General features: G+C 63.4%; 46 protein-coding genes (1 of these 46 only partly in view). 10 read left to right on the top strand and 36 right to left on the bottom strand.

The window, feature by feature from the left end; genetic code table 11:
* The first annotated feature begins 144 nt into the window (after window positions 1-144).
* The gene (locus B5G12_RS06600) at window positions 145-627 is read left to right on the top strand and encodes a GNAT family N-acetyltransferase (protein WP_087324337.1); all 483 of its coding nucleotides are present in this window, start codon (window positions 145-147) and stop codon (window positions 625-627) included.
* Between the two features lie 101 nt (window positions 628-728).
* Here the strand turns inward: B5G12_RS06600 and B5G12_RS06595 are convergent, their stop codons facing one another.
* From B5G12_RS06595 to prmA, 3 genes are all read right to left on the bottom strand, one after another.
* Window positions 729-1,331, bottom strand: a complete 603-nt coding sequence (locus B5G12_RS06595) for a hypothetical protein (protein WP_087324336.1) — start codon at window positions 1,329-1,331, stop codon at window positions 729-731.
* A 701-nt stretch (window positions 1,332-2,032) separates the two neighbouring features.
* Entirely contained in the window at window positions 2,033-2,782 is a 750-nt protein-coding gene (locus tag B5G12_RS06590; protein WP_087324335.1) for an RsmE family RNA methyltransferase, read from the bottom strand.
* Window positions 2,783-2,792: 10 nt separating this feature from the next.
* On the bottom strand, window positions 2,793-3,704 hold the full coding sequence (gene prmA, locus B5G12_RS06585) for a 50S ribosomal protein L11 methyltransferase (protein WP_087233366.1): 912 nt from the start codon (window positions 3,702-3,704) through the stop codon (window positions 2,793-2,795).
* A gap of 340 nt (window positions 3,705-4,044) precedes the next feature.
* Here prmA and B5G12_RS06580 point away from each other — a divergent pair, with 340 nt between their 5' ends.
* The 9 genes from B5G12_RS06580 (at window position 4,045) to B5G12_RS06540 (ending at window position 12,804) form a co-directional block, all read left to right on the top strand.
* Window positions 4,045-5,514, top strand: coding sequence for a PTS transporter subunit EIIC (locus B5G12_RS06580; RefSeq protein ID WP_087324334.1), 1,470 nt, complete (start codon window positions 4,045-4,047; stop codon window positions 5,512-5,514).
* Window positions 5,515-5,704: 190 nt separating this feature from the next.
* Complete coding sequence (gene nagB, locus B5G12_RS06575) at window positions 5,705-6,433, top strand: glucosamine-6-phosphate deaminase (RefSeq protein ID WP_087233372.1); 729 nt, start codon at window positions 5,705-5,707, stop codon at window positions 6,431-6,433.
* Between the two features lie 37 nt (window positions 6,434-6,470).
* Window positions 6,471-7,598, top strand: a complete 1,128-nt coding sequence (gene nagA, locus B5G12_RS06570; protein WP_087233375.1) for an N-acetylglucosamine-6-phosphate deacetylase — start codon at window positions 6,471-6,473, stop codon at window positions 7,596-7,598.
* Between the two features lie 286 nt (window positions 7,599-7,884).
* Entirely contained in the window at window positions 7,885-8,805 is a 921-nt protein-coding gene (locus tag B5G12_RS06565) for a phosphate ABC transporter substrate-binding protein (RefSeq protein WP_087324333.1), read from the top strand.
* A 206-nt stretch (window positions 8,806-9,011) separates the two neighbouring features.
* Window positions 9,012-9,854, top strand: coding sequence for a phosphate ABC transporter permease subunit PstC (pstC, locus tag B5G12_RS06560; RefSeq protein WP_087233422.1), 843 nt, complete (start codon window positions 9,012-9,014; stop codon window positions 9,852-9,854).
* Window positions 9,844-10,713, top strand: coding sequence for a phosphate ABC transporter permease PstA (gene pstA, locus B5G12_RS06555; RefSeq protein ID WP_087324332.1), 870 nt, complete (start codon window positions 9,844-9,846; stop codon window positions 10,711-10,713). Before pstC ends, pstA begins: the two co-directional genes overlap by 11 nt.
* 19 nt (window positions 10,714-10,732) lie before the next feature.
* The gene (pstB, locus tag B5G12_RS06550) at window positions 10,733-11,503 is read left to right on the top strand and encodes a phosphate ABC transporter ATP-binding protein PstB (RefSeq protein ID WP_087233385.1); all 771 of its coding nucleotides are present in this window, start codon (window positions 10,733-10,735) and stop codon (window positions 11,501-11,503) included.
* A gap of 24 nt (window positions 11,504-11,527) precedes the next feature.
* Window positions 11,528-12,196 (top strand): phosphate signaling complex protein PhoU, encoded by a 669-nt coding sequence (gene phoU, locus B5G12_RS06545; RefSeq protein WP_087324331.1) that lies wholly within the window; start codon window positions 11,528-11,530, stop codon window positions 12,194-12,196.
* 209 nt (window positions 12,197-12,405) lie between these two features.
* Window positions 12,406-12,804, top strand: coding sequence for a helix-turn-helix transcriptional regulator (locus B5G12_RS06540; RefSeq protein WP_087324330.1), 399 nt, complete (start codon window positions 12,406-12,408; stop codon window positions 12,802-12,804).
* Between the two features lie 62 nt (window positions 12,805-12,866).
* Here B5G12_RS06540 and B5G12_RS06535 read toward each other — a convergent pair whose 3' ends face one another.
* The 33 genes from B5G12_RS06535 to B5G12_RS06375 all read right to left on the bottom strand — a co-directional run.
* Window positions 12,867-14,750 (bottom strand): DEAD/DEAH box helicase, encoded by a 1,884-nt coding sequence (locus B5G12_RS06535; RefSeq protein WP_087324329.1) that lies wholly within the window; start codon window positions 14,748-14,750, stop codon window positions 12,867-12,869.
* Between the two features lie 77 nt (window positions 14,751-14,827).
* Window positions 14,828-16,138, bottom strand: a complete 1,311-nt coding sequence (locus B5G12_RS06530; RefSeq protein ID WP_087324328.1) for a DUF1015 domain-containing protein — start codon at window positions 16,136-16,138, stop codon at window positions 14,828-14,830.
* Between the two features lie 41 nt (window positions 16,139-16,179).
* Window positions 16,180-17,316, bottom strand: coding sequence for a putative glycoside hydrolase (locus tag B5G12_RS06525; protein WP_087324327.1), 1,137 nt, complete (start codon window positions 17,314-17,316; stop codon window positions 16,180-16,182).
* A 56-nt stretch (window positions 17,317-17,372) separates the two neighbouring features.
* Window positions 17,373-18,011: an Rnf-Nqr domain containing protein gene (locus tag B5G12_RS06520; RefSeq protein ID WP_242955960.1), complete on the bottom strand. Its 639-nt coding sequence runs from the start codon at window positions 18,009-18,011 to the stop codon at window positions 17,373-17,375.
* The gene (locus tag B5G12_RS06515; RefSeq protein ID WP_087233404.1) at window positions 18,008-18,742 is read right to left on the bottom strand and encodes an Rnf-Nqr domain containing protein; all 735 of its coding nucleotides are present in this window, start codon (window positions 18,740-18,742) and stop codon (window positions 18,008-18,010) included. Before B5G12_RS06515 ends, B5G12_RS06520 begins: the two co-directional genes overlap by 4 nt.
* Complete coding sequence (locus B5G12_RS06510; RefSeq protein ID WP_087324326.1) at window positions 18,739-19,758, bottom strand: RnfABCDGE type electron transport complex subunit D; 1,020 nt, start codon at window positions 19,756-19,758, stop codon at window positions 18,739-18,741. The genes B5G12_RS06515 and B5G12_RS06510 overlap by 4 nt, the downstream gene beginning before the upstream one ends.
* A 21-nt stretch (window positions 19,759-19,779) precedes the next feature.
* Entirely contained in the window at window positions 19,780-20,430 is a 651-nt protein-coding gene (gene rpe / locus B5G12_RS06505) for a ribulose-phosphate 3-epimerase (protein WP_087324325.1), read from the bottom strand.
* 149 nt (window positions 20,431-20,579) lie between these two features.
* Complete coding sequence (locus B5G12_RS06500) at window positions 20,580-22,079, bottom strand: sensor histidine kinase (protein WP_087233413.1); 1,500 nt, start codon at window positions 22,077-22,079, stop codon at window positions 20,580-20,582.
* Window positions 22,079-22,774 (bottom strand): response regulator transcription factor, encoded by a 696-nt coding sequence (locus B5G12_RS06495; RefSeq protein WP_087233416.1) that lies wholly within the window; start codon window positions 22,772-22,774, stop codon window positions 22,079-22,081. Before B5G12_RS06495 ends, B5G12_RS06500 begins: the two co-directional genes overlap by 1 nt.
* Window positions 22,775-23,207: 433 nt before the next feature.
* A complete protein-coding gene (locus B5G12_RS06490; protein WP_087324324.1) occupies window positions 23,208-23,930 on the bottom strand; it encodes a hypothetical protein in 723 nt (240 codons plus the stop codon).
* A 69-nt stretch (window positions 23,931-23,999) separates the two neighbouring features.
* Window positions 24,000-24,698: a hypothetical protein gene (locus tag B5G12_RS06485; RefSeq protein ID WP_087324323.1), complete on the bottom strand. Its 699-nt coding sequence runs from the start codon at window positions 24,696-24,698 to the stop codon at window positions 24,000-24,002.
* Between the two features lie 270 nt (window positions 24,699-24,968).
* Window positions 24,969-26,774 carry a SpoIIE family protein phosphatase gene (locus B5G12_RS15160; protein ID WP_158099687.1) on the bottom strand — a complete coding sequence of 602 codons (1,806 nt, stop codon included), beginning with the start codon at window positions 26,772-26,774 and terminating at the stop codon, window positions 24,969-24,971.
* A gap of 267 nt (window positions 26,775-27,041) precedes the next feature.
* Window positions 27,042-27,644 carry a GNAT family N-acetyltransferase gene (locus B5G12_RS06475; protein ID WP_087324321.1) on the bottom strand — a complete coding sequence of 201 codons (603 nt, stop codon included), beginning with the start codon at window positions 27,642-27,644 and terminating at the stop codon, window positions 27,042-27,044.
* 6 nt (window positions 27,645-27,650) lie between these two features.
* Entirely contained in the window at window positions 27,651-28,508 is an 858-nt protein-coding gene (locus B5G12_RS06470; protein WP_087324320.1) for a class I SAM-dependent methyltransferase, read from the bottom strand.
* Between the two features lie 20 nt (window positions 28,509-28,528).
* On the bottom strand, window positions 28,529-30,280 hold the full coding sequence (locus B5G12_RS06465) for an MATE family efflux transporter (protein ID WP_087324319.1): 1,752 nt from the start codon (window positions 30,278-30,280) through the stop codon (window positions 28,529-28,531).
* 46 nt (window positions 30,281-30,326) lie between these two features.
* Window positions 30,327-31,847, bottom strand: coding sequence for a PP2C family protein-serine/threonine phosphatase (locus tag B5G12_RS06460; protein ID WP_087324318.1), 1,521 nt, complete (start codon window positions 31,845-31,847; stop codon window positions 30,327-30,329).
* Between the two features lie 61 nt (window positions 31,848-31,908).
* Complete coding sequence (locus B5G12_RS14925) at window positions 31,909-34,053, bottom strand: ATP-binding protein (RefSeq protein ID WP_144064108.1); 2,145 nt, start codon at window positions 34,051-34,053, stop codon at window positions 31,909-31,911.
* A gap of 8 nt (window positions 34,054-34,061) precedes the next feature.
* Window positions 34,062-34,439 carry a DUF4280 domain-containing protein gene (locus B5G12_RS06450; protein ID WP_087231494.1) on the bottom strand — a complete coding sequence of 126 codons (378 nt, stop codon included), beginning with the start codon at window positions 34,437-34,439 and terminating at the stop codon, window positions 34,062-34,064.
* Window positions 34,439-35,164: a hypothetical protein gene (locus B5G12_RS06445; protein ID WP_087324316.1), complete on the bottom strand. Its 726-nt coding sequence runs from the start codon at window positions 35,162-35,164 to the stop codon at window positions 34,439-34,441. The genes B5G12_RS06450 and B5G12_RS06445 overlap by 1 nt, the downstream gene beginning before the upstream one ends.
* Window positions 35,161-35,754, bottom strand: a complete 594-nt coding sequence (locus B5G12_RS06440; protein WP_087324315.1) for a Pvc16 family protein — start codon at window positions 35,752-35,754, stop codon at window positions 35,161-35,163. Before B5G12_RS06440 ends, B5G12_RS06445 begins: the two co-directional genes overlap by 4 nt.
* A gap of 12 nt (window positions 35,755-35,766) precedes the next feature.
* Window positions 35,767-38,901 (bottom strand): MORN repeat-containing protein, encoded by a 3,135-nt coding sequence (locus tag B5G12_RS06435; protein ID WP_087324314.1) that lies wholly within the window; start codon window positions 38,899-38,901, stop codon window positions 35,767-35,769.
* A gap of 91 nt (window positions 38,902-38,992) precedes the next feature.
* Entirely contained in the window at window positions 38,993-39,391 is a 399-nt protein-coding gene (locus B5G12_RS06430) for a hypothetical protein (RefSeq protein ID WP_087231482.1), read from the bottom strand.
* A 1-nt stretch (window position 39,392) separates the two neighbouring features.
* The gene (locus tag B5G12_RS06425) at window positions 39,393-41,954 is read right to left on the bottom strand and encodes an adenylate/guanylate cyclase domain-containing protein (RefSeq protein ID WP_087231478.1); all 2,562 of its coding nucleotides are present in this window, start codon (window positions 41,952-41,954) and stop codon (window positions 39,393-39,395) included.
* Window positions 41,951-42,688, bottom strand: coding sequence for a hypothetical protein (locus B5G12_RS06420; RefSeq protein ID WP_087231475.1), 738 nt, complete (start codon window positions 42,686-42,688; stop codon window positions 41,951-41,953). The genes B5G12_RS06425 and B5G12_RS06420 overlap by 4 nt, the downstream gene beginning before the upstream one ends.
* A gap of 23 nt (window positions 42,689-42,711) precedes the next feature.
* Window positions 42,712-44,493: a hypothetical protein gene (locus B5G12_RS06415; protein WP_087231472.1), complete on the bottom strand. Its 1,782-nt coding sequence runs from the start codon at window positions 44,491-44,493 to the stop codon at window positions 42,712-42,714.
* The gene (locus B5G12_RS06410) at window positions 44,490-45,572 is read right to left on the bottom strand and encodes a hypothetical protein (RefSeq protein ID WP_087324313.1); all 1,083 of its coding nucleotides are present in this window, start codon (window positions 45,570-45,572) and stop codon (window positions 44,490-44,492) included. The genes B5G12_RS06415 and B5G12_RS06410 overlap by 4 nt, the downstream gene beginning before the upstream one ends.
* 34 nt (window positions 45,573-45,606) lie before the next feature.
* On the bottom strand, window positions 45,607-47,664 hold the full coding sequence (locus tag B5G12_RS06405; protein ID WP_158099686.1) for a putative baseplate assembly protein: 2,058 nt from the start codon (window positions 47,662-47,664) through the stop codon (window positions 45,607-45,609).
* 41 nt (window positions 47,665-47,705) lie between these two features.
* On the bottom strand, window positions 47,706-50,603 hold the full coding sequence (locus tag B5G12_RS06400) for a baseplate J/gp47 family protein (protein ID WP_087324311.1): 2,898 nt from the start codon (window positions 50,601-50,603) through the stop codon (window positions 47,706-47,708).
* On the bottom strand, window positions 50,600-51,025 hold the full coding sequence (locus B5G12_RS06395; protein ID WP_087324310.1) for a gp25 family contractile injection system sheath assembly initiator: 426 nt from the start codon (window positions 51,023-51,025) through the stop codon (window positions 50,600-50,602). Before B5G12_RS06395 ends, B5G12_RS06400 begins: the two co-directional genes overlap by 4 nt.
* Before the next feature lie 34 nt (window positions 51,026-51,059).
* Window positions 51,060-51,800, bottom strand: a complete 741-nt coding sequence (locus B5G12_RS06390; RefSeq protein WP_144064107.1) for a phage baseplate assembly protein V — start codon at window positions 51,798-51,800, stop codon at window positions 51,060-51,062.
* 38 nt (window positions 51,801-51,838) lie between these two features.
* Window positions 51,839-52,921, bottom strand: a complete 1,083-nt coding sequence (locus tag B5G12_RS06385) for a phage late control D family protein (protein ID WP_087324308.1) — start codon at window positions 52,919-52,921, stop codon at window positions 51,839-51,841.
* 38 nt (window positions 52,922-52,959) lie between these two features.
* Complete coding sequence (locus B5G12_RS06380; RefSeq protein WP_087324307.1) at window positions 52,960-53,688, bottom strand: CIS tube protein; 729 nt, start codon at window positions 53,686-53,688, stop codon at window positions 52,960-52,962.
* Between the two features lie 30 nt (window positions 53,689-53,718).
* Window positions 53,719-54,156 carry the end of a hypothetical protein gene (locus tag B5G12_RS06375; RefSeq protein ID WP_087324306.1) on the bottom strand. It continues 3,270 nt past the right edge of the window, so the window shows 438 of its 3,708 coding nt (coding positions 3,271-3,708); its start codon lies beyond the right edge, outside the window; its stop codon occupies window positions 53,719-53,721.

Raw genomic sequence — 54,156 nt, 5'->3', positions numbered from 1 at the left:
CCGCGCCGGGGACGGCATCGTCACCAAGGGCGTCGAGAACACCATCCGGAACGTCAGCCAGCTGGGCCGCGAAGGGATGCGGGAGACCGACAAAGAGATCGTCAAGATCATGCTGCAGGACCAGTGAAGGAGGGAGGCAAAACCATGGAGATACGCACTGCCGTGCCGGCGGATCTGGACGCCCTGACCGCCATCGAAGCGGCCTGCTTCCCGGCCGCCGAGGCAGCCGGGCGGGAAAGCCTGGCCCGCCGTCTGGCCGTCTATCCGGAACACTTCTGGCTTTTGCTGGAGGAAGGAAAGCCGGTGGCCTTTGTCAACGGGATGTGCACCGACACGCCCGACCTGGCCGATGAGATGTACGAGGACGCCTCTCTCCACAGCGAGAGCGGCGCCTGGCAGATGATTTTTGGCGTGGACACCCTGCCCGATTTCCGCCGGCAGGGCTGTGCCGCCCGCCTGCTGCACCACGTCATCGACCAGGCCCGCGTCCAGGGCCGCAAGGGCGTCGTCCTGACCTGTAAAGACAAGCTGGTCCACTACTATGCAACGTTCGGCTTTGTGAACGAAGGCGTGTCCCGCTCCACCCACGGGGACGTGACCTGGTATCAAATGCGGCTGCGGCTGTAATGCGCTTGCCGCCATCCAAACCGTGCAAAAAAAGTCCCGACCGGACGACATGTGCGTACGGTCGGGACACCGACAGGGAAATTTGGATCCAGGGGGTGCGGTCAAGTCTCTGTGCTACTCAAAGCGGTTGGACGCATTTTGGCCATGATTAGCCATATAGACGTTTTTGCAGAAGAAGTGTGGACCACACTGATGGAACCAATCTCAAGGTTAAATATAGCAATATCCTGGTCATTCTGCAGTTCCTGCAAAGCGGGAAGAGCCTTCGCCGCCACCTGGGTGGGCGTCAAGGTTCCGTCGTAGATGTATGGATAGATGCTGGTCTGACTTCCAAATAGATTCTGCTGCAGCGTATCCGGGGACATGTCCAGTGGATACAATTCCGGGTTATCGGCCACGATCTGGGCGATCAGTTCCGCCGCATCGTCCAGATCCAGGTCATAGACGATCTCGCCGTTGTTCGTGGTCGCCACATCTATATTCAGGGTGTTGATCAGCTGCCTCTGCAGGATCTTTGCTTCTGAAAGCGCCTGTTCATCCTCTGCTTCCTGCTCGGCCTGGGCCTCCTGCAAAGCCTCCAGTGTTTCCTGATCCAGAACGGTGCCAGTCTGCGGAAGATACGCGCAGCTGCTCAACAGCAGACCGGCTGTTCCCACCAGCAAAATGCGGCTCCATGCTCTCTGTTTCCCGGAATGTTTCTTCATACGAACCTCCCTTCATGGCGGAAAGTACCGCTCTGCGGCCCTCTCCTGACGGATATAAGAACAGCCGGCCTTTGTACCGGCTGCAGCGATATGGGGAGATCCTATTTTCACTTTCATCTCGCGGCACAATGCCCCCGCACCGAACGCATCCCTTTTCTGCGCCCAGGCCGCGCTATCTTCCGGATATATCTAAAAGCCAAAAGCATCAGCTGCCGCGTTTCAGTCCCTCACATTCCACAACGGAAGCCGCGCCGGATCGAGAATCTGTTACCACTTTAACACAAGCGATCTCATAGGTCAAGAAATTTTTCACCAAAATCCTCCATTCTTCGTTAATTCTATGTTTTCTCTAACAAAACAGCAACGTTTATATTCAATTATCACAATAAAGTGGTCCATGCTGCGCCGCGTTCCGTCTTTGCGGGATGTTCTTTGGCGCCGAGGCCGCGGTGTTTTCCAAGACTTTGTGTGCCTATCATAACATACCCCCCGGTGTCAAGACCCAATTTCAAAATTTTCCATTTTTTCTTTATTTTCTTTAGTTCGCATTTCCTAACTTTGGGAGCTGGAGGAGTTTGGGGCAAACGAAAAGCGCACGCTTTCGCGTGCGCTTTGGGGACGCTTATTCCATTTGCGCGGGCAGATACTAAAAATATTTTTAGTATCTAGCGCAAATCACTTCTTTGGAGCGTGGGCATGGGTCATTCCAGGTTGCCGGTCAGGGTCATGGCGGCTGCCAGCACGGCCAGCGGCGCGGTCTCACAGCGCAGGATGCGAGGGCCCAGGCCCACCGCTTTGGCGCCGGCGGCGGTAGCCGCCTCGGCTTCCTCGGGGGCAAAACCGCCCTCTGCGCCCGTGACGATGGCCAAGCGCAGGGGCCGGCCCGCCGTATCCGGCGCCTGGGCCAGCAGCTGGCGCAGCGGCGCGCCGCCGCACTCGTAACAGAACAGTACCAGGTCGTACTGGGAAAATGTGCGGCACACCGCTCCAAAGTTAGGCAGCGGCAGAGCCACATCCGGCAGGATGCCCCGGCCGCACTGCTTGGCGGCCTCGTAGGCGATGCGGTTATAACGGACGTTCTTCTGTTCTTCTTTTTTGGGTGCGGCCACGCAGTAGCGGCTGAAAAAGGGCACAAAGTGGCTGCACCCCAGCTCCACCCCGTGGCGGATGATCTGCTCCAGCTTGTCCTGCTTGGGATAGCCGGCCAGCAGAGTCACCTCCACCGAGGGTTCAGCCGCCGAGGGATACCCCTCCTGGATCGCGCATTCCACCAGGTCTTCCCCGACGGATGATACAGTGGCGGTGTATTCTATCGCGTTGCCGTCGCAGAGGATCAGCTTGTCCCCTATCCTGGCCCGCATCACCCGGGCCAGATGGTGGGCGTCGGACCCGCGCAGTACGGCCCGGCCCTCCGCGGGCCAGACCTCTGTGGTAAAATAACGGTGCGGCATAGCGGCCTCCTTACCTGGTGCACACAAAGCAGACCCAGCCCCGCTTGTCTTTGCGCTGGGCAATGGTCAGGCCGGCTTTCGCCAGGGCCTGTGCCACCTCCTGGGCCCGTGTGTCGATGATGCCGCTGGCGATGAAGTGTCCGCCCTCCGCCAGCAGGCCGGGCACGGCGGGCGCCAAGGAGATAATGGCGTTGGCTACGATGTTGGCGGTGATGATCTGGTAGGTCCCGCTGGCCTTGTCGCTCAGATCCCCCACCAGGCCGGTGAACTGCCCCGCCACCCCGTTCAGGGCTGCATTCTCACAGGCGGTGCGCACCGCCACCGGATCGATGTCCACCCCTTCGGCGCACGCTGCCCCCAGCTTGAGGGCCGCAATGGCCAGGATGCCGCTGCCGGTGCCGATGTCCAGCACCCGCTCACCCCCCGCCGTCAGCTCGTCCAGAGCCTCCAGGCACAGACTGGTGGTCTCGTGCCCGCCGGTGCCGAAAGCCAGGCCGGGGTCCAGCAGCAGCTTGACCCGGTCGGTGTCGTACGCCTGCCAGGAGGGCACCACCGCCAGCCGGCGGCCGATCTCCATGGGATGGTAGTATTTGCGCCAGCCGTTCTGCCAGTCCTCCTGCGCCACGCCGGCGGTGCGGACGGTATAGGGGATGCCCGCGGCTTCCATCCGGGCCTGGATGGCCCCCAGCGTCTCGGCCGGCTGGGCCCCCGGCTCCAGGTAGATGTGGATGATCACCACGTCCCGGGGCTTCGCCAGCAGCTCCGGCTCGATCAGATCCACATGGGCGATCTCGGCCACCTGCTGCTCCAGGTCGCTGTAATCTTCAATGTAGATGCCACCCTCGGCGATCATGGTGGCGGCAGCCTCGGCCTGCTCGGCGTCCTTTTGCGCCACCGTCAGCTGGATGTCGGTCCATTCCATATATATGTGCCTCCTGTTGCATGGTGTTTTTTCTATTGTACCACAAAAGGCCCCCTGTGGGCACCCCCTTTTGCCGCAGTCCGTCCGGGGCCCGGGCATATCTGACGGCAGGCAGGCCCGCCTCCGGTCAAAAAAACAAAACAGACCGTATTATTTCAGATATTCATACAAAGCGCCTAAATTCTTTCTTGATTTTTAAAAAATGTATAGCTTTTCTTTGCAGAATGTGCTACACTAATGTTACGCTTATGTGAACACGCTGGCAACCAGCAGCGCGGCTCACAGCCTTCATTTCGGGGCGGCATGCGGGCCGTCCCAAGCACAAGGGAGGATTTTTCTTATGATGAAGTATCTGCAAAAACTGGGCAAGTCCTTGATGTTGCCCGTGGCCGTGCTGCCCATCTGCGGCTTACTGATGGGCATCGGCTACGCGCTGTGCCCGTCCACCATGCAGGGCGGCACCATCGAGGGCCTGGCACAGATCATCGGCTTCCTGCTGGTCAAGGCCGGCGGCGCCCTGATCGACAATATGCAAATCCTGTTCGTCATCGGCGTTGCGGTAGGCATGGCCGACGAGGCGGACGGCACCCCTGCTCTGGCCGGCCTGGCTTCCTGGCTGATGGTCCAGCAGCTGCTGAGCACCGGTGTGGTCAGCACCATCATGCCCAATGTCGTCGAGGGCACCACCGAGTATCTGGCTTTCAGCAAGATCTCCAACCCCTTCATCGGCATCCTGTGCGGCCTGATCGGCGCATGGTCCTACAACCGCTTCAAGGGCATGCAGCTGCCTGACTTCCTGGCCTTCTTCAGCGGCAAGCGCTTCGTGGCCATGGCCGCTGCGGTGGTTTCCATCGTGGCTTCGGTCATCCTGCTGTTCATCTGGCCTCTGGTGTTCGGCGCTCTGGTTGCCCTGGGCAACGGCATCGCCGGCATGGGCGCCATCGGCGCGGGCCTGTACGCCTTCTTCAACCGCCTGCTGATCCCCATCGGCATGCACCACGCTCTGAACAACGTGTTCTGGTTCGACACCATCGGCCTGGGCGACCTGACCAACTTCTGGGCCGGCAAGACCAGCGCCGACGTGACCTGGAGCCTGGGCATGTACATGTCCGGCTTCTTCCCCTGCATGATGTTCGGTGTGCCTGCCGCCGCAGCGGCCATGATCGCCACCGCCAAGAACAAGAAGGCAGCAGCTGGCCTGCTGATCTCCACCGCCGTCTGCGCATTCGTCTGCGGCGTCACCGAGCCCTTCGAGTTCTCCTTCATGTTCGTGGCATTCCCCCTGTACGTGGTGTACGCTGTCCTGTACGGCATCTTCACCGTCATCACCTACTACACCGGCTTCCGTGCAGGCTTCTCCTTCTCGGCCGGCGCCACCGACCTGGTCTTCTCGGCTTCCCTGCCTGCTGCTGAAAAGACCTGGATGATCATTCCTCTGGGCATCGGCGCAGCCATCGTCTTCTTCGTGGTCTTCTATGTCCTGATCAAGACCTTCGACTTCAAGACCCCCGGCCGTGAGGACGAGGACGAGAACACCGACGCCGAGAAGAAAGTGGTCCTCTCCAACAACAACTACACCCAGGTGGCTTCCGGCGTGCTGGCAGCCGTGGGCGGCAAGGGCAACATCAAGAGTGTTGAGTATTGCGCCACCCGTCTGCGCTTCGAGATCAAGGATTACACCGCCGTGGATGAGAAGGCCGTCAAGGCTGCGGGTGCTGCGGGCGTCGTCCGTCCCAGCAAGAACGCCTGCCAGGTCATCATCGGACCCAAGGTGCAGTTCGTTTACGACGAGCTCAAGAAGATGCTGTAACATCGTTTGAGCCGCAGGGCCCAGGGCTCTGTATTTGAATGGACCGGCGGGGACTGGTTGCCCCGTCTCCCCTTTGCAGCCGCCGAGGGCGGGCTCACAGCCCCGCTTTCGGCGGCTGTTTTTTCGCATTCCATATCTGCACCGGCGCTTTTTCCGGTACCGATCATAAATCGATGGAGGTTTTAGTAGTATGAAGATCATTCGAGCGACCGATTATAAGGATATGTCCCGCAAGGCAGCCAACATCATCTCTGCCCAGGTCATCATGAAGCCCAACTGCGTGCTGGGCCTGGCCACCGGCGGCACCCCGGTGGGCACCTATGCGCAGCTGATCGACTGGTACAACAAGGGCGATCTGGATTTTGCCGAGGTGACCACCGTCAACCTGGACGAATACCGCGGCCTGCCCCGCACCCATGAGCAGAGCTACTGGTATTTCATGCAGAAGAACCTGTTCGAGCACGTCAACGTCCGCCCCGACCACATCCATGTGCCCGACGGCTCCAACCCTGACGCCGAGGCTGCCTGCAAGGAATACGACCAGATCATCCACGATGTGGGCGGCATCGACCTGCAGCTGCTGGGCATCGGCGTGGATGGCCACATCGGCTTCAATGAGCCGGGCGAAGCTTTTGAGCTGGGCACCCACTGCGTGGACCTGACCGAGAGCACCATCGAGGCCAACAAGCGCTTCTTCGACAACGACGAGAGCCTGGTGCCCCGTCAGGCCTACACCATGGGCATCAAGACCATCATGCAGGCCCGCAAGGTGCTGATGGTGGCCAACGGCGCCAACAAGGCCGAGATCATCAAGAAGGCTTTCTTTGGCCCCGTCACTCCCGAGGTCCCTGCTTCCATCCTGCAGATGCACCCCGACTTCATCCTGGTGGGCGATCAGGATGCCCTCAGCCTGGTATAAGCGCCGCCGCACGACGCCATAAGGGAGGTATACTGCCATGATCCTGAAAAACGCTTTGGTCTACACCCCCCAGCACACCTTTGTGCCGGGGCAGCTGGCCATCCGTGACGGCCGCATCGCCGCCGGGGCCGCCCCCGAACCGGGCGAGGAAGTGATCGACGCCGGCGGGCTGTACGCCCTGCCCGGCCTGCTGGACATCCATTTCCACGGGGCGGTGGGCCATGATTTCTGCGACGCCAGCGAGGAGGCCATCCAGGCTCTGGCTGATTTTGAGGCCAGCCGGGGGGTCCTTGCCATCTGCCCCGCCACCATGACCTACTCGGAGGAGATCCTGAACGGCGTCATGGACGCAGCCGCCGCCCACAAGAACGGCCGCGGCGCCGACCTGGTGGGCATCAATATGGAGGGCCCCTTCATCAGCCCCCAGAAGCTGGGCGCCCAGAACCCCATCTATCTCCACGCGCCCGATGTGGAGATGTTCCGCCGGCTCCAGAAGCGGGCGGGCGGGCTGATCAAGCTGGTGGATATCGCCCCCGAGGTAGAGGGCGCCATGGAGTTCATCGCCGCCTGCAAGGACGAGGTGCGCATCTCCATCGCCCACACCTGCACCACCTATGAGACCGCCATCCAGGCCTTCGATGCAGGCGCCACCCACATGACCCATCTCTACAACGCCATGCCCGGCATCACCCACCGGGCCCCCGGCCCCATCATTGCCGCCCTGGAGCGGGGCGCCGAGGTGGAGCTGATCACCGACGGCGTCCACATCCACCCGGCCATGGTGCGGTTCACCTTCAGCACCTTTGGGGATGACCATGTCATCCTGATCGCCGACAGCATGATGGCCTGCGGCCTGCCCGACGGCCAGTACAGCCTGGGCGGCCAGGCCGTCACCGTCACCGGGCCCCGTGCCACCCTCACCGACAACCCCGGCGTCATCGCCGGCAGCGCCACCTGCCTGTACGACTGCATGAAGCGGGCCGTGCTGGATATGGGCGTGCCTCTGGAGAGCGCCGTCCGTGCCGCCAGCGAGAACCCCGCCCGGAGCATCGGACTGGACGCCGACTACGGCTCCCTGGCACCCGGCCGCTACGGCAACGTCATCCTGGCGGACGAGCACCTGGAGATCCAGGCCGTCATCCAGAAGGGCGTGCGGCTGTCCTGACCCCCTCCCGGCGGCGGTTTTCGTCCATTTGACCGACGGGCCGGGATGAATTTCTCCACTTTCACAGGAAATGTAAAATCTAAGGCTGTGTTTTGGCCGATGGTTTTACATTTCCTTTTCTTTTTGGGCAAACCATTTCGCAAAACTTTACATGAATTTTTCCTTGGCATGGTCGCATGGTACGCCCTTTCGCTGTACAATGGTAGCGTTCCGAGAGGAAAGAACAAAGAAAAAGATTATGCCGGGTGCAGTTCGTCCCGGTCCTGTGATTTGGAGGAAATTCATTATGAAAAAGATTGATCGTCGCTCCTTCCTGGCCGTCTGCGGCGTCGTGGCTGCGGCTGGCGCTCTGACCGCTTGCGGCGGCAGCTCTTCCAGCTCCACCGCTGCTTCGTCTTCCACTGCTTCTTCTGTGGCTTCTTCCACCGCTTCTTCCGCTGCCGAGGCCACCAATGACCTGAGCAGCCTGTCCGGCACCGTCTCCACCGGCGGTTCCACTTCGATGAACAGCGTCATGGAGGCCCTGAGCGAGGGCTTCGCTGAAGTGGCCCCCGGCGTCACCGTCAGCTATGACCCCACCGGTTCCGGCGCCGGCATCACCGGCGCTCTGGAGGAGACTCTGGACATCGGCCTGGCTTCCCGCGCCCTGCACGACGATGAGACCGGCGTCACCGCCACCACCGTCGCCCTGGACGGCATCGCCATGGTGGTCAACAACGAGAACCCCGTCTCTGACCTGAGCATCGAGCAGCTGGCTCAGATCTTCACCAAGCAGGTCACCAACTGGGCCGACCTGGGCGGCGAGGACGGCGAGATCGTTGTCATCGGCCGTGAGGCCGGTTCCGGCACCCGCGACGGCTTCGAGAGCATCGTGGGCGTGGAGGATTCCTGCGTGTACGATCAGGAGCTGACCGCCACCGGCGCCGTCATCTCCGCTGTGGCCTCCAACAAGCTGGCCATCGGCTACGCTTCCCTGTCCGCTGTGGGCGACACCGTCAAGACCCTGACCGTCGAGAATGTGGAGTGCAGCGAGGCTACCGTTCTGGATGGTACTTACAAGGTGCAGCGTCCCTTCAACTTCATCACCAACGACTCTGTGCAGCTGTCTGACGCTGCCCAGGCCTTCATCGACTTCGCTGTCAGCGCAGACGCCGCTGAGCTGATCCGTCTGGCCGGCGCTGTGCCCCTGGTGGATGCCGAGGGCTAAGCCTTCCTTCCGACCCGGGTCCTAAATCCGAAACTGTTCCGCCTGGGATCCTGCGGTCCCGGGCGGTTTTTGGGATGGGCCGCCCTTTTGCTTCCATCCACTTACGGGGGTTCTTTATGAAACAGCAAGACACAGATTCCGGCGCCGTCATCGTTCGGAAGAAATTCAACAAACCCCACAATGCAGCTGAATGGCTGGAGCTGGTGATGAACACCATCTTCTTCCTGTGCGGCATCCTGGCCATCGGCTGTGTGGCCCTGATCACCATTTATATGGTCATCTCGGGCCTGCCCGCCATCGGCCAGATCGGCATTGTGGACTTCCTCTTTGGCCAGGAATGGGCTTCCACTGCGGCTGAGCCCAAATTCGGCATCCTGCCCTTCATCCTCTCCAGCGTGTATGGCACCCTGGGAGCCGTCATCATCGGCATCCCGGTGGGCCTGCTGACCGCGGTGTTCCTCTCCAAGGCCGCCGCGCCCAAGCTGCGCCTGGCGGCCACCTCCGCCATCGAGCTGCTCAGCGGCATCCCCAGCGTTATTTTCGGCCTGCTGGGCATGCAGCTGCTGGTCCCCGCCGTGGCCGCCGTATTCGGCCGGGCTTCGGGCGCCTGCCTGCTCAGCGCCATCCTGGTGCTGTCCATCATGATCCTGCCCAGCATCGTCTCCGTGTCGGTGACGGCCCTCAACGCCGTGCCCCGCGAGTATGAGGAGGGCAGCCTGGCTCTGGGCGCCACCGACGCCGAGACCTGGTTCAAGGTCAGCGTCCCCGCCGCCAAGAGCGGCATCGCCGCCGGCATCGTTCTGGGCATCGGCCGCGCCGTGGGCGAGGCCATGGCTGTGATGATGGTGGCCGGCAACAGCCCCAATATGCCCGGCATCTTCAAGAGCGTCACCTTCCTGACCACCGCCATCGCCAAGGAGATGAGCTACGCCAGCGGCCTGCAGCGCCAGGCTCTGTTCAGCATCGGCCTGATCCTGTTCATCTTCATCATGATCATCAACCTGGTGCTCAACTTCTTCCTGAAGGGAGGCAGCGACAATGAAAAGTAACCGCTACGCTGATTTCTCCCCCTCCCGCCGTCTGTGGAACCAGTTCTTCACCGGCGCGGTATGGGTGGCCGCCATCTTTGTCATCGCCCTGGTGGTGGGCATCATCGGCATGGTGCTGATCCGGGGCCTGCCCCACGTCAGCTGGACCTTCCTGACCACCACTTCCAGCATCCTGCGGGGCACCAAGGGCATCCTGCCCGCCATCATCAACACCCTGTACATCATCCTCCTCACCCTGATCATCGTACTGCCTCTGGGCGTGGGCGCCGCGGTCTACCTGACCGAGTACGCCACCAACCGCAAGCTGATCGCCATGATCGAGTTCACCAACGAGACCCTGGCCGGCATCCCCAGCATCATCTACGGCCTGGTGGGTATGCTGGTGTTCGCCCAGGCTCTGGGCTTCCAGACCAGCCTGCTGTCGGGCAGCCTGACCCTGGTCATTATGACCCTGCCCACCATCATCCGCACCACCCAGGAATCCCTCAAGACCGTCCCCATGGGGTATCGTGAGGGCGCCATGGGCCTGGGCGCAGGCAAATGGCACATCATCCGCACCATCGTGCTGCCCTGCAGCATCGACGGCATCGTCACCGGCTGCATCCTGGCCATCGGCCGTATCGTGGGCGAAAGCGCCGCGCTGCTGTTCACCGCCGGCGCAGCCCAGGTCATCGCCAGCAACATCCTGGAGGCCTACACCTCCAACGGCGCGTCCCTGTCGGTGCTGCTGTACCTGCGCGCGTTCGAGAATGGCGACTTTGACTCCGCCTGGGGCATCGGCGCCGTGCTGCTGATCCTGGTCCTGATCATCAACATTGCCGCCCGTCTGGCTAAGAAGCATCTCCGTCAAAAGGGCTGATATAGTGAGGTATAACGATATGGAAACGCAAAACGCCACCCCTGTCATCTCGGCCAAAGACCTGAACCTGTGGTACGGGGATTTCAAGGCACTGAAGTCAATTTCTCTGGATGTGGGCGAGCGGGAGATCACCGCTCTGATCGGACCTTCCGGCTGCGGCAAGTCCACCTTCCTCAAGACCCTGAACCGTATGAACGACCTGGTGCCCAATGTGCGCATCGAGGGCAAGGTCACCCTGAAAGGGGAAGACATCTTTGGACCCAACATGGTGCTGACCACCCTGCGCCGCCGCGTGGGCATGGTGTTCCAGAAGGCCAACCCCTTCCCCATGAGCATCTACGACAACATCACCTACGGTCCCAAGCTGCACGGCGTCCGCCGCAAAGAGGAGCTGGACGAGATCGTGGAGAGCAGCCTGCGGGGCGCCGCCCTGTGGGATGAGGTGAAGGACCGGCTGAAAAAGAGCGCCCTGGGCCTGTCCGGCGGCCAGCAGCAGCGTCTGTGCATTGCCCGCGCCCTGGCTGTCAAGCCCGAGGTCCTGCTGATGGATGAGCCCACCAGCGCCCTGGACCCCGGCTCCACCATGAAGGTGGAGGAGCTGATGAGCGAGCTGAAGAAGAACTACACCGTGGTCATCGTCACCCATAATATGCAGCAGGCCGCCCGTATCAGCGACCGCACCGCCTTCTTCCTGCTGGGCGAACTGGTGGAAGTGGGCCCCACCGAGGAGATCTTCAGCACGCCTTCCGATAAGCGCACCGAGGACTATATCTCTGGCCGGTTCGGCTGATGATGAGAGAGGAGAGTACCACCTATGAGCATTCGCAAGCAGTATGACGAGGCGCTGAGCGAGCTGAACCAGGCTCTGTCCGAGATGGGCCAGGCTGCCGCCGACGCCATTGAGAACGCCATGGAGGCTTTGGCCGCCACCGACGCAGAAGCCGCCGCACAGATCATCAAGGATGACAACCAGATCAACGAGATGGAGCACGACATCGAGCACCGCTGCATGGTGCTGCTGCTCCGCCAGCAGCCTGTGGCCGGCGATCTGCGCCACATTTCGGCCGCTTTGAAGGTGATCACCGACTTTGAGCGGATCGGCGACCACGCCGCCGACATCTCTGAGATCATGCCCCACCTGTTCGCCTCCCGCAAGGCGGGCGACCCCGCCATCAGCGAGGCCATCCGGATGGGCCAGAAAGCCCACAAGATGGTGGTGGACGGCCTTGAGGCCTTCCTGAAGGAAGACATGAACGCCGCCCAGAAGGTGATCGCTGCCGACGACGAAGTGGACTACGACTTCAACGCCATCAAGCGCACCCTGGCCGAGGAGATCGCCGCCGATCCCTCCCAGGTGGACGCCGCCCTGGATCTGCTGATGGTCATCAAGTACCTCGAGCGCATCGCGGACCACGCCGTCAACGTTGCCGAGTGGGTGCAGTTCACCCGCACCGGCCTGTATAAGAACGAGAACATGTTCTGATTTTGGGTTTCTGTATCCTGCCAAGTCCTGCATCGGAACGGCCTGTCCGGCAAACGCCGGGTGGGCCGTTCGTTCTTTGCGGAATTGTTAGACTTTTGTTGCCAAGGTGTGAAATTTATCCCAGCACCGTTTGTTTGCAATAAACTTCGTCCTTATTTCGTTTTTAGATCGAACGAAGGAGCGCAAGGCTCTGTCTATCGGAGGATACTATGACTGAAACAGGAACCAAGGACGTGCGCGCCGCAGGCCGCAGCGGCGCCGTTGACCGGGAAGCTCTGGTCCGCGCCGCCCTGGACGAGATCGTCACCAATTACCGGGAAGCCAACCTTTCCAGCGTGGCCCGCAGCTACCAGGTCTCCCTGGCCTATGTCAGCGAATGCGTCCGGGCCGAGACCGGCCGTACCTATAAAGAGCTGCTCCAGAAGCACCGCCTCGAACTGGCCGCCCGTCTGCTGCGCCGCAGCGACATGACCATCCAGCAGATCATCGCCCAGGTAGGCTACGAGAACACCAGCTACTTTTACCGCCTGTTCCGGGCGCACTATGGCCAAAGCCCCCGGGAATACCGCCTCAGCAAACTCAACCGCATCCCCGACGGGCGCAAATGACCACAAAAAGACCGGCAGCCCCAGGCCCTTGCGGCCCGGCAGGCGCCGGTCTTTTTTATGGCTTAATAGTCCTGGCTGTGGTCTTCGATGGGAGCGGTGGCCCCGCCGTGGGCCTCCATGTACTCCTCAAAGTTTGCGTACTTCTGCTGGGGCGGACGGCGGCTGATCAGCACCAGGCCCGGGTCGTCGTCGCGGCTCTCCCGGACCGTCCTGCCGCCGCGGCCCTTGGGCTGGCTGAGCGGAGCCCGGCTGGCGGGCCGGCTGGGCGCAGGCACGCTTTTGGGTGCGGCAGCCTTCGGATGGCCGCCGCGGCTGCCCTGGGCGGCCTCGCTGCGGGCCGGGCGCGATTCCTGCTGGGCGCGGGGCTCAGGCTGCCGGCTTGTCTTGGCGGCGCTGTTCCGCTGGGACTTTTTGCCCTCGGCGTTCTGCTGGGCCCGGTTGTCCCGCTGGCCGCGGGGCTGTTGTCCGCCGGCTTTGGCGGAGCGTGCGGGCTGCTGCTGGCCGCCCCGCCCTCTGGGCTCGGCAGGGGGCGCAGATACCGCCTTGGCAGGCAGGACGGCGGTCTCCGCCCCGGTCAGGAAGTGGGGATCGAATTTGGGCTGGGCCTGCCCGCCCTGGCCCTGCTTGGGCCGGCCGTCCCGACGGGGCCGCCGGGAGCGGCTGCGCTTTTCCCCGCCCTCGCCGGCACGGGGGGCGCTCTTTTTGCTTTCGTCCATGATGTTCTCCTCTTTTTCTATCTTGGAAGGCTGCACCTGCCGCACTTTGAGGGGGCGGACAGGCTGCTGCGCCTCGGTTTGCTGGGGTGGGGCGGCGTTGTCCCAGGGGTGGCCGGCGGCCACCGGGATCTTTTTGCGGTTCAGCTTCTCGATGCCGGCCAGGTACTCCTGCTCCTCCGGGGCGCAGAAGCTGATGGCGGTGCCGTCGGCTCCGGCCCGGGCCGTCCGCCCGATCCGGTGAACGTAGGTCTCGGGCACTTCGGGCAGGTCGTAGTTGAACACATGGGACAGCTCATTGATGTCGATGCCGCGGGCTGCGATGTCGGTGGCCACCAGCACCTTGGTGCGCCCCGCCTTGAAGCCTTCCAGCGCCGCCACACGGGCGCTCTGGCTCTTGTTGCCATGGATGGCCGCCGCCGGGATGCCCTGCTTGACCAGGTCTTTGGCGATGCGGTCGGCCCCATGCTTGGTGCGGCTGAACACCAGGGCGTTGTGCACGGGAGGCTGCAGGTTCTGGATCAGCCAGGGCAGCAGCCTGCGCTTGTCCGCCTTGGAAACGTAATACAGCTTTTGGTCAATGCGGTCCACCGTGCTGGACACCGGGTCCACCTTCACAAAGGCAGGGTCCCGCAGGATGCCGGCGGCCAGCTGCTCAATCTCGGCGGGCATGGTGGCGCTGAACATCAGGTTCTGCCGGCGGGCGGGCAGCTTTGCGATCACCTTTTTCACGTCGTGGACAAAGCCCATGTCCAGCATCCGGTCGGCTTCGTCCAGCACAAAGATCTCCACGCCCGACAGGTCCACATACCCCTGTCCGATCAGGTCGTTCAGGCGGCCGGGACAGGCCACAAGGATGTCCACCCCCTGCCGGAGTTTCTCCACCTGAGGGGCCTGGCCCACCCCGCCAAAGATCACCGTCTCCTTCAGGGGCAGGTATTTGCCGTACTGTTCAAAGCTGGCCTCGATCTGGAGGGCCAGCTCCCGGGTGGGGGTAAGGATGAGGGCCCGGATGGCCCCCGATTTTTTGGCCGGACGGGACGCCAGCAAGTCCAGCATGGGCAGCGCAAAGGCCGCCGTTTTGCCGGTGCCGGTCTGGGCGCAGCCCAACAGGTCCTGGCCCTTCAGCACCGGGGGGATGGCCCCCGCCTGGATGGGCGAGGGCTGCTTATAGCCCGCCTGGGCCACGGCCCGCAGCACGGGCCTGGATAGATTCAGTTCTTGAAATGTCATTATGCTCCTTGGTCTATAAGGGCAGGCCGCGCCCCGCCCCTGCTCTGCGCACAGGGCAGCTGCGCGGCTGCCAGCTCTCACGGTTCTCCGGCAATGCGGCGGCACTCGATGTAGTACCGCTTTTCTTCCGCGTGGCCCATGCTGAACGTCTTGCGGGGCAGCACGCCCCCCAGCACCACCCCGCGGAACAGGTCGCCCTTTTCCAGCGCAGGCAGCAGCAGGCCCACGGCCCCTTCCCCGGCAGCGCTGGTGCTGAACGCACGCACAGCAGCCTCATCGTGGATGTAATCCACCCGGGCTTCGGGGTGATTCTCGAGGAAATATTCCACAAATTCGTCCACCGTGCCCACCACCAGGGGCGCAGTGGGATTTTCAAAGCTGAGAGTGCAGCTGCCGTTCAGGCCGATCAGCTGGAACTTCTGGTGGTACTGGTCCCCAAAATGGACCCCCGCCATGTTCTTGTCGCTCCACGTCACCAGGTTGAGCAGCACCGTCTCATAGCTGGTATTGAACAGCACCCGGTGGATGGGCTCGATCTCCACCGCCTCCGACTGGACGTTGCACACCTCGGCCAGGCACCAGCGGGCCGGATGCTCCAGGCGCTGCTCGGGGGTGAGGGTGGGTTTCAGCTCCTCCCAATAGGCTTTGGCAGTGGCCAGAGAGTGGTTGCCGTCCCCCACAGCCAGAGCCAGGGGCTTGTTGTTGGGGGCGTTGGGGTATTTGGCCCCAAAGGCCCCGGCGCTGCTCAACCCCAGGACAGCCTGCTGGATCTGGGCGATGAGGGCCGGGTCTTCCACCGCCCAGCCCGCCACATGGCCGCCGCCCAGCATCAGCTCTCCCTCATACAGGGGGCGCAGCTCCTCTTTCCGGGCGCCGATGGGTTCCACCAGGGTGCAGCCGGGGTCGTCCGCCAGCATCATGACATGGGGGGTCTCCAGGGCGGCGCCGCGGCGCACCGCCATCCGGGGCGGTATCCGGGATTCCACCGTGTTCTCGCTGGGGCGGATGAGGGACAGGCTGCCCCGATGGTAATTGTAGGCCTCCAGGTCTACCCGGCCCACCAGGCCCTGGCGCACACGGCCGCTCTGCAAGGTACGCTCCACATAGACAAAGCCGTCCACCGCCCGTGTCAGCACGTCCTGCTGATACGCCCGCATGGTGCGGTGGATCTTGTCCACCCGGTCCTGCAGGCCGCTGTCCGCAAGGTACACCTCGGGCAGGATCAGATGGAGGGCGCTGGGACCGTCCCCAGCGGCACAGGCCGCCTTTTCCCAATAGCTGCGGTCGCTGGTGAACTGGTCGCAGGCGATGCAGCCCCACTGCCCCAGCGGCACCGCCGCATCGGGCAGAAGGATATGGGCCGGCATAAAGCAGGGTGTCTTTTCCATATTCAGTTCCTCACTCTCACATAAACCACAGGCCGGGGCAGTCAGTAAAACATCCCGCTCTCACTGTCCCGCACCACAACATAGGCGGCTCCCAGCTGTTTCATCTGCTGGGCCGTCTGCTCCAGCAGGGCGGGGTCCTGGGCCTCCCCCGCAGGCAGGCTGACCACCAGGTTCTGCACCCCCAGCTGGGCGGGCAAAGCCCCCAGCGTGGTGCTGACGCCGGTGCAGCTGGCCAGAGGATACTCGTACCACAGGGTGACCCGGTCCGCAAACCGGGCGTCCCAGGCGGCGATATCCGCCGCCAGCCGGGCGTCGCGGCTCAGGCCGCCCGTCTCCCCGAAGCCCTGGCTGGAGGACACCGCCGGCGGGAACTGGACCGCCGACAGGCAGATCTGTTCAAACCCGCAGCCGTACAGCTCCTCGATCAGGTCGCCGATGAACTGCACCGCCGAATCCGCATAGGGGTTCAGCCAGGCCTTGCCCCCCGCCGCCGCGTTGGCGGCATCCAGCCACAGATAGCCGCCGCCCCCCGCGTACTGGATGGACATCCCACGGTCGGTGTAGGCGGCGATGGGGTCCTGGAAGGCGGCCACCCCGGCCACCGGCACCAGCCCCTCCTCTTTGAAGATGGCGGCGATGCGGGCAGGGTCCACCACATGGGCGGCCACGCTGCGGCTGGCAGCCGGCACCGCCGAGGCATAGTAGATATAGCCCGTCGTGTCCTTCAGAGGGATGAGGGCGTACGTCACCCCCTGCTGTGCCAGGTTTTGGGCCGCCGCCCGGATGGAAGCTTCATCGCCCAGAGCCGACAGGCTCACCGAGGCCCAGCTGCCCTCCCGGATGGCGGTGCCTGCCACCGGCAGGGCCTCCGACGAGGCAGCCGCCTGAGAAGAAGCCGCCTGGGAGGAAGCAGGCTCCGGCCGGGAACTGGCCGGCTCGGGCCGGGGATCCGCCTGGGAAGAAACAGCCTCCGAGGAGGCGGGCAGTTCCCGGTCCCGCACCACGGTATACCAGGTGTGGGTGGCCCAGTCCAGCACATAGGGCGCCGCCAGCCAGGCCGCGCCCAGCACCACGGCCGCCAGCAGCAGGATCCCCAGCGCTTTCTTGATCTTGTCCCCGCGGCTGTAAAAGCTGCGGTGATACCGCTTGACCTTTTTGTTCCGCCTTCTTCTCGGCATGGTTCCTCACCTTTCCCCTTTAAGGGCGGCGCGCTGGCGCACCCCGCCCTGCACTCTTACAGGATGACCGTATGCCCCGTAAAGCCATAGATGGCCAGCGCCAGCACCCCGATGTAGATCAGGGTGATGGGCATTCCCCGGAAAGCCGATGGGATGGCCTGGCTGCGCAGGCGGTTCTGGGCTTCGGTCACCAGCAGCACCGCCATCAGATAGCCCACGCCGCTGCCCAGGCCAAAGCCCAGCGCCTGCGTCAGGGTGAAATTTTGGGTGCGGCCCAGCAGCAAAGTGCCCAGCACACAGCTGTTCAGGGCAGCCAGCGGCAAAATGCGCAGCAGCTGCCGCTTCCAGGGCAGGCGCAGCAGGTACAGCAGGGCCATCTCCACCCCGCTGACGACCGCGATGCACGCCATGTACACCAGGGGCCGGAAGGACGCCGGAAGCCCGAACGAGGCCGTCCAGCCGCCTGCCAGCCATCCCACGGGGGCCACCAGGAACTGGGTGACGCACAGCAGCAGGCCAAACAGCAGGCTGTTGGTCCGCTCGTCCCCTACCAGCTGCACCAGGCGCGAAACGCCCAGCGCCCGGGTAAAGACCGCGTTCTGGGCAAAGACGGCCAGCATCGCATATCCAAAAAAGACAGCCAGTGTCTCGGGCAGCGAGCCCGCCGGCTGGGTCGAAAAGATCGCAGGATTCACAGCTCGCCACCCGCCTCCTTTTGCTCTTTCTGATGGTTGACGATCACCTGGTTGCGCGCCTCATTGGTGAGGAACGCCTTGTACCGGGCCGCCAGCGCCCGCCAGACGGCGCACAGCACCCCCAGCAGGATGAATCCGCCCGCCGGCATGGAGGCCAGCGGCAGCAGGATGGTGTTGGCCGTCACCGGCAGGCCAAAAACGGTGCCCGCCGCCAGCCATTCCCGGATGCAGCCCACCAGCAGCAGGATGACGGCATAGCCCACCGTCACCCGCACGCCTTTGGACACCGCCTTGCGCAGCGTCTCCTGGACGCGGGCGTAGCGGTAGATCAGCAGAGGCTCCACCACCAGCAGGGGCAGGTAGATGCCCAGCGTCAGCAGCCCCACCCCGAACAGACGTTCCAGGACGGGATAGACCGCCAGGTAGACCACCGATGCGGTCCCGCAGTAGATCAGGCCCCGGGGCAGCAGTTTGGCCCGCAGTTCTTCCTCGCCGGCGTGCTCCTGCAGGGGCACCAGCTTGCTCAGCCCAAAGCTCAGCACCCGGGAGGGGGTCAGCAGCAGGGCCACCGCCACCGCCAGCATCAGGGCGTTTTTGCCGCTGGTGGCCAGCACCACGAGCGGCGCCAGCCCCATGCCCTGCATCACCACGGGGTTGTTCAAAAAGATGCGGTCATGGTGGGCATACCGCCCGGGGTCCCGCAGGATGGCTTCCGCTTTTCTCTGTTTCATACGGCAGCCTCCTTTCCGGTCGCCTGGTCCCCTTTGGGCAGGTGGTACAGACGGTCCACCACACGGTCCAGCCAGCCGGACAGGGCGTTGACGATCAGCAGCGCAAAGCAGCCGCCCGTCTCATACACCCCAAAATACCGGAAAGCCATGCACACGCACCCCAGCAGCGCGCCGTACAGCACACGGCCCAGGCGGCGCTTGGGGCAGGTATAGGGTTCGCTGACCAGGAACACGGCGCTGTAAAGGGTGGCGCCGCTGACCAGCTCATATTTCACCAGGTTGAGCCGCTGCAAAGCGCTCTCCCACACGGTGGTATGCACCAGATCCGCCTGCCGCGGGAACAGGAACGCGATCACCGCGCAGGCCGCCAAAAAGCTGACCGCCGCGCTCAGGCGCATATCCTTCTGGGTGTACAGGAACAAAGCGCAGGCCAGCAGGATCAGCACCGCGCCGGTGCCCAGCGGGGCCGCGAACTCTCCCAGCACCAGCGGCCAGGAACTGACCGTCGGCAGGCCCCCGTTGCGCAGGGTGCTGCCCATGCCGCTGACCAGGCTCACCCCGGTGGTGTCCCACAGGGGGATGTCCGCATAGGGCTGCGGGTAGAGGAACACCTGTTCCGGCCAGGACACCGCCACCACCACAAAGCCCACCGCCGCCGGGTGGAAGGGGTAGCTGCCATAGCCGCCAAAGGCTTCCTTGCCCAGCAGCACGCCAGCCATCACCGCCGTCACCAGCACATACCAGCTGACGGTGGCGGGCATCAGCAGGGCGATCACCAGGGCGAAGCTCTCATTGGAACAGTCCCCCGGGCGGTATACACGGCGGCGCAGCACCGCCACCAGGCGGTCGCAGAGGTTGCCGGTGAGCAGGGCCACCAGGCACAGCAGCACCGGCCGCGGCCCGTACAGGTAGGCCGACATACACACCAGCGGCAGAGCCATCCAGCAGATATGCTTGTAATACCCGCCTGTACGGGCCAGCTCCACCGCCTGTTGTTTCTTGATCGAATCTTCCATTGGTCATCCTCATCCAGGGCGTCACATCGCCGCCAGCCGGGCCACCGCCCCGGCCGGGTCGGCCGCGGCAAACACCGAGCTGCCGGCCACCAGCACATCGGCGCCGGCGCGGGTGCACAGGGCGGCGGTCTCATCGTTGACGCCGCCGTCCACTTCCAGCAGAAAGGCAAGGCCCAAAGCCTCGCGCCGGGCCTTCAGGGCCGTCAGCTTGTCCAGGCAGGAGGGCATGAATTTCTGGCCCCCAAAACCCGGCTCCACGCTCATCACCAGCACCAGGTCCAGCTGGTCCAGCCAGGGATCCAGCGCTTCGGCGGGGGTGCCCGGCTTGATGGTCATGCCGGTCTTGCAGCCCGCCGCACGGATGGCGGCCAGCACAGCGGCGGGGTCATCCTCCGACTCCAGGTGGAAATTGATCAGTCCCGCCCCTGCCCTGGCAAAGGCGTCCACATAGGCCAGGGGGTGGCTGATCATCAAATGCACATCGAAAAAGGCGCTGGGGATGCCCTGGTGCAGGCTGGCCAGCACCGGCACCCCAAAGCTGATATTGGGCACAAAATGCCCGTCCATGACATCAAAATGCAGCATACCGGCCCCCGCCTCCAGGACCAGACGGCACTGGTCTCCCAGGCCGCAGAAGTCGGCGGAAAGAATGGATGGGCTGACGATCGCCATAACTATACACTCCGTTGCATCAGTTTTTATGTGGGGCCGCGCCGGGGCGCAGCTCACATTTTAGTGTACACGAAAACGGCGCAAAAATCAAACCCGCGGCCGTCTTTTTCACGGAAATGACGTATTTGCCCCAAAATGCGGCAGCCCTTTCAGCGTGCGGCGGCGTCCGGGCCGGGCTGTGTGGTGTCGTCCGACAGCTTGAGCAGGTCCCCCTTGCCCGGCACCTCGGCCGGCAGGGTAAAGACAAAACGGCACCACTCTCCCTGCTTGCTCTCCACCCGGATCTGCCCGCCCGACAGATTCACCAGCACCTTGCAGATGTGCAGGCCAAGGCCGGCCCCGCGGGCATGGAGGCCCCGGGACTGGTCCTCTTTATAAAAGCGGTCGAACACGAAGGGCAGCGCCTCGGGGGAGATGCCCTGGCCGCTGTTCCAGATGGAGATCTCGGCCTCGGGGCCCAGTTTTTCCACGCTGAAGCGGATCACGCCCCCCGGCGGGGTGAACTTGACCGCGTTGTCCAAGAGGTTGTACACCACCTGGTGGATCAGGTCGGGGTCGGCATAGACCAGCACCCGCTCGTCCATGGTCAGGCCCTCCAGATCGATCTGGCCGTCGTTGATCCGCTGTTCCGCCGACAGGGCCACCCCGGTCAGGGTCTCCCAGATATTGAACATCCGGGCGTTGACCCGGTATTCCCCCGACTCCAGCTTGGACAGATCCAGCATATTCTGCACCAGCCGCGCCAGCCGCCCCGTCTCCTGGGAGACCAGCTGCAGGTAATGGTTTTGCAGTTCGGGTGGGATGGTGCCGTCCAGGATGCCGTCGATAAAGCCCTTGATGGTGGTCATGGGGGTGCGCAGCTCGTGGGCAATGTTGCCCATGAACTGTCCCCGGGAGGAATCGATCTGCTGGAGGTTGGCGGCCATGGTGTTGAAGGTGCGGGCCAGGTCGGCGATCTCGCCGTCTCCGTCCACGTCCTCCACCCGCACCGAAAAGTCGCCGCCTCCGAATTTCTGGGCCGCCTCGCTGATGCGGTGGAGCGGCTGGGTCAGGCTGCGCATCAGGAAGGTGGTCAGCACGCTGGCGCAGATGAGCATGAGACAGGCCGACAGCAGGAAGTTGGAGCCAAAATTGCCCACGAACTCATCCAGCATCTGGCCCGACGCGCAGACGAACACATAGCCCACCGGCCCGCCGCTGAACGCGATGGGCTGCGCGGACACATAAAACCGCTCGGTCAGGGCGCCCCCCAGCTTGCCCAGCTGGTGATATACCCCTTCCTGTGCGCCGGCCACATCCTCCATCACCTCGGCCGGCACCGCGCGCACAGCCAGATAATCGTTGTTGGAGGCCAGCACCACGCTGCCGTGGTCATCGGTGAAAAAGATATGCACGTTGGCGCTCTCGCCGATCAGGTCCACCTTGTCGGACACGCCGGCGTCGGTCATGGGCTGGCCGTCCGCCAGGTCTTTCAGAAAGTAACCGGCGGTGCGGCTGACCAGGCCCCCCACGTCATCCAGCGCGCCAAAGCGCTCCTGGGCAAAGTAGCGGCTGAACAGCACCAGCTGGGACAGGCCCATGACGGCCACGCCCAGGATCATCAGGGTGGCTACGGTGGAGAAAAAAGCCACCGATATGCTCTTGCGCATTATTGACGCACCTCGAATTTATAGCCCACGCCCCAGACGGTCTTCAGCTCCCACTTGTCGGAAGCCCCGGCCAGCTTCTCCCGCAGGCGCTTGACGTGCACGTCGATGGTGCGGGAATCGCCGTAATACTCGAAGCCCCACACCTCGTCCAGCAGCTGATCCCGGGTGTAGACGCGGTTGGGATGGGAGGCCAGGCAGTACAGCAGCTCCAGCTCTTTGGGGGGCGCTTCCACCACCTTGCCCTTGACTTTCAGCTCGTAGCTGTTCATATCCAGCCGCAGGTTGTCGAACTCCACCACCCCTTCGGCGGGCTTTTCGGCGCTGCCGGCCGCACAGCGGCGCAGCACCGCTTTGATGCGGGCCACCACTTCCTTGCTGTCGAAGGGCTTGACGATGTAGTCGTCGGCGCCCAGTTCCAGCCCCAGCACCTTGTCGAAGGTCTCGCCCTTGGCGGTCAGCATGATCACCGGGGTATCGCCCTGCTTGCGGATGCGGCGGCAGACCTCCCAGCCGTCCAGCCTGGGCATCATCACATCCAGCAGCACCATGTCGGGCTTGGCCTGGGCGTACTTGGCCAGGGCGTCCTCCCCATCCGACGCAAGGGTGACCTGATAGCCCTCCTTGGTCAGGTAGAGCCGCAGCAGTTCGCAGATATTCTGGTCGTCGTCCACGACGAGGATCTTTTCGTTTGCCATAGTGGTTCTCCTTCACACTGGGTGCATCCCCAGGCAGTGCGGATGCACCTTTTTGCTCCGGGCAGGCAGCAACGGCCCCCGCCCCGCCGATACGTTCACAGTTTTATTATACGGAACAGTTATGACAAAATAAAGAACTTCCCGCAATTTTATCCTGTCCCAGTTGCAGCAAAAGCGCTGGCCGGCCCAAAAACAATGCGGGGGCCGGCTTTGCAGCCGACCCCCGCAGAGGGACCCTATCTTTCGTGACGCAAAAGTTCTTTTGTTTTGGTGCGATCAACAACAGAAGGAATATGGTTGTATTCCTCTTTGCCGCCACATCGGATGGGTGTTTTACCCGAGCGTGCAGGTGGTCTCTGGCACCTGTGCGCCCCTTATATCATCTCCCGGTATGGTGCCCCGGGGGTGTTATAAGTAAAGTTTAAGATTGTTGTTACTTCAGAGTGGTCTCAGTAACAGTCTGGTTGACAACGTAGGCGACGTAATAGTAAGTCTGACCATTCAGGCCCTCCACAGACACCATGCTGATGCTGCCATCATAACCATAGCTGTAATACTTATCCTGTCCACCAACAGTGACACCACTGTTCAGTTTTCCGTCATTGTCATTGTCATTAGAAGTAGCTGCCAGCTTGGCAATTTCTTCGTTAACGGCATTTGCAACAATATTCAAAGCAGCTTCATTGGTCAACGCAGGAAAGATTTTTACTCCATACTGAGTATAGGTCTTGCCATCTTCATCGCCAATATCTTCCCCAGTGGCATGGTGTTGGTTATACTTAACCATATTATTCAGAAAGCCATTGGTTACAAGTGTTCCATTTCCACCCCGATACCAAGCTGCATCAGGAGTAACCATTTTCAGCCCAGTGATACGAGTGATCGCGTTAGCCACTTCATCATCAGTGGCATCATTACCGTACACACTGACAGCTTTCTGCAAAGCGGAATCCAGAGACGAATTAGCAGTAAAGTTAATTTTCACCAGGTTAGAAGCACTCTGACCTTTATTCACAGCTTCAACAATAGGAGTAGTATTGGGAGTGACAATGGGATCATCACCATTCCCACCGTTACTACCATTGGAGCAGCCAGCCAGCATACTGACGGCCATGATGCCGGCCAGTGCCAGAGAGGCAATCTTTTTAAGTTTCATTTTGGTTTATCCTCCTTATAAGAAAAGACAAAGACTCAAAACAGATCAATAGGTCAAATTACAAACTAATTAGACCTTTTCTTCCGAGACGGTCTGAGTAATGCTGTAAACAACATAGTAAGTGGTGGAGCCGCCCTCCTGCTGAGCTGCAACCATACTCACATTACCGGTGTAGCTGTAGGCGTAATAAGTATCGCCATCTTTCTTGCCGTCTTTGCTGGAGTTTGCAACCAACTTGAAGTTCTGAATTTCACCATTATCAACAATACCATCATTATCGGTATCGACCCAGTAAGAAACCCCGTTTTTGATGGCATTGTCCATGCTACGAGCAGCAGCATTCACTGCATCTGCCTCGGTCCAGTAATAAGCACTGCCAAGGCTCATAACACCGTAAGCAGTAAAGGACATACCATCTTTCAGATTATTGGAATTTTCATCCCCAAAATCCGACATAAGATCACCTGCCGTACCACGGAGTTCGTAAACAGTGTTCAGAATAGCCCACGCGCTATCATAACTACCAGCATTCTCCACAGCCACCTTCAGGGCATTATCCAAAGACGAATTGGAAGTGAAGTTGACCTTAACCTTGTTATCTGCATCCTGGCCGTTGTTGAAGGCTGTAACAATAGCAGAAGCACCAGGGGTGACAACGGTGTTCCCATTGTCATTCCCGTTGCCGGTGCTGTTGCCAGAGCAGCCAGCCAGCATGCTGACAGCCATAACGCCGGCCAGCATCAGGGAAGCAATTTTCTTGAGCTTCATAATGAATTTTTCCTCCTTATGGTGTATAAAAGATAGAGACCCAAAACAGGTTCAAAGGAAGGTCCTTTCCTTTGTGTGCCTATCATAACATACCCCCCCCGGTGTCAAGACCCAATTTTGAATTTTGCCATTTTTTCTTTATTTTCTTTAGTTCGTGTTCTCTAACTTTAGACGCAGGAGGATTTTGATGCAAACGAAAAGCGCCCCGCTTTCGCAGGGCGCTTTGGAATAGCCGCTTCAATGTATACGTTTTGTAAATTTTACAGAGCTTTACTCCAGGATCTTTTCGATGGTCAGGATGTTTTTGCCGTCCCGGCGTTCGTACTCCATGTGGTCCATGCTCTTTTTGACCATCAGGATGCCCAGACCGCCGATCTCACGTTCGTCCGCCGAAAGGCTGATGTCGGCATCCTTTTTGGCCAGGGGGTCAAAGGGCACGCCCGCGTCCTCAAACTGAATGGTGATCTTTTTGGGGCTGCTGCCGACGCTGCAGCGAATGGTGGCCTCCCCGTGGCCGGGAGCATAGGCGTAATGCGCGATATTGACGTACAGCTCCTCCACTGCCACCTGGATGGCGATTTCCGCCTTGGTGGAACAGTTGGCTGTGCGCAGGTGCTGCTCGATAAAGTCCTGTACCGCTTGCAGCTGTTCCAGCTCGGCGGGAACGGTCAGGCTGTCCATCTGTACGGCGTTGTCGGTGGTCTTGACTTCCAGACAAAGCATGGTGATATCGTCAAACTGCGGCGCATCCCCCACAAAGCGGTCGATATCCGCCTTGACCGCATCCAGCAGCTTTTCCGGTTTGCAGGCGCCCGAGGCATTCAGGGCCGACAGCATCCGGTCGGTGCCATAGAGGATGTTTTCGCCGTTGGTGGCTTCCGCCACGCCGTCGGTGTATACAAACAGGATATCGCCGGGCGCAAGATCCAGTTCGTAGGGGCGGTAGCGGGAACCCTCCATGCCCGCCAGCACAAACCCATGGCGGTCGTGGTACAGCTCAAAGGAACCGTCCCGCCGTTTGATGGCCGGAAATTCGTGTCCCGCATTGGACGCCACCATATGCCCGGTGGAGATCTCATAGATGCCCAGCCAGGCAGTGACGAACATTTCAGCGTCATTGTTTTCGCACAGCTGGTTGTTCACCGCCGCCAGCACCTCCTGGGGCGCCTTGCCGGTGAGGGCCTCGTTTTTGATCAGGGTCTTGGCGATCACCATGAACAGGGCCGCGGGCACGCCCTTGCCCGACACGTCGGCAATGACCAGGGCCAGATGGTCGTTGTCCACCAGGAAGAAGTCGTAGAAGTCGCCGCCCACCTCTTTGGCGGGATGCATATTGGCGTAGATGTCAAACTCCTCCCGCTCCGGGAACGCCGGGAAAATACAGGGCAGCATACTGGCCTGGATCTGCGTGGCCACGCTGAGCTCCGCCCCGATGCGCTCCTTTTCTGCGGTGACTTTGGCAAGGTTATCGATGTAGTTATCCAACTCCTCCAGCATGAAGTTGAAGGAATTGCCCAGCTCCTCGATCTCGTCGCCGGTGTGCATCTCGATGTGCTGGTTTTTGAAATCGGAGGTGCGGGTGATCTTTTCCATCATGCCGGCCAGAGTACCCACAGGCTTTGTCACAGTATAGCGCACAAAAACGATGTAGCAGACGATCGCCACACCGATGATGCCCACCGAGATGCCCAGCATGGTGTACAGGAAAGAGTTCAGATAGCTGCGCACTTCCCGCATATCGATGATGTACTGGATCTCCGCAATGGCCTGCCCGTTCTCGTCCAGGATGGGCCACACAGCAGTGTAATTGTAACCATAGGAGTTGTCGGTGATCAGCGGCATCTCACTGCCAGTATTCACCGCATATAAATCCCAGATATCGTAATAAACTTGTAAATCGTCGGGAGTGGAAGCCGCATCGGTGTAGAGGATATCACTGCCATAGGGGATCTGAGCCGCCGGGTCATCCCCCATTTCCGGCACGCAGGTGTCAATGTAGAAGGTCACGCTGTCCTCATCCGGCACCACAAGAGACAAGAAAGTGATGTTGCCTTCTTTTTTCAGCTTTTCGAACATTTGCACTGTTTCTGTATAGGTCTCGGTTTGGTCTCCGCCCTCTGCCAAAATCGTCCTTACATCTTCCAACGGGAGCATGGTGGCAATGCTTTTCGCCCCAAAAGTGGCATTGTGAGAGTACAGATCTTCCAGATAGCTGCGTGTATTGGCGTAGCTGAACAGTGATATCACCACAGATAGTACAACGCCCAAAATAGTCAATGATACAATAAATTTCGGCAAAAGTTTTACTTTTATACGGTTTTCTTTATTCATTCTTTTCTCCTCCTACAGCTTTTTGTAGTATACGACAGCATCGCATTGGCAGCGGTCCTCACAATAAGGGCACTCCAAATTTGGCACATTATACCAGAAGCGAGGTATACTGGCTATATAATAAAACTTCAAATCTTCTACAGTACGAGCCAATGGAACACAGTCTTGTCCCCTTGGCTTCCAGCACACAACGACCGCCGCTGTTGCTTTTACTTTTTGGTTCGCATATTTTAAAGCCCACCCGATCAAACCTCGTGCAAGTCTTTGCCGGCGATAGGGTTCTAGAATGCTGATAGAGCGGATGTGAATGATTTTTTCAGGCTGATCCTGCGTCAGGGTTTTTAACCCCTCAGGAGTCATCTTTAAGAACTGTGCTGTTTGGCTAAAATCTTCTACATAGAAATAAATGTATCCCGCAATTTCATTTTGGAAATCACGAAGAAACACAAAAAAGTGATTATCTTTTCTCAGGCTCTTTTCCAAATAATCTTTTGTATAAAGATTTTTTCCTACACTAATATCGCACACCTTAACGGCAGTATCCAATTCTTCCAGACGCAACGGGCACACATAAAAATTTGCCCCCTTAGGAATTGATATGATTTCAAAGCTCAAATCTTATCACACTCCCTCCCTGCACAAAATAAATTGCAGCGCAAAAATAAATTCCGACTTCATAGAGGTAGCATTTTCTCTCAATGCATCATAATTTCTTTCTAGCCAACACTCACATTCAAACCAAACCCTATTTTTTTGTTCTACTTTTTGCAGCAATTTTATATCCTGCGGAAAGTAAGAACAAAACACCTCAAAGATGTCCTCTTTCTTTTTCAACTGGCCGCCCGTGGCCCGGATGGCTGCGGGCAGCTGCTGGATCCGGCGGTAACCGCAGCGCTCCAGCCAGCCGACGACTTGCTCGCCGCAGCGGCGGTTGCCCGCATAAGGGTCCAATGCCAGCATCTGCAAAAACTGCCGGAACAGCCCCTGCCGGTCCGGGGTCAGGCTGCACGCCAGGTCGTCCGCTTCCTCGATCAGCAGGCAGCCGCCGGGTGCCAAAAAGGGACGCAGGGTCTTCAGCACCGTCTGGGGGTCCCGCAGATGCATCAGCACAAAGGAAGCATAGATGACGTCAAAGGCTTCGATCCCCGCCTGCTCCATCAGAGCAGACAGTTCCCGGGCAAAGGAAGGGCTTTCCAGATCGCAGGGATGAAACGAAAACACCTCCCCGCCATGTCTGCCATGGGCCCAGCGGGCCAGAGCCTCGTTGTACTCCAGCCCCATCACCCGGCTCACCTCCGGGCGGTCGAACCGCTCCATCGTTTTGCAGCCGTTGTTGCAGCCGATGTCCAGTACGCGGGCGCCGCTCCTGCCCTTGAATACCTTGTCAAAAACAGGCTGTTCGCATTCCCACAGCAGCTTGTTTTGGATGTGCAGCCGCTCCACTTCCCATTCATTTTCAAAAACGGCTTGGTTTTCCATGTTTTCCTCCCCAAATCCACTCACAGGATCAGATACAGATAGTTGAAGATCAGCTTTCTCTGGTAGTTGTAGAACTGCGTCTTTTTGGTGATCAGATTGATGACCGCATTGTCGATCTCATCCCCATCGCCGGCCTCAAAAGGATTGTAGGTGTGCACGTTGTCCCGGATGCGCAGGATGATCTCATCCCCGTTCTCCATCAGCTTGATGGCGATGGAGCGCTGGCGGCTGGTATCCTTCAGGCCGAATTTGATGATGTTCAGGATCAGTTCCTCCACCATCAGATGGATGAAGAAGGCTTTTTTGTAGTCGATCTCCCAGGCATCGCACAGCTGCTCCAGGTCGTTGGCGATCTCGTTGATGCTGTCGGTGGAGATGGTATAGACTTTTTCGTAGTTCTTGCCGCTGAGGCCGAATTTTCGGGTCACATAGGCCGAGGACCCGCTGACCATATGGACGATCCCCACTCCCGCCAGGCACAGCCCTTCGGTCAGCACATAGGTCAGGCTGAGGCCGGTCATGTGCAGCCGGGAGATCAGGATGCCGCCCAGCACCATCATCAGCACAAAGTTGCGCACCAGAGACATGGCGCTGGCCAGTTTGGCCCGGCCGATGGCCTGCCAGAATGCGGTGGACAGGACGTTGACGCCCATAAACAGCAGGCAGACGCTGTACAGCCGCACCGCCGGCACTGCCATAGCCAGGACCGCAGGCTCCGCAATGCCAAAGAACCGCATCAGCTGCGGCGCAAAGACCACAAAGACCGCCCCCACCAGCGCGCCGCCCGCCAGCACGATCTTGAGCCCCAGGCGCATGGTCACCAGGATGCTTTCGCTGTCCCGCTCCCCGGTAAAGATGGACGCCACCGTAGAGATGGCATTGCCCGCCCCATCAAAGATGGCGGCGGGGATGGTACTCATGGTATAGATGACCCCGAAGATGGCCACATAGGTGACGCCGTTGGCCCGGTCGCTGGCCAGCAGCAGCGTGTTGAAGGTGAACATCACCACGCCCTGAAAGATAAATGCCGAGCCCACTCCAAACCCGTTGCCCACAAAGGCTCTCAGGTCCGCCCAGCCGGGCAGGCGCAGCCGCAGCCGCAGGGATGCGCTCTTGCGGGCAAAATGGAACAGCAGCACCACCAGGCCCAGCGTTTCCGCGATGCACAGAGCCGAGGACGCGCCCACGATGCCCCACTTGAACCCCTGCATGAACAGGATATCCAGCGACAGATTGAACACCACCACCACAGCCGAGGAGGCCGCGGCCAGCTTGGGGTCGCTGTCGGTGCGGACCGTATTGGCCAGGATGTGGTACAGCACAAAGACCGGGGCCGAGCCGAACACGACGGTCAGATACTGCCGGGCCAAAGGCCGCAGCGCATCCTCAGCGCCCAAAAGATCCAGCATCCGTTCCCGCAGAGGCAGCACTACGGCCAGGCACAGCGCCCCCACCAGCACCCCTGTCAGCAGCACCTCGTGGAAAATGCGGTTGGCCTCCTCCACATGGTCCGAACCCAGGGCGCGGCCTATCTTCACGTTGGCGCCCACCCCCAGGGTCATGCCCAGCAGCGCATAAAACAGAAACACCGGCGTGGCGATGCTGGTGACGGCCAGGCCGTCGCTGCCCACCAGGTTGCCCACCAGAATGGCGTCGATGAGGGTAGAAAACGTGGTGCCCAACGCCGAACACACGCCCCAAAACAGAAAGTACCAATAGGCCCCCCGGGCGAACTGCATCGCCGCCCGCCGTTCGGACTTGGTCTCCGTCATAAAACTCGATTCTCCTTCCTATTCGGTCCATCCGCAGGCAGACGCATCAGCCCAGCGCCGCTGCCGGCTCCTCCTCCAGGAAGCAGACCGCGGTGACCGTATCCTGCTCTTCGCCTTTTTTGAAGGTCAGGTATTCCGTTTGATCCTCAATGAATTCCACGGCGCTGGCCTCGGTCCCTTCCTGCACGTCCTCCACAGGATTCACGCCCTGCAGCGGCGCGCTCATCCGGACCGTGACGCTCTGGCCGTCGGGGGCGATGCCGCATTCCACCGTCACCATGCCCCCTTCTTTGCACTTGCGGCAGCACAGGGCGAACAGCTCGTCCACCATCACCGCCACGCGGGCATAGGCCCGGCGCTGGATGCTGTTGTCCTCAAAGCGCTTTTTGAGGAAGGCGGTCACCTCTCCGGCCGAGGCCGGCACGGCAGGCACCTGACAGTGGGCCAGCTCCTTGTCCCCTTTGCGGTATTCCAGCATCAGAGCCGCATAGCCCACCCGGTCCTCGTCCCGCTGGCAGTAGGCCGCAGCCTCGTCGGCGGTGAACTGCAGGATCTCCTCCGGGGCCTGGGCCCTGCTGCGGCTGCGGTTCAGCACGGCGCGCAGCTCCTGTTTCTGGAAGGGGACCCCGTTTTCTCCCGGGGTCTGCCCGAGGCCCGCCGTCTGCAAAAACAGGCAGTCTCCCTGGCGCAGCCGCAGCTGCTGGGAACGGTAGGACACGTTCTCGTTCATGCCGATGGCCGCGTAGACCGGGGCCTCCAGCCACTCATACCGCTCGCCGTTGCGCATCAGCAAAGGCAGCGCGCCCCCCGCATTGACATAGGTGAACATCCCGTTGGCGGTGTTCAGGGTGCCCACCAGCACGCAGAGGGACTGCTTGGCCCCCTGGTCGTACAGCTGGGTGTTCACATCCGCCATCGTTTCCACCAGCGAACGGCCCATCCGCAGGCGGCTGCGGATGGTGGTCTGTGCCACCACCATGTACAGCGCTTCGGTGATGCCGTCCCCCGGCACCTGCCCCACCATGATGCACAGCAGCCCCGGGTCGATGAAGAAATAATCGTAGAAGGTGCAGCTCAGCGCCTGGCCTTCCTCCACCCTGCCCGCCAGGGAAAAGGCGGCCGTGGCAGGGCTGTCCCGCAGCACCTGGGGCAGAGCCGACCGGCACAGTTCCTCCGTCAGCTGGCGGCGCACCGTCTGCTGCGCCTGCCGGTCTGCGGTGGCCTGCAGCTGTTCCATCCGGCGCTCTGCCTCCCCGATCCGGCCGGCAGCCACCTCCATGACGGCGCCCGGCAGACCCGGCACCTCCTGGGCCTGCTGCACCAGCTGGTCCATCGGGGCGCTGCCGGACAGAGCCTGGTACAGCTGTTCCAGCGGCCGGATCACCCGGTCCCGCAGGCGGCTGGCCCCGGCCAGCAGGAGCACTGCCGCCGCCAGGAACAGCCAGCCGGCCCAGATCCGGCCCGCCGGGCCGCTGTCCGCCAGCAGCACAAACCCTGCCGCTGCCAGCAGCGCCGCGCCGGCCTGCCACAGCCACAGGGATTCTTTGCGGCGATCCTCGTTCCTCATGATCTCACTCCTTTGACGCTCGTCTTTTCACCGGGCCAGATGTCCTCTGCGGCCCGCCGAGTCAGGTGTCCAGAAGGTCTGCGTATTCCTTCAGCTCCTCCCGGACCACCACGATGTCGTTCTTTTTCAGCTCATCCACCGCGGCCCGCAGCAGGTGCCGCATCGAGATGGGCTGTCCGCTGCCCGCCGCCAAAAAGGCCGCCGCCAGCACGATGTTCTTGATATGGCCTCCCGACAGGCGGAACTTTTCCGCTAGGAAGGCCCAGTCGATGTCGTCGGCCACCGGCGCGGCGGGGGGCAGCATCCGGCGGTAGATGGCTTCCCGCATGGGCGGTTCCGGGAAGGGGAAGCGCACCACATAGGTGATCCGCCGCATGAAGGCCGCGTCGATGTTGCCCAAGAGGTTGGTGGCCAGGATGCAGACACCGTCGTGCTCCTCCAGCTGCTGCAAGAGGTAGGCCACCTCCACGTTGGCGTTGCGGTCGTGGGCATCCTTGACCTCGCTGCGCTTGCCGAACAGGGCGTCGCACTCGTCAAAAAACAGGATGCACCCGGCGTGCCGCGCCTCCTGAAAGACCGCCCGCAGGTTTTTTTCGGTCTCGCCGATGTACTTGCTGACGATCTGGGACAGGTTGATCTTATACAGCTCCATATCCAGCTGGTTGGCGATCACCTGGGCGCACATGGTCTTGCCGGTGCCCGGCGCCCCCGCGAACAGGATGGACAGCCCCCGGCCATAGCGCACCTTTTTGTCAAAGCCCCAGCCATAGTAGACCTGGTGCTGGTAGCGTATATGGCCGCAGGCCTGCTGCATCAGCCGCTTTTGCTCCTCGGGCAGGACCACGTCCTCCCAGCTGTAAGCCGGGGGCACCCGGCTGGCCAGTTCTCCCAGCCGGTGGACCGCCTGCTGGTGGCAGCACTGGTGCAGCAGCCTCCGCTGCACAGGGCCGCCCCCTTCCAGGCCGGCCAGCCCCACCGCCTGGGCGCAGGCCGCCGCGATCTGCCGCGGGCTGAACCGGAATTTGGCCGCCAGCTCCTCCAGGGTGCAGTCCTCGGCCAGTTCCACCCCGGCCAGGGCGCTGCGGAACAGCTCCAGCCGCTCCTGCTCGGAGGGCATGGGCAGCTCCAGTTCCACCGTCAGGCCCTGCAGCCGGGCCGGGCCCCGCTCCATCGACAGGAAAAACCGCTTGCCCTGCAAAAATTCGGTCCGGCCCAGCCGGTCCATCATGGCGCCGTCCGGCGGGCGGCTCTCCGCCCCTTCCTGCCGGTCCAGGTGGTACAGGCACAGACACGCTCCCGTCAGGTCGGCGGCCAGGGCCGCCTCCTCTGCCCGCTGGGCCCATTCCTCCCCTTCCAGGTCGGCAAAGACACAGCGCAGCCCTTTGCGCGCCATCAGGTGGGCCACCTGGAATTTTTTGCCCACCCCCGCCGGGCCTGTCAGCAGCACGGTGCAGGGCTCCTGGCCAGCCATCGCCCGGTCGAGCCGGCGGGCCGTCTCCTGCTGGATGGCCAGGGGCGCTTCGGGGCTCTCTTTCGTTCCGTCAAACAGGCGCAGCCCGGGCCGGCTGGCGATGGAACCCGCACAGAGGTATTCCACCGCGACGTCCTGGAGATCCAGGCTGCCCTGGGCCAGCTTGTCCGGCTTGAACAGACGCAGAAAGCCGCCCTGCCCTGCAAACCGGGCCAGGTATCCCTCCGGCGTCTCCCCCCAGGGCAGGAACAGCTGGACCGCCAGGGCCGTGTCCGGGCACTTGCGGGTCATGTCGTCCTGCAGGTAGGCGTACAGCCGCTCATACTTGCGGTCCACATGGGGCAGATAGGCCAGCACCACGCAGCAGAATGCAAAGTCATCCAAATCGAACCGGTCCATCAGCTCCAGCAAAGGCAGTTCCGCCCAGGTCTTTTCGATCCGCGCGCCGATGGCCTCCAGCACCGCCATGGCGTCCTCCTGTTCCTCCGCTGTCTGCTGGGTCCACAGCCCCCGCTGGGCGGCCCGGGTGAGGTTGTGCTCGAACTCCTCCCGGGAGACCACCAGACCCAGCATATTTTTCAGGCTGCTGTCGGGGCCCAGCCACTGATGGTGGGCGTAGTACTGATAGAGCAGCAGGTCCACCCAGGCCGACAGGTCCTGGATCAGCTGTCCCTGGCTGTCGTAGCCGGCGTCCGGCCGGCGCGGCTCCAAAGGCCGCAGTTCTTCCCGCTCCACAGGGCGCCTCACGGGGTGTTGATGGTCAGCGCCGGGGTCATGGTCACCTGGATCACCCCGCCGTAAGAACAGATCAGCTTGCTGGTATGGTTGAGCAGCGGCTTGCCCCCCACCAGCACCGTGGGCACGCCGGCCGCCCAGGGGGCCGCCACGGCGGGCACACAGGGCATGGGCGTCAGCACCCCCATGGCCGCAGCGGTGGCCGCGGCCACCGTGGGGTTGGCCGGACACGAGCACATCCCAAAGGTGGGCGGCCGGTTGTCCATGATGGTGGCCTGCAGCTGGCCGCAGGCCAGCACCGTCTGCTGGGAGGTCACCGGCAGCACCGCCGGCGCCGCCCCGAACGAGCAGGTGCACATCGTCGTATTGACCACTGGATTTGCCATTATCGTTCTCCTTCCGGTCTCCAGATAAATTCCTGACTGCCCTCACGGATCTGGGTCCGGGCCAGACTGCCGCCGCAGAACATCCACACGACGCCTCCCTGGCGGAACCGCATCCGGACCACGCCGCCGTCCACGGCAAAGGACTGCGCCCCCACCAGGACCACTCCGCGGCCGTGGGGCAGCGCCATGGGCTGCTCCAACTCCCCGACGCCGCCGCGCAAAGCCCGCAGGGACACCAGTTCCGCCCCGTTGGGGTCCGCCACCAGGAAGGTCCCCGGCACCGGCAGCAAACGCTCCAGCCCCTGGCAGAACAGACGCACCTCCAAACCGGGGGGCGTCTCTTTGCCCTGGGCCAGCTTGAGGACAGGTCCGCTTTCCATCCCCACCCAGACCTGCCGGCCATCCGGCAGACCGGGCGCCCGGATGGTCAGGTCCGCCGTCCCCGCCGGGAAGGGATAGTCCTCGCCGGGCTGCAGGGTGATGGTCTTTTCCAGAAAGCCGCGGCCCGCCTCCACCGTCAGGCAGGCGGGGCAAAAACCGGGGCGCGTCAGCGTCACACGATGGGGCCCCGGGGCCAGGTCATGCAGCACGAGATAGCCGTCCTGCTTCCACAGGGGACGGCGCAGCGGCTGGCCGTCCACCCGGCACAGCACATCCCCTGCCACCACCCGGCCGGTAAAGCCGTCCCGCAGCAGCAGCACGGCGTCCACCTTCCGGCGGATCATCGGATGCCTCCTCTCCGGTCGTCCACACGGGTGCCGATGGTGACCTCGGTGACACGGGGCACCCTGCGCTCCACACGGGAGTTGATGGTCACGCCGGTGAGCATCAGCGAAAAGGACAGCTTGTAATCCTTGGATGTGTTGTTCCAGATCTTGAGCATCTGCTCCATGGGCACCCGCTCCACCAGCAGGTGCAGCTCGGCGTTCTCCTGGGCGCTGGAACCGCTCAGATACCGGGCGGGGATGACGGGGTTATCCCGCACCACCTGCAGCACCGCCCCGATGATCCGCTGCTGCTCGGCTTCCCGCATCTGGGCAGGCGCCTTGGAGTGGGCGGTCACCAGATAGTGCAGGCTGTACCGGGCCGGACGGATCCGCTGCACGTCCCGGTCCGCCTGGTAATAGCCCGCGTTCATGTTGGGGCTTTCCTCCTCCAGATGGTAGAGGTAGAGGGTCAGCTGGTTGTTCTCGTTTTCGTGGGGGGAGCACAGGGCGATCAGCTCCCGGTCGCCGAGGGGCTCGGGGGTCAGATTGTCCCGCAGCATCTCCACCAGCGCGGTGCCCGCCTCCATCAGTGCTGTATAGTCTGCCATTGCAAGCTCCTTTCAAGATGCCTCGAACAGGGCGGTCAGCTGCTCGCTGTACCAGCCGTAGTTCTGGCTCAGCCAGCCGCCGGTGGCCTGGTTGAGGCGGTTGGCCTCCCGTGCAAAGGACGCCAGCGCCTCGCACAGGGCCGCCCGGGCCTCGGACTGGGCCGTCAGCGCCTGGTACCACTCCGCTTTGGCAGCCGTCCCTGCGGCATAGCTCTCGGTCAGCTGTCCGGCCTCCTGCTCCGCCGCCTGGTATTCCGCCAGGGCGGTCTGCACCTGGTTGTAGGACTCGGTCAGGCTGGCCAGGGTGTTCATCACCGTCAGCTTGGCATCGGCGGTGCTCTCCCCGGCTGCCTCGGCGGCGTCCATGGCCGCCCGGGTCAGCTGGCTGCTGTCTGCCAGCGAGGGGTCGAAGTAGATCAGCAGACGGTCCAGCGCATAGTTGGACAGGTCCGCCACCCCGTACAGCACGCCCTGGGCCAGATCCTGGGCCCGCTGCAGCTGGCAATCGCGCACCGCAGCCCGCAGATCCGCCGCTTCGGCCTCCAGATCGCTCTCGGACTGCCGATCCCCGGCGGCCTGGGCCTCGGCCAGCAGTTCCTCGACACGGGCCAGGCTCTCCTCTGCGGATACCTCCAGTTCGGCCTGCTGCCAGTAGGACAGCATGGCGTCGATCAGCTTGACGGCCTTGTTCGCCGTCTTGCAGCCCGCCAGTGCCTCGGCGGGGTCGAGGACGCCGTAATAGGGGTTCTCGCCCTTGGCTTCCGGCGCGATGGTGATGAAGCCGATCCTGATGCCGGAGGGCTGCAGCGCATCGGCTGCGGCCTGGGCGTCGGATGCCGCCTCGAACAGGGGCATCAGCTGGTCGGTGTACCACTCGTAGTTCTGGGTCACCCAGCCGCCGGTGAGGATGTTCAGCCGGTTCGCCTCCCGGCCAAAGGCCGCCAGCGCAGAATAGAGGCTGCTGCGGGCGTCGGCCTGGGCCGAAAGGGCGCTGTACCAATCCGCCTTGGAGGCGCTGCCGGTGGCATAGCTGCCGGCCGCCGTCTGGGCCGCAGCCTGGGCGCTCTCATAGCGGTTGAGGGCGGTCTGCACCTGGCCATAGTCCTCGGTCAGATTGACCACAGAGGTCATGGCCGCCAGCTTGGCCTGGTCGGTGTCGGTGCCGGACACCTGGGCAAAGGCGGTGGCCGCCAGGGCAAACTGTCCGCTGTCGGTCTGGGAGGGGTCAAAGCACAGGGGCACCCGCTCCACTGCATAGTCCGCCAGATCCCCGATGCCCGCATCCTCAGCCTGCAGCTGGGCCAGCGAGCGCTGGGCCTGACAGGACTGGATCTGGCTGTTCAGCTCGGCCACCTGGTCCTCCAGGGCGGTGACCGTCTCCTCGGCGCCGCTGCCTGCGGCAAGATCGGTCTGGGCCTCGGCCAGCAGCTCCTCGGTGCGGGCCAGGTTCTCCTCCAGCCCGGCCTGGAGCTCGGACTGCTCCCAATAGGTCAGCATGGCATCCAGAACGGTGGAAGCCTGGTCCAGGGTGGTGCACAGCACCAGCCCCTCGGCGGGGTCCTTGAGACCGTAATAGGGATTTTCGGATGTGACGCCGGCCGCGCTGGCGCTGCCCAGGTCCAGAGAAGCCAGGAAGGCCTCCATCTCCTCGGTGCCCGCCGTGCCGGCGCCGCCCATGGCCGAGAGGTCCAGCGCGCTCACGCCTGCTCCCGGCTTCTGCCAGGTGAGCAGCACGGCCTGGTCGTTGACATCGTACAGGCAGGCGGCCTGGTAGTCCTCCGCCGTCACGATGAGGGCCTGGTAGCTGCCCGCATCCAGCTGCAGGCCGGACAGCGGGACGGCATCCACGGTGCCGCGGCGCTGGTTGGCCCCGGCGGGCCACTCGGGCAGGCCGGCACTGCCGGTGCCCGGCAGCAGCAGCACCCAGCCGCTGCTCTTGCTGGCGGCAGGGGCCGCCAGATAGAGGGACTGGATCTGGGCGTCCTCCTCCTCGGTCTGGAAGGAGCACAGGGCGCTCAGGCCCAGTTCGGGGCTTTCCACCAAAAAGCCGCCGTCGTCACGGACGGTGGTTTGGTTCTTGTCCCCCAAAGCCTCCCGCAGCTCATCCACCGAGAGGCCCAGCAGCCAGGCCCCGTCCAGGGTGCCCCGGCTGAACTGCCCCTGATAGAGCATGGCGCCATCCTTGCTGTACAGCGCGCCATAGCCCTGGGGGCGGCTGTCCGCCCACTCGCCCTCGTAATACAGACGGCCGCTCTTGTACCATTGGACCACCCCGGCGGGCTGGCCGTCCTGAAACTCGGCGTCGATCCATTCGGTCTCATCGGTCAGATACAGCCGGCCGCTGCCGTTGTACATTCCCCGGGCAAAGCTGCCCTCATAGAGCAGCCGCCCTTCCTCGTTGTAGGCGGTGCCGGTGCCCTCGTACAGGCCCTCGGCAAACTGCCCGCGATAAGCGGTTTGGCCGCTGGTATAGTAGGCCGTACCGGTGCCGCTGGCCTGCCCGTCCGCGAAGTTGCCCTCGTAGACCAGCACGCCGTCCTGGTACAGTTTGCCGCTGCCGTTGTACAGGTCATTTGCAAACTGGCCCTCGTAGCACAGCACCCCGCCGGTGTAGGCGGTGCCTTCGCCCGAGCGCTGGCTGTCCAGGAACTGCCCCGCGTAGGCCAGCAGCCCTTCCTCGTCGTATTCCTCGCCCCGGCCCTGCAGCTCCCCTGTTTCCAGGCGGCCCGCATAGAGGGGGATGGTCTTTTCCGGGTCGGAGTAGACGATCACCCGGCCGCTCCAGTCGGGGATGCGGCTGTCCTGCACATAAAAGCGGGCGGTGAGAAAGTGGCTGAGCAGAAAAGGCCACACCAGGAAATAGCCGGCCAGTCCCAGCACCACCAGGAGGATGGCCAGCCGGATCAGGAAGGCTTTGGCAATGAACAGCCGGGATGTCTCTACATAGTCCTCCCGCTGGGTGGGCTTATTGGTGGCGGCGGCAGCGGCCTGCAGCGTGGCGTTGGCCGCCCGGGTGGCGTTGCGGGAGATGTTGGTCATCTGCCGCAGCCGGGTGGTGATGCCCACAAAGCGCCGGACAAAGAAAGCCCGTATGGTCCTGAAAAAGACCCCCACAGACCGGGTGATCTGATTGAAAAAGTAGTTCAAGTGTATGTCCTCCCCTGTGTTGTTCCGGCCGCCCCGCCCCGCAAGGGCGCAGGGCCTGCCGGCACCGGTGGAACTTTATGTTCCTTCTGTCTTAAAACATCCGCAGCAGGCCGCTGCGCCAGAACAGCAGTCCCAGCGCCAGCCCCAGCGCGAACAGCAGCCCCCAGCGCAGCAGCAGGCTTTTCCAGCGCCGGACTTTGGGGCAGCGGTAAGGCTGCACCGGGGAGCGGCGCCGGTAGCCATCGGCGCAGACCACCGTGCTCTGGGGCGTCTGCTCAGGGGCCAGCTCCCCGGCTTCCCGGGGCCTGCGGGCCTCCTCCGCCATGGCCTGGGCCGCGTCCTCGATCTTTTGTCCGGCCCGGCGGGACATCCGGTTGACCTGGCGGACCAGGCTCAGCTCGGAGCGCACCTGGGACGTCTGGCGGCTCACTTCCCGGCGGACCGCGCTTTCTGCCTGCCTGCGCAGCAGATCCAGCGGCGAAACAGCCATATCACTTCCTCCTTTGATCGGTCCGTCCGGGGTTCAGCCCGCAGACCAGTTCGGGATCCCGCTCCATCCGGTCGGCCAGGTAGAGATAATACCGGGCGCCGCCGTCGGCGGGGTTGTCGTGCACCAGTTCCAGGAAGGTCCGTTTGGCCTGGCCGGTCTCGCCGCTGTACAGGGCGTACACCCCCTGGCTGAACCGCTGGACCGTCTGGGCCTTGCCCTTGCGCACGCTGTATTCGTCTCCGTCAAAGATCTCATAGACCCGGATGGCGCTGTCATCCAGCCAGCACTTGCCCAGATAGCGGCTGCCGTACTCGCCCGCGCCCCCGATGATGGATTCGGTGCACAGGATGCGGGCGTCCAGCCGCTCCGACAGGGCCACCAGCTCCCGCACCACCGAAAAACTGGTGGAGATGGTGGTGGGCTCCATGTGGGCGCTGTCGCCCACCACGCCCAGCAGCACATCCCCCACATCCAGCGCGATGTGGAACCGGACGGTGGGCAGGCCCGCCTGAGCCTGGCTCTCGTTGAAGGCCAGCACTTCCTGCTGGATGGCCACCGCCGTGCTGATCACCTGGGAACTGTCGTTTTCCATCACCACGTCGTAGCCGTCGTAGGAGAAGTGGAACACCGTCCCGCCCTTCTGGGTGGCCAGGGTGGCGGTGCGCTCGATGACCTGGTTGACGCTGTCGAACAGCAGCCGGCTGTTGCTGGCCTGGGTGTAGAGGGGTTCGGGGAACTGGAACCAGATCATCATGACCGCCATATGCCGGGAGGCAAAGGTGCTCTTGTCCACCTTCTGGATGCTCTGCCTGCCCAGCAGATTGAGCAGCTGTTCCGGCACAAAGCGGCGGTAGGCCGTCTCGGTCTCCTGCCGGGCCTGCTGCTGTTCTTCCAATGCCGCGGCGGCGCTGGTGAGGGTGGCCGCCATGCTTGCCAGCTCGTCCCCGGTGCCCAGGTACAGCTGTCCGCCCCCCTGGGGCAGGGCCGCCGTGGCCCGGGTCAGGCGGCGGATATCCCGTCCCACCGCCAGCAGCACCAGGATGGCCGCAGCCACCAGCAGGCCCATCCCTGCGGCCACTGCGCCTTTGCTCCGGTCTGCGGGCCGGGTGTCCGCCGAGAGGATCACCACCCACTCATCCACCGCAAAGCCGGCCCGGAAGGTGTCTCCGCTTTGGGTCACGGCCGTGCCGTCCTGGGCGGCCCGGGCAGCCAGCGCCCCGTCAAAGCCGGGCTGCAGCGCCGCCAGGGTGCCGTCGGCCAGCTTCCACTGGTCCTCCTGGCGGCTCGCCGCCGTCACCGTGATATCCCGGTAGGCGCCGCCGGTCTGTTCCAGCGCCGCCGACAGGGCTTCGGGCAGCTGCTCGGGCGCAGCATCCTGCTGCAGCGTCACCCGCAGCACCCCTTCCACCACCAGGCGGTCCCTTTCCAGGGCCTGCGCCTGCCGGGCGGGCAGGGCCAGACCGAAGTGCAGCCCCAGCGCCCCCGCCGCCGCCAGAGCCGCCAGCAGGCAGCCCCAGTGGATGGCCATGGGGGCCCAGCCCCGGCGCCAGCCCGCGATGAGATACCAGGCCAGGGCGGCCACGCCGACGGACGCCGCTGCCAGCAGCAAGAGCATCCCGGCACTGTACCCCCGGGTGGGGTAGAGGACGCCGTCCAGCTCGCGGACGCCGTCCTCACCGGCAAGGCAGAGGGTATGGCCGTCCAAAAGCAAAAGCGCCCGTCCGTCCCCTGTCAGGGAGACGCTGTTCAGCTGCCTGCCCTCCACGGCGCCGGCCAGGGACAGCACCTGGCGCACCGCGCTGTTGGTCAGGTCGCTGTAATACAGACTCAGGGTAGCTGCGTCTATGTAGTACAGGCCGGTGCCCCGGCGGGTCAGCTGGGACACCGACTGGCTCTGGGTGATGGCGGGGTTGTTCTGCCCCTCCATCGAAAGCAGGCCCTGCCCGCCCAGCACCAGGGCGCCGTCCGGCAGCACCGCCGCCGTGGAAGCCCCCGCCAGATCGACGCTGCCCGTCTGCACCAGGCCCAGCTGGCCGGTGCCGCCGGCATAGCTGACAGCCCGTCCCCGGGACAGCACCACAAAGGACAGCCGATCCCCGTCCTGTGAAAACACCGATAGCCGGGTCCCGTTTCTGCGCTCAACAGAAGACGCCCCCCGGCATGTTTCCTCCAATAATTGCTCCGCGCCCCCTGTCCGGCTCAGACGGTAGACCGACAGGGTGCTGGCGTCGGGGCTGTACAGCCCCAGCATCACCAGATCGTCCTCGCAGGGATAGAGGGCCGCAATGGTGCCCCCTTCCTGACCGGGCAGGGGGACAGACCAGCCCCCCACCACCTCGCCGTCCAGGCCGAACAGGCGCAGCTGCAGCTCGCCGTCCTCCCAGCGGGCGGCGGCGGCCAGGCCATCGCTGCCCACCGCGGCCGCTTCGTAAGGCTGCGGCCCCCATCCATACCGGAGCACCGAGCCGTACAGCTCCACTGCCGGCTCCGCCAGCATCCAGGCAGAGCAGACCGACAGGACCAGCAGCGAAAGGAAAAACAACCATTTTCTGCCCGTGCTCATAGCCTCTCCCTCCGCGTTTTCCATCGTTTCAGCCAGATCTTCAACAGCGTCAACCCGCGGCTGACCAGGTTTTTCGCCTCAAATTCCTCCTGCTGCTGCCAGATGTCCCTCTGCGCCTCCCGCCAGCGGGCATAGAGCGCCACCACCGAGTGGAACAGGCCCTGCTCCAGCTCGTCCCGGAAGGCCCATTCTGCCTCCAGGGCGGTGCGGCGGCGGGGCAGGATCTTCTTCACCTGGTCCCCCGCCAGCAGCGCCAGCTCCCGCGGGTTCATCTCGGGCAGAGGCCGCAGCATATACCGCAGCTGCACCTGCCGCTGGGTGGTGTCGATCCGGACGTTTTCCGACAGCATGGCCGCGCAGGCCACCTCCATCGGCAGGTTGGCCAGCTGCAGGGCCTGGTGCAGCACCAGCTCGGCATAGTCCAGCCGGTCCTGCCAGCACCACTGGTCCCCCTTGTAAAACACCTGGTCGATCTCCGCGCCGCCGCAGCTGTCAAAGACCACGGCCAGGGTGTCCCCGCACAGGAACATCCCCCGAAAGGCGGGGCATTCCTCCGGGCGGATGTCCGCACAGATCCTGCCATAGCGGTGGAGCAGCCGCCCCTCGTACAGGTTGATCAGGCGGGAGGGGGTCTCCCGCTCCTGGATATCCACCGCTTCCACCAGGGCATAGTCCGGCTCGCTCCACAGCACCTGCACCACTTTGTATCGCTCTCGGATCAGCACCGTGTCCATGGACGTTCCCCCTCCCGGTCATCTCATTCTACAATCACAAAGGCGCTGGCCCGCACGTTCTCGTCCGCGCTGGCCACGGCCACGATCTCATATGTGCCGGGCATCTCGGGCGCCTGGTAGACGCCGTTGCGGTCGATGGAACCGCCGCCCTCCTCGTTCACCCTCCACTGCACGCCCTTGTCCTCGCTGCCCACCACTTCGGCCTGCAGCCGCAGGGTGCCCCGCCGGCTGACATGGGCAAACTCGGGGGTCACCGTCAGGCTCACCTGGCGCTGGGCCAGGATGCGGCTGGTGTCCCGCTCGGGCTTCTGGGCAAAGTAATGGACCGTGACCCGGTTGCCGTCCACCATATCGTGGAGCCACAGGCCGATCCGCATGGTGCCCCGTTCGGGATAGACCAGGGCGGCCGCCTCCACCCAGGGCGGGGTGGTGGGCGCGGTCTTGCCCTTGAACACCTCGCTGTTGCCAAAGTAGAGGGCAGTCTCGCCGCCGGCGCTCTGGTCCGCAAACTCGACGCTCAGCCGCACATCCACCGCGCCGGGGCCAAGGCCATGGGCGATCTCGTCCGAAAAGACCCGGCTGTTCACCCGCAGCCCTCCCGGCATGGTCAGATCCACCGTCCCGTGGGAGACGGCGTAGTCGTACTGCTCGGGGGCGGGGATGCCGAAATCGAAGTGGAGCGCGCCGGTGGAAGGCTGGTACACCGACTTGACATCCGGCTTCTGCCAGTATTCCAGGCTGCGCACCGAGGTGGTCACCGCCTGCAGTTCCTGCCGGCCGGCAGCCGAGCCCTCCCGGGACAGCCGCTGGCGGAAGGGGAGGTTTGTGACCGAGGCCAGGAACATACTGCCCGCCGAGTGGATCAGCTCCAGCTTGGCCAGGTAGATGGGGATATCGCGGCCGCGCAGATGCCGCTCCAGGTTGTCGGTGCGCTGGCGCCGCTCCTCCAGCTCCTCCTGGCTGCCGCACAGATGGCAGCGGCTGTCCACTTCGATGTAGTTCTTATAGCTGTGGCTGCCCAGCTCCAGGTCGATCTCGCCGCCGCTGGGGAACAGAGGGCTGTCCACCCCGCCCAGCTGGCGCGCCTTAAGCTGGAAGCTGGCCGTGTAGACCCGGCGCTTTTCCTCCGGGCTCTCCTGGAAGGCCAGACGGATGCGGCCGTCGCCGCTGTCCACAAAGGCGCTCTCCCCTTCCAGCTTGAAGTGCACCGGCGGGGTGCGCTCGTTCTTCACCACCAGCACTTCCACCGTGAACTCCTCCCCGGCGCAGACCGCCTCAGGGGCGCAGAGCACCAGCGTCAGCTCCTTGCTGGCGTACAGCACCGAGACATTGTCCCGGCCGGCGGCTTCCAGCAGGCCCCGGAACTCGGGAGGCTGGGCGGTGAGGAACAGACGGCAGCCCTCGCTGGTCATATTGCACTGGCGGCTGGCGCCGGTGTCGGCGCCCACGGCGTTCACCGGCTCCACGTCGGTCTCGTCGTAGCTCAGGCACAGGTAGGCGCTCTCCTGGCCCTGCAGCGTCTCCTGGCCCTCGATCATCTGCAGCTTGCGCAGCAGGGGTTCTTCCACCACCACCATGCGGCCCTGGTAGTCCAGAGCCATACCGCTCTCGATCAGGAGGGTGCTGTCGTCGCTGGCGCTCACGCCCAGCCCGCAGACCACGCCTGCCCCCAGGGACAGCCGGCTGAGCAGCTGGCTCTTCTTGCGCATATAGTTCTGTTCCACTTCAAAGTCGCGGACCGTCAGCAGCTTGCCGTAAAAGTAGCGGTTGCGAACCACAGGGAAAAAATCCGTGTTTCCACTCATGGGTATGCTCCTCCAATCGTCGTGTCATAGTGGATGGTCACCGAGTCGTCGATGGCCGCGGGGATGTAGTCTCCGATCCGGGAGTTGATGCCCAGATAGGTGTGCCAGTCCAGCTGGATGCAGGGCTTGAGCAGCACCAGCTCCATCTCGGTTTCCGCCGGCAGCAGCTGGCTCATCCGCTCCAGAAAGTGTTCCATATCCTGCTGTTTTTCAAAGGTGCCCTGGGGCAGCAGCAGGAAAAAGCGGTAGGGGTCCTCGCCGTACAGCCGGCGGTAAAGGGCCGGGTTGCGGCAGGCGGGGCTGTTGGGGTCCACCGCAAAGTGCTCGATGATCCAGGGCTTGCGTCCGGTCAGCCGCCAGGCGGTGCGCCGGACTCCCTCCACGGTGTACATCGTCTCGTATTCGTCCAGGATCCGGGGCAGCCTGGCCCGCAGGTCCTCCTCCCCCTTTTCCGGTTCCATGCACAGCCACCGCGCCAGAAAATCCACCATCCCGTCGCTGGCGCTGCCGGGGTCTAGCTGGCGGGGCAGAGCCTCGATGTCCGCCTCCATCCCCATCAGCAGGGTGTTGAAGATCGACAGGTATCTGTAAGTAAAGTCCTGCCCCTGGTAGATGGCGGGCAGGTAGTCCACCATGTGGTCTCCCTCCATCCAGAGGGACAGCCCGTCCACCCGGGGGCGCCGTGCCCCGCCTGCGGCCAGCTCCAGCGCCAGCCAGAGGTAGCGCCCCGACACCTGCAGCAGCAGGTCGGTCTGGGCCGTGGGCGGCCCAAACAGTTCCCGCAGGGCCTCCGAAGTCAGGGCCTGGCCCCGCAGCTGTTCCCACTGGGGCCAGTCCTGCCGGTCGCTGGCCCGGGCATAGACCCGGACGGCGGCTTCCGGCGGCACCTGGGCCAGCAGCCTGAGCCGCCGCCACCCAAAGCCCGCCTCCCCGCTGTCCACCGGCGGCAGGCAGGCCGCCCCGGCATATGCCCCGGCCTCCAAAGCCAGGGCGTCTCCCTGCAGGGCGATATGTTCAAAGATACCGCCCAGCCACTGTTCCTTGCAGCAGAGGGTCCGGTATTTCTGTGTCTCACTCATAGGATGTCCTTCACCCCCGTTCGGCCGGCCATTCTCACGGCCGCCTCAGTTCCAATTCCACCCGCTCCAGCGCCAGGATCCCGTCCGGCGGGATCACCAGGTCGCCGGCGGCATTGCGGTAGCTGCGCTGGTCCATCCCCCGCAGCTCCAGCTGCTCGATCCGGAAGATGCCGGGCAGCTTTTGCAGCGCCGCCGCCAGCTCTCCGGGGCAGCCCGGGGCGCCGATCCGCTGCTGGCAGGGGGCAAAGTATTCTTCCAGCGCCCGGCGCACCATCTCCTGGCTGGTCCCCGGCGCCGCCGTCAGCCGCCCCGTCAGGCTGAAGGGCACATATTGGGCCGCAATGGTCCTGGCCTGCACGCAGATGGAGCGGCAGCGCTCCAGCTGGCGGTCCACCGCGTCCAGGAACCGGCGGTCCGCCTGGGGGCGTCTGCCCTCCCCCGCCGGCAGCACCACCACGCTGACGTAGGCGCTGTGCCGCTGCTGGGGCGCGTCGGGGTCATAACCGGGCAGGGCCCTGGCCCCGGCCAGACGCAGCCCCGGCGTCTGCCGTGCGCATCGCTCGTAATCTTCTGCCGAAAGGCATTTGCGGGTCCGGTTCAGCTCGGCCAGCAGCCGGGCCCGGCCCTGGGCCAGGGTCTCGGCTTCCCGGCCGCCCCAGGCGGCGCTGTGCTCCACCCGGGTCCCGTCCTCCTGGAACGCCAGAAGGGAATCCGCCGGGATATTGCCGCCGCTGCACCGGGACAGGACCAGCCCCGTCACCAGCACCGCGCCCGGCCCCGGCATCACCACCGCCCCGTGGAGCCCATCCCCAAAGGTGATGATCTCCCGCCGGGGGTCGTAGGTGAACACCCGGTCCCGGGGTCCGCAGACCGACAGCTCCTCCACCCAGTGCCATAAAGCCGGGCGGACGCTGCCGTCCTGCTGCAGCGTCATGCACAGGAGGGTCAGCCGGTCGGTCAGCACCTCCTGGCCTTCCACCCGCAGCTGAAACTGTTCTCCCGGGCGTCCCTTGGCGTCGAATACCATCTCGCCCGGATGATCCGGGTCCTGGCAGACCACCAGCAGGTTGTCCTCTCCGTCCAGGGCCGCGCCGGCGGCGTCCACCTCCAGCTCCAGCCCCTGGGCGGCGGCGTGCGCCTCATAGCGCCCGGTCTGCTGCCAGCCCATGCCGTCCCGCAGAAAGACCGCCAGATCCGCCTTCCGGGCCTGGGCGCTGGCGATCTGCACCCGGCAGCCCGCCTGGCCGTTCACCGTAAAGAAATAACTGGCCGCCCGGGTCTCCTGCTGCAGCGCCTGGTAACGTCCCGCCGACAGGCCGGACAGACGCACCTGTTCTTCGCAGCCGCCCTCGGTCTGGCGCAGGCGCAGCCACCACAGGCCGTCCTCCCCTGCCTGCCAGGCCTCGGGCGCCGGCAGCGTCACATAGCCGCTCCAGCTGAGGGCCCAGGTCTCATCCTGCAGGGGCTCCACCGGGCCGGCCCCCTCCATCTCCCAGCACAGGGTGCGGGGCAGCCGGGCCTGCCGGTCGGGCGGGTTGCGCTGCACCCCGTCGGGCTGATGCACCTGGAACCACAGACGCAGCGTTTCCTCCGGCTTTTGGCCAAAGCCCAGCAGCAGGCTGGTGTCCGCCGTCCCGCCAAAGGCAAACGGCTGGAACGGTGTCCCGTCCGCCGCCAGACCCGACACGTCCACCCGTCCGCCGTCCCGGGCCACCAGCACCCGTTCCAGGCAGGGGCGCCGGGCAGGGATGGGCTCGGCCAGCTCAAAGCAAGCCTCCTCCAACGTGGCCAGCCGGGCCAGCGCCGGGCGGGGGGGAGCCTCGGGCGGGATCTCCAGCGCACAGCGGGCCGGCTGAGCGGGCCGCAGCCGCAGCCCCGCCAGTTCCAGCAGCTTCTGCTGGATGGCCGGGGTCAGCCGGTCCATCTGATACTGCTGCATCTCCTTGTACCAGGCCATCAGCTCCAGGATGGTGATGCCCGGGTCATGGGCGTTGTGGTCGGTCCACACCGGGCACAGCCATGGCAGCCGGCCCTCGGCCTCCGCAACGATCTCATCATAGCGCTGGTCGTCCAGCCTGCGGGATACCAACACAGGGCACCCTCCTTTCAAACGATCCCTTCATCAAGCGCATCTCACTGGATGCGCACCACATGGACGCCGCTTTCCACCACCGCATAGGGGAAGCCGCCGTCCTTTTCCAGCGGCGCCAGGCAGGCCTGGCCCTGGCGGTCATAGGCGCCCTCGGCCAGCAGGCTGCGGACCGCGCGCACGTTGGGCACGCTCCGCACGCAGCTCCACAGCTCGTCCATCCGGATCTGCCCGCCCACCGGCCGGGCGCTCCACACCTGGCCGATCAGCTGCTGGAGCCGGCGTCCGATCTCCTGCTGGGTATCGGCGGCCTGTTCCATCCGCTCCAGCTCCACCGTCACCTGGGTGTTCACCCGCAGGACGGTGGCGGGATGGACGTGCAGCCGCCCCTCGGCCACCAGGCAGCAGGAACACCGGCTGCCAAGGTAGCTGTACACCTGCCGGCACAATGCCTCGTTGTCCTCGGCGGCCTGGCTGAAGCCGGTCAGCACCACCGTCACATGGCCCGCCCGGGGCTTGCCCTGGGGGTCCCGCCCTGCAAAGCAGCGCACATGCTGCACCTGCGGGAAGCCCTGGCGCACCAGGTCCTCAAAATCCCGGCCTGCGGCGGCCCGGCCCCGGGTGCGCAGGTGCCGGCTGCCCCGGCTCTCGATCTGCTCCATGGTCAGCCGTCCGATGCCGCCGCTCATGGCGGTCAGGTTCTGCACCGCGCTGATGCGGGGCAGCCCTTCCAGCACCGAGTGCACCGCCCCGGGCGGCACATTGCCCTGGGCGCCGCCGCCGCTGGCGTAGGTCACCAGGATGTTGTGATCACCGGCGGGGGGCACACGGCCCTGCCGGCCGTCGCCAAAGCGGATGGTCCCCTGGTAGGGATCCAGCGTGTAGACCCGGTCCCCGCCGTCCGCCAGGGCCAGGTCCGGGATCTCCTCCCAGCGCACCCAGCAGCGGGTCAGCACATGGTCCTGCTGTTCCAGCCGGACACGGTCCGGAGCCTCCCGGGCCATCCGTCCCGCTTCAGCGGCGGACAGCCCCTGCAGCTCGTCCACCCACACGGTGCAGCGCTGCACCGGGGCCGTGAGCAGCTGCACCGTCTTGCCCGCCTCATAGATGCCGGTGTCGAACCGCTGGTCGGGCTCCTGGCGGCACTGGACCGCAGGCACCACGTTCAGCTGGACCCTGGCCGCCACCGGGGGCGGGACGGGACGGGGCCCGGTGCAGGTCAGCCGCAGCCAGCAGCCCTCGGCCCCAAACAGGGAGGCGCGGGGCACCGGCTCGGTCAAAAACAAATAGATGCAGCCGCTGTGCAGCAGCTGTTCGGTCTCATCGACGGCCCGGACCGGCTCAAACGTTTTGCCGTTCCACCGCTCCCACAGCAGCTGGCCTTTCAGCTCGGCCCGCCCCAGCATTTGCAGCCAGATGGACAGGGGCATGGCGTGGGGCGAGCGGTCAAAGCAGAAATACATGGCCGCAGGCCCGGGGGCCAACGGTTCCAGCACCGTCATCCGCAGGTCGCCAAGGCCGGCGGCCTGGCCGATCTCACGGCGGGTCCCGTTGTTGGCGCTGGCGATCCAGGCCACCGGCTCCGGCGCCGGGTACTGCCACTGGAACCAGGCCCCTTTGCACAGGGGGACGATCCACCGCTGGTACAGCGAGAAGCTGTTTTCCACATCGGTGACCCGGGCCCGGATGTAATATCCCTCCTCAGCGTTGACCTCGGCGGGCTGGATGTCCTGCGGCACCTGGAAGATCAGGTCGTAAGGCCCCTCCTGCCGGCAGGAGAAGGGGTTGCGGCTGCCCTGGGTCTGCAGCTGGCGCCAGCCCATGCCGTTGTAGTACTCCCACACCACCCCCGACACCCGCACGTCGTCGGGCTTGGCCAGCACGGCGCGGCGTTTGTCGATGATGGGCTGGGTGAACTGGTAGTTGGGCCCCTGGGACGGGGGATCGAACACGATGGGCTCCAGTTCCAGATGCAGCTGGGCCCGGGCGCCGCGCTTGGTCAGCACCGCGTCGCTGCGCAGATAGAACAGGTCGTACAGGGCGGGCCTTTTGCCAAAGCAATAGCCCCCCTCCTCCTCGAGAGGCACATCCCCGCTGAACAGCCGGGCCGCCGGCACCTCCCCCAGCGGGGCGCTGCACACAGCCGCCTGCTGCAAGGTCAGGGCCATGGGGGTGCACCCCTGGCAGCGGATGCAGATCCGGCCATCCTGGTCCGGCTCGAGGGACAGGCCGGTGCGTTTTTCCAGCAGGATCCGGCCGTTTTCGGCCCGCACCCCGTCGAAGGGGAGCCAGGCCCCGCCGTGGAAGTAGCTCCAGCGCAGGCCGGGGGCGGTCAGCAGGTTGGCGGTCTCCAGCTCCAGGTAGCGCACGTTCTGCCGCAGCTCCACCTGGATGGTGCAGGGCCCTTCCAGCCGCAGCACGTCGTTTTCACTCAGATAGAATTCGTGGACCTGCATCTCCTGCCCGCCGGGGGCAAAGAGGGGCCAGGGCCTGGACAGGTCCACCCGCTGCAGGCTGTCGCTTTGGGCGTCCACATAGTAGACATCGGTCAGCCGGGCCGGGGTCGCCTCGATGGAGCGGCGGGTCTCATAGACCACATTGCTGCCCGACTCGTCGGAGGTGAACACCTGCGTTCCCGAGCGGACCAGCACCGGCTGCTCCACCGACTCGTTGGGCATAAACTGCATATTGCCCTGGGCCGCCACCGGCCCCGGTTCCTGGTAGCCGATCTGGTTGAGGAACTCGGTATAGAGCTTCTGGGGCACGGCGTTCATGCGGTCCACCGTCTGGCAGAACATGGTGCAGAACAGCTCGGCCAGGGCGGCGCCGGGATCGTCCTCGGTGCTCTCATACCGCCACTCGGGGGTATAGCTGCGGGCCAGGGCCGCCACCTGGGCCCGGATCTCTTCCGGGCCGCGGGGATCAAGGACCGGGTGATTCATACGCTGCCCCCTCCCTCAGAACCTTCCGTCACATAGAAGGGATAGACATGGTTGTAGCGGTTGTTGGTCGAGCGGACGGTGTACTCCACTTCCACCACGATGGCTCCGTTCTGCCGGTCCATCTGGCGGCAGTTCACCTTCACATCGGTGATCCTCGGTTCCTGGTAGATCAGCTGTTCCCGCACCTGGCGGGCGATGCTCTCCCGGGTGGAACTGGAGGAAGGCGTGAACGTATAGTCCATGATGTTGGAGCCAAAGCCCGGGCGCATGACCCGCTCACCCTGCATGGTGTTCAGGATGATGCCGATGGCCTCCCGGATGTCCTCCTCCTGGCTGACCATGGCGAACTTGCCCGTGCGGGGGTCCACCTGCAGGGGGAATTTCAGCCCGCGGCCCAGGAACTCCTTTCCGTTCATGTTCATACACTCCTCCCGTCCCACCGGCGCGCCGCCGGTGTCAGTTGATCTTCACAATGCCGCCCTTCAGGGTGGTGGAACCGCTGGCGCTCAGTTCCAGCGTGCCGTCCCCTTTTACCGAGGCGGTAGCGCCCTGCAGGGCCAGCTGGCCCTGCGCCTTGCCCGCGATGCTGGCCCCTTCCATCGACAGCTTGCCGCTGCATTTCATGGTCAGGTTGCCGCTGCTCTCCAGGGTGATGGTGGTCTGCCCCGCGCTGAGGGTCAGCTTCTTTTCGCAGCAGAGGGTGCCCTCCCCCGTCTTGAAATTGAGAGTCAGGGCGTTTTTGCCGTCCTTGTCCTGCAAAGCGGCGGTCTGGTTCTCATCGTCCAGCTTGAGCACCACCCCCGAGGGCATGGTCAGGGTGACGGTCTGTTTTGCTTCCTCGTCATGGAATGTCAGGTCGATCTTCTGGGGGGTACGGATGGCGTAGTCCTCCACCTTCCCCTCCTGGATGGTGAAAGGCGGGGTCAGCTCAGTGTTCCAGATGCTGCCCAGCACCACCGGCCGGTGGGGGTCGTCGCCAAGGTAACCCAGCACCACCAGATCGTCCACATGAGGCGGGAAATAGACCCCGCAGCCCTTGCCCCCCATGGGGGACATGAAATAGCACCAGTCGGTCTCCTCCGCTTCCGGCACCCCGATCAGCAGGCACTTGACCCGGTTCAGCTTGTCCGGGTCGGTGACGTTGGTGATGCGGGCCAGCGTCAGGCCGCTGCGGCCCATCTGCCGCTCCGAAGACATCTCTCCTCCCAATAAATTTCCAAACTGCTGCGCCAGGCTCATAGCTTCGCTCCCTTGAACTCAAATGATGTGGTGTAGCCCGCCGCCGAAAAGCTGTGGCGGACTTTGGTCAGAAAATACAGGCCATTGATATGGCAGCTGTCGCTGCCCTCGATCTTCAGGTAGCGGCCGGGGATCAGTTCGGGGATACCCACGCATTCCCCCTCCCCGGACACAAAGTCCATAGCCTGGCTGTTCAACTGATTCTGGGCTATCTCATCACACTCTTCCTGCGTGCGGGCAAACTCGCTGTACTCCCGCAGGCAGGTGTCCTTGTAAGCAGGTACCAGCTGGGCAGCGGACTTGCCGTCGCCTCCCACCGTGACCGAGCTGGCCGTGCCCTGGACGGGATTCAGGTTTACATCCCGGCCATAAACCTCCACCTGTCCCACCTGATGGGCCAGGGAGACCCGTTTGGAAAAGCGGCTCAATCCCATTCCAAACGTCAATGTCAGGATCTCCTTGCTGTTTCCCGCAAGATCATCAAAGATCATCTCTCCATCGATCACCAGCAACGACGTACTAAAATATTTGGCCAGCATCTTTAGAAAGTCCCAGTCGCTCATTTCTTCCTTCACAAGAGGCACCTCAAAATCCTTGAGGGTACCTACGGTGATGCTTTTGGCAAAACCTGCGGACACTGCTTTGTTCAAAATGCCCTTGACGATCTCGGCCGTCTTGCGCTGGCCGGCATAGATGGGCTCCCGATTGCTCATCAAAAAGCCCAGCCCGTCAATGCCATCTATATGGATGTGCGCCAGCCCATCTTTGGAAAACTCCATGGAATAGTCGTCCAGATACCCGTAAAAGAGTTCTTTCTTTTTCACATAGCCGCCCTTGATGACCAGCTTTGCGCCGGGCTCCACCAGGTCGATGAGGTCCTCGTCCCAACAGCTGTTCTCGAGGTCATACCCGGCGTCCATCGTAAAACTGCATCCGCTGGCCGTGTCTATCGACAGCTCGATATCCACCTGTGAGATGCCGGACAGTACCTTGCCGGCCAGGGTGACCTCACAGCCGGGGGCGGAAAAATCCTTGTATTTATCCACCAGATCGGTGTATTGATACGTACTCTTGTCCAAGGAACCGTCCCCCTTTCTCCGTTCGGCAGGTCTGTGCGTCAGTCTTTCAGAGCCGGCAGCACCAGCGTCTCCCCCGAGCGCAGCCGCCGCGGGTTGTCGATGCCGTTGGCCTGGGCGATCTGCCGCCACTGTCCGGCGCCGCCGTACTCCCGGGCCGAGAAGGCCCACAGCGAATCCCCCTGCCGGACTTTCCGGTATTTGGTGGTATCCGGCGACTGGCGCGGGTTGAGGGTGCCGCTTTTGGGGTCGACATACTGGATGAAGGTGCAGTTCAGCACGGCGCGCACCGGCAGCCCGTTCTCGTCGAATTTCGTAAAGTGTTCCTCACAGCTGGACAGATAGCCCACGAACTGCAAGGACGCCCATTCCACCTGCAGCCTGGGCGGGCAGTGGGCATCCGCGTTCACTTCCATCAGGTCGTAGATCTTCCGGGTATAATCCCGCACATCGATGCTGTTGTCCAGCGAGATCTTGCGGCTGTTCTCCAGGAACTTCTTGCGGTCATCCTGCGACCCTCCCACCTCGTCTGCGGCAGACAGGCTGTCAAAAAACAGCTCGAAGCTCAGCTCTTCCCCGTTGCCGCTCTCAAACTGTGTAATAGGTCCATCCGTCCCCATTATACTGATGGATGAGTAATTGACGCTGCGCTTGCAGGTATAGCTCTGGGGATTGTAAAGCACGATGATCTCTTCGTCGGTCTCCAGGTTGACGATGGTCATTTTTTCCACATGGGTCGATGCGTTCAAATTGCCGGGGCCTGTATACACAGCGTCGGCCTCCTTTCGTTTATACCGGCGCTATCGGCCGCTGCGGCGCAGCTCCCGGCGCAGGCGTTCTTCAATGATGCGGTAGACCCGGTCGGCGGTGCGCCGGATCTCGGCCTCCCGCTCTGCCTTCTGGCGGGCGCTCTGCTCCTCCTCGTTCTTCTGCGGATGGATCAGGCTGGGCGGCACCTGGGCCGCATTGGACAACTGAGGCGGGGCCGCGCTTTGCGCCGCCTGGCCCTGCGGCAGGACAGTCTGTACCGTCCCGCCAGGCGCTGCCATGGCCTGGGGCGATGTCCACTGGAACTGCCGCGGACCAGCCTGCGCCGGACGGGGCCCTTTGGGCAGCGGGCCTTTTTCCAGCAGCTCCCTGGCCCAGTCAGGCAGCGCTTCCATTCCCCTGGCCTGCTCCGGACGGTCGGAGCGGGAAAGCTCCGGGCTGCCGCCTCCGGCCAACACCAACTGGGGAGG

The organism is Faecalibacterium sp. An58 (assembly GCF_002161515.1).
GTDB lineage: Bacteria > Bacillota > Clostridia > Oscillospirales > Ruminococcaceae > Faecalibacterium > Faecalibacterium avium.
Note: the sequence above shows the minus strand (reverse complement) of the source record. Positions and strands in the feature narration are given on the sequence as shown.

What these genes read in the sequence shown, in the direction of transcription:
- B5G12_RS06395 (WP_087324310.1), bottom strand. Translation starts at nt 51,025, where the DNA reads ATGAACATGAACGGAAAGGAGTTCCTGGGCCGCGGGCTGAAATTCCCC.
- B5G12_RS06600 (WP_087324337.1), top strand. Translation starts at nt 145, where the DNA reads ATGGAGATACGCACTGCCGTGCCGGCGGATCTGGACGCCCTGACCGCC.
- B5G12_RS06390 (WP_144064107.1), bottom strand. Translation starts at nt 51,800, where the DNA reads ATGTCTTCGGAGCGGCAGATGGGCCGCAGCGGCCTGACGCTGGCCCGC.
- prmA (WP_087233366.1), bottom strand. Translation starts at nt 3,704, where the DNA reads ATGGAATGGACCGACATCCAGCTGACGGTGGCGCAAAAGGACGCCGAG.
- B5G12_RS06425 (WP_087231478.1), bottom strand. Translation starts at nt 41,954, where the DNA reads ATGAGCACGGGCAGAAAATGGTTGTTTTTCCTTTCGCTGCTGGTCCTG.
- B5G12_RS06445 (WP_087324316.1), bottom strand. Translation starts at nt 35,164, where the DNA reads ATGATCCGCCGGAAGGTGGACGCCGTGCTGCTGCTGCGGGACGGCTTT.
- pstB (WP_087233385.1), top strand. Translation starts at nt 10,733, where the DNA reads ATGGAAACGCAAAACGCCACCCCTGTCATCTCGGCCAAAGACCTGAAC.
- B5G12_RS06535 (WP_087324329.1), bottom strand. Translation starts at nt 14,750, where the DNA reads ATGACATTTCAAGAACTGAATCTATCCAGGCCCGTGCTGCGGGCCGTG.
- B5G12_RS06565 (WP_087324333.1), top strand. Translation starts at nt 7,885, where the DNA reads ATGAAAAAGATTGATCGTCGCTCCTTCCTGGCCGTCTGCGGCGTCGTG.
- pstC (WP_087233422.1), top strand. Translation starts at nt 9,012, where the DNA reads ATGAACACCATCTTCTTCCTGTGCGGCATCCTGGCCATCGGCTGTGTG.
- nagB (WP_087233372.1), top strand. Translation starts at nt 5,705, where the DNA reads ATGAAGATCATTCGAGCGACCGATTATAAGGATATGTCCCGCAAGGCA.
- B5G12_RS06590 (WP_087324335.1), bottom strand. Translation starts at nt 2,782, where the DNA reads ATGCCGCACCGTTATTTTACCACAGAGGTCTGGCCCGCGGAGGGCCGG.
- B5G12_RS06490 (WP_087324324.1), bottom strand. Translation starts at nt 23,930, where the DNA reads ATGAAACTTAAAAAGATTGCCTCTCTGGCACTGGCCGGCATCATGGCC.
- B5G12_RS06465 (WP_087324319.1), bottom strand. Translation starts at nt 30,280, where the DNA reads ATGACGGAGACCAAGTCCGAACGGCGGGCGGCGATGCAGTTCGCCCGG.
- B5G12_RS06500 (WP_087233413.1), bottom strand. Translation starts at nt 22,079, where the DNA reads ATGCGCAAGAGCATATCGGTGGCTTTTTTCTCCACCGTAGCCACCCTG.
- B5G12_RS06485 (WP_087324323.1), bottom strand. Translation starts at nt 24,698, where the DNA reads ATGAAGCTCAAGAAAATTGCTTCCCTGATGCTGGCCGGCGTTATGGCT.
- B5G12_RS06450 (WP_087231494.1), bottom strand. Translation starts at nt 34,439, where the DNA reads ATGGCAAATCCAGTGGTCAATACGACGATGTGCACCTGCTCGTTCGGG.
- B5G12_RS06495 (WP_087233416.1), bottom strand. Translation starts at nt 22,774, where the DNA reads ATGGCAAACGAAAAGATCCTCGTCGTGGACGACGACCAGAATATCTGC.
- B5G12_RS06530 (WP_087324328.1), bottom strand. Translation starts at nt 16,138, where the DNA reads ATGGAAAAGACACCCTGCTTTATGCCGGCCCATATCCTTCTGCCCGAT.
- B5G12_RS06400 (WP_087324311.1), bottom strand. Translation starts at nt 50,603, where the DNA reads ATGAATCACCCGGTCCTTGATCCCCGCGGCCCGGAAGAGATCCGGGCC.
- B5G12_RS06415 (WP_087231472.1), bottom strand. Translation starts at nt 44,493, where the DNA reads ATGAGTGGAAACACGGATTTTTTCCCTGTGGTTCGCAACCGCTACTTT.
- rpe (WP_087324325.1), bottom strand. Translation starts at nt 20,430, where the DNA reads ATGGCGATCGTCAGCCCATCCATTCTTTCCGCCGACTTCTGCGGCCTG.
- phoU (WP_087324331.1), top strand. Translation starts at nt 11,528, where the DNA reads ATGAGCATTCGCAAGCAGTATGACGAGGCGCTGAGCGAGCTGAACCAG.
- B5G12_RS06440 (WP_087324315.1), bottom strand. Translation starts at nt 35,754, where the DNA reads ATGGCAGACTATACAGCACTGATGGAGGCGGGCACCGCGCTGGTGGAG.
- B5G12_RS06525 (WP_087324327.1), bottom strand. Translation starts at nt 17,316, where the DNA reads ATGCCGAGAAGAAGGCGGAACAAAAAGGTCAAGCGGTATCACCGCAGC.
- nagA (WP_087233375.1), top strand. Translation starts at nt 6,471, where the DNA reads ATGATCCTGAAAAACGCTTTGGTCTACACCCCCCAGCACACCTTTGTG.
- pstA (WP_087324332.1), top strand. Translation starts at nt 9,844, where the DNA reads ATGAAAAGTAACCGCTACGCTGATTTCTCCCCCTCCCGCCGTCTGTGG.
- B5G12_RS06420 (WP_087231475.1), bottom strand. Translation starts at nt 42,688, where the DNA reads ATGGACACGGTGCTGATCCGAGAGCGATACAAAGTGGTGCAGGTGCTG.
- B5G12_RS06430 (WP_087231482.1), bottom strand. Translation starts at nt 39,391, where the DNA reads ATGGCTGTTTCGCCGCTGGATCTGCTGCGCAGGCAGGCAGAAAGCGCG.
- B5G12_RS06410 (WP_087324313.1), bottom strand. Translation starts at nt 45,572, where the DNA reads ATGAGTGAGACACAGAAATACCGGACCCTCTGCTGCAAGGAACAGTGG.
- B5G12_RS06580 (WP_087324334.1), top strand. Translation starts at nt 4,045, where the DNA reads ATGATGAAGTATCTGCAAAAACTGGGCAAGTCCTTGATGTTGCCCGTG.
- B5G12_RS15160 (WP_158099687.1), bottom strand. Translation starts at nt 26,774, where the DNA reads ATGTTCGAAAAGCTGAAAAAAGAAGGCAACATCACTTTCTTGTCTCTT.
- B5G12_RS06515 (WP_087233404.1), bottom strand. Translation starts at nt 18,742, where the DNA reads ATGAAACAGAGAAAAGCGGAAGCCATCCTGCGGGACCCCGGGCGGTAT.
- B5G12_RS06540 (WP_087324330.1), top strand. Translation starts at nt 12,406, where the DNA reads ATGACTGAAACAGGAACCAAGGACGTGCGCGCCGCAGGCCGCAGCGGC.
- B5G12_RS06595 (WP_087324336.1), bottom strand. Translation starts at nt 1,331, where the DNA reads ATGAAGAAACATTCCGGGAAACAGAGAGCATGGAGCCGCATTTTGCTG.
- B5G12_RS06470 (WP_087324320.1), bottom strand. Translation starts at nt 28,508, where the DNA reads ATGGAAAACCAAGCCGTTTTTGAAAATGAATGGGAAGTGGAGCGGCTG.
- B5G12_RS06510 (WP_087324326.1), bottom strand. Translation starts at nt 19,758, where the DNA reads ATGGAAGATTCGATCAAGAAACAACAGGCGGTGGAGCTGGCCCGTACA.
- B5G12_RS06460 (WP_087324318.1), bottom strand. Translation starts at nt 31,847, where the DNA reads ATGAGGAACGAGGATCGCCGCAAAGAATCCCTGTGGCTGTGGCAGGCC.